Annotated in this window: 61 protein-coding genes, 1 tRNA gene and 1 pseudogene (2 of these 63 cut by a window edge); 40 read left to right on the forward strand and 23 right to left on the reverse strand. The window is 69.9% G+C overall.

Annotation, left to right across the window (positions count from 1 at the left end):
- A protein-coding gene (locus tag ACOACQ_RS21000) for an S-adenosylmethionine:tRNA ribosyltransferase-isomerase (RefSeq protein ID WP_420289234.1) crosses the window boundary here: on the reverse strand, positions 1-347 show its 5' portion. It extends 727 nt beyond the left edge of the window; only the first 347 of its 1,074 coding nucleotides appear in the window; its start codon is at positions 345-347; its stop codon lies off the left edge, out of view.
- Complete coding sequence (locus tag ACOACQ_RS21005; protein ID WP_378601093.1) at positions 334-1,032, reverse strand: SDR family NAD(P)-dependent oxidoreductase; 699 nt, start codon at positions 1,030-1,032, stop codon at positions 334-336. The genes ACOACQ_RS21000 and ACOACQ_RS21005 overlap by 14 nt, the downstream gene beginning before the upstream one ends.
- Positions 1,033-1,131: 99 nt before the next feature.
- Between ACOACQ_RS21005 and glpK the strand changes: the two genes are divergently transcribed.
- The 3 genes from glpK to ACOACQ_RS21020 are packed head-to-tail and all read left to right on the forward strand — an operon-like array spanning position 1,132 to position 5,185.
- Positions 1,132-2,649, forward strand: a complete 1,518-nt coding sequence (gene glpK, locus ACOACQ_RS21010) for a glycerol kinase GlpK (protein WP_378601091.1) — start codon at positions 1,132-1,134, stop codon at positions 2,647-2,649.
- Positions 2,649-4,424 (forward strand): glycerol-3-phosphate dehydrogenase/oxidase, encoded by a 1,776-nt coding sequence (locus tag ACOACQ_RS21015; protein ID WP_420289235.1) that lies wholly within the window; start codon positions 2,649-2,651, stop codon positions 4,422-4,424. The genes glpK and ACOACQ_RS21015 overlap by 1 nt, the downstream gene beginning before the upstream one ends.
- Entirely contained in the window at positions 4,424-5,185 is a 762-nt protein-coding gene (locus ACOACQ_RS21020) for an SDR family oxidoreductase (protein WP_420289236.1), read from the forward strand. Before ACOACQ_RS21015 ends, ACOACQ_RS21020 begins: the two co-directional genes overlap by 1 nt.
- Here ACOACQ_RS21020 and ACOACQ_RS21025 read toward each other — a convergent pair.
- Positions 5,071-5,982: an SURF1 family protein gene (locus ACOACQ_RS21025; RefSeq protein ID WP_420289237.1), complete on the reverse strand. Its 912-nt coding sequence runs from the start codon at positions 5,980-5,982 to the stop codon at positions 5,071-5,073. The genes ACOACQ_RS21020 and ACOACQ_RS21025 overlap by 115 nt on opposite strands.
- Positions 5,983-6,050: 68 nt before the next feature.
- On the opposite strand from ACOACQ_RS21025, the gene moaA reads away from it, so the two are divergent.
- Positions 6,051-7,043, forward strand: coding sequence for a GTP 3',8-cyclase MoaA (moaA, locus tag ACOACQ_RS21030; RefSeq protein ID WP_420289238.1), 993 nt, complete (start codon positions 6,051-6,053; stop codon positions 7,041-7,043).
- 82 nt (positions 7,044-7,125) lie between these two features.
- Here the strand turns inward: moaA and ACOACQ_RS21035 are convergent, their stop codons facing one another.
- The 3 genes from ACOACQ_RS21035 to ACOACQ_RS21045 all read right to left on the reverse strand — a co-directional run bounded on the left by ACOACQ_RS21035 (position 7,126) and on the right by ACOACQ_RS21045 (position 8,687).
- Positions 7,126-8,046 (reverse strand): DUF559 domain-containing protein, encoded by a 921-nt coding sequence (locus tag ACOACQ_RS21035; RefSeq protein ID WP_420289239.1) that lies wholly within the window; start codon positions 8,044-8,046, stop codon positions 7,126-7,128.
- A gap of 169 nt (positions 8,047-8,215) precedes the next feature.
- On the reverse strand, positions 8,216-8,404 hold the full coding sequence (locus tag ACOACQ_RS21040; RefSeq protein WP_378601079.1) for an acetone carboxylase: 189 nt from the start codon (positions 8,402-8,404) through the stop codon (positions 8,216-8,218).
- The gene (locus ACOACQ_RS21045) at positions 8,394-8,687 is read right to left on the reverse strand and encodes a DUF3099 domain-containing protein (protein WP_378601077.1); all 294 of its coding nucleotides are present in this window, start codon (positions 8,685-8,687) and stop codon (positions 8,394-8,396) included. The genes ACOACQ_RS21040 and ACOACQ_RS21045 overlap by 11 nt, the downstream gene beginning before the upstream one ends.
- A gap of 37 nt (positions 8,688-8,724) precedes the next feature.
- Between ACOACQ_RS21045 and ACOACQ_RS21050 the strand changes: the two genes are divergently transcribed.
- From ACOACQ_RS21050 to fabI, 3 genes are all read left to right on the forward strand, one after another.
- Entirely contained in the window at positions 8,725-8,940 is a 216-nt protein-coding gene (locus ACOACQ_RS21050) for a dodecin (RefSeq protein WP_378601075.1), read from the forward strand.
- Positions 8,941-9,115: 175 nt separating this feature from the next.
- A complete protein-coding gene (locus ACOACQ_RS21055) occupies positions 9,116-9,826 on the forward strand; it encodes a beta-ketoacyl-ACP reductase (RefSeq protein ID WP_378601073.1) in 711 nt (236 codons plus the stop codon).
- 1 nt (position 9,827) lies between these two features.
- Positions 9,828-10,631: an enoyl-ACP reductase FabI gene (gene fabI / locus ACOACQ_RS21060; protein ID WP_420289240.1), complete on the forward strand. Its 804-nt coding sequence runs from the start codon at positions 9,828-9,830 to the stop codon at positions 10,629-10,631.
- Here the strand turns inward: fabI and ACOACQ_RS21065 are convergent.
- Entirely contained in the window at positions 10,560-11,309 is a 750-nt protein-coding gene (locus ACOACQ_RS21065) for a TIGR02206 family membrane protein (RefSeq protein WP_420289241.1), read from the reverse strand. The genes fabI and ACOACQ_RS21065 overlap by 72 nt on opposite strands.
- A gap of 29 nt (positions 11,310-11,338) precedes the next feature.
- On the opposite strand from ACOACQ_RS21065, the gene ACOACQ_RS21070 reads away from it, so the two are divergent.
- Together ACOACQ_RS21070 and ACOACQ_RS21075 are read left to right on the forward strand one after the other, a co-directional pair.
- Positions 11,339-11,854 (forward strand): SixA phosphatase family protein, encoded by a 516-nt coding sequence (locus ACOACQ_RS21070; RefSeq protein ID WP_420289242.1) that lies wholly within the window; start codon positions 11,339-11,341, stop codon positions 11,852-11,854.
- A 111-nt stretch (positions 11,855-11,965) separates the two neighbouring features.
- A complete protein-coding gene (locus tag ACOACQ_RS21075; protein ID WP_420289243.1) occupies positions 11,966-13,438 on the forward strand; it encodes a hypothetical protein in 1,473 nt (490 codons plus the stop codon).
- A gap of 31 nt (positions 13,439-13,469) precedes the next feature.
- On the opposite strand, the gene serB is transcribed toward ACOACQ_RS21075, so the two are convergent.
- Both serB and ACOACQ_RS21085 read right to left on the reverse strand, forming a co-directional pair.
- Positions 13,470-14,705: a phosphoserine phosphatase SerB gene (gene serB / locus ACOACQ_RS21080; RefSeq protein ID WP_378601065.1), complete on the reverse strand. Its 1,236-nt coding sequence runs from the start codon at positions 14,703-14,705 to the stop codon at positions 13,470-13,472.
- 29 nt (positions 14,706-14,734) lie between these two features.
- The gene (locus tag ACOACQ_RS21085) at positions 14,735-15,484 is read right to left on the reverse strand and encodes a hypothetical protein (protein WP_420289244.1); all 750 of its coding nucleotides are present in this window, start codon (positions 15,482-15,484) and stop codon (positions 14,735-14,737) included.
- A gap of 32 nt (positions 15,485-15,516) precedes the next feature.
- Between ACOACQ_RS21085 and ACOACQ_RS21090 the strand changes: the two genes are divergently transcribed.
- From ACOACQ_RS21090 to ACOACQ_RS21105, 4 genes and pseudogenes are all read left to right on the forward strand, one after another.
- Entirely contained in the window at positions 15,517-16,314 is a 798-nt protein-coding gene (locus ACOACQ_RS21090) for an ABC transporter ATP-binding protein (RefSeq protein ID WP_378601061.1), read from the forward strand.
- Between the two features lie 9 nt (positions 16,315-16,323).
- Positions 16,324-16,788, forward strand: a complete 465-nt coding sequence (locus tag ACOACQ_RS21095; RefSeq protein ID WP_378601059.1) for an NfeD family protein — start codon at positions 16,324-16,326, stop codon at positions 16,786-16,788.
- A 10-nt stretch (positions 16,789-16,798) separates the two neighbouring features.
- A pseudogene (locus ACOACQ_RS21100) lies at positions 16,799-17,689 on the forward strand (SPFH domain-containing protein); the annotation flags it as partial.
- A 39-nt stretch (positions 17,690-17,728) separates the two neighbouring features.
- Positions 17,729-18,538 carry a sulfite exporter TauE/SafE family protein gene (locus tag ACOACQ_RS21105; protein WP_378601057.1) on the forward strand — a complete coding sequence of 270 codons (810 nt, stop codon included), beginning with the start codon at positions 17,729-17,731 and terminating at the stop codon, positions 18,536-18,538.
- Here ACOACQ_RS21105 and ACOACQ_RS21110 read toward each other — a convergent pair.
- Positions 18,522-18,884, reverse strand: a complete 363-nt coding sequence (locus ACOACQ_RS21110) for a hypothetical protein (protein WP_378601055.1) — start codon at positions 18,882-18,884, stop codon at positions 18,522-18,524. The genes ACOACQ_RS21105 and ACOACQ_RS21110 overlap by 17 nt on opposite strands.
- A 36-nt stretch (positions 18,885-18,920) precedes the next feature.
- Between ACOACQ_RS21110 and ACOACQ_RS21115 the strand changes: the two genes are divergently transcribed.
- Entirely contained in the window at positions 18,921-19,370 is a 450-nt protein-coding gene (locus ACOACQ_RS21115; protein ID WP_378601053.1) for a DUF4190 domain-containing protein, read from the forward strand.
- Between the two features lie 18 nt (positions 19,371-19,388).
- On the opposite strand, the gene ACOACQ_RS21120 is transcribed toward ACOACQ_RS21115, so the two are convergent.
- A complete protein-coding gene (locus ACOACQ_RS21120) occupies positions 19,389-20,345 on the reverse strand; it encodes an alpha/beta hydrolase (RefSeq protein ID WP_378601051.1) in 957 nt (318 codons plus the stop codon).
- 104 nt (positions 20,346-20,449) lie between these two features.
- Here ACOACQ_RS21120 and ACOACQ_RS21125 point away from each other — a divergent pair, with 104 nt between their 5' ends.
- From ACOACQ_RS21125 to ACOACQ_RS21140, 4 genes are all read left to right on the forward strand, one after another.
- The gene (locus ACOACQ_RS21125; RefSeq protein ID WP_378601049.1) at positions 20,450-21,199 is read left to right on the forward strand and encodes a PP2C family protein-serine/threonine phosphatase; all 750 of its coding nucleotides are present in this window, start codon (positions 20,450-20,452) and stop codon (positions 21,197-21,199) included.
- A gap of 125 nt (positions 21,200-21,324) precedes the next feature.
- On the forward strand, positions 21,325-22,413 hold the full coding sequence (locus ACOACQ_RS21130) for an LLM class flavin-dependent oxidoreductase (RefSeq protein WP_378601232.1): 1,089 nt from the start codon (positions 21,325-21,327) through the stop codon (positions 22,411-22,413).
- A complete protein-coding gene (locus ACOACQ_RS21135) occupies positions 22,413-23,027 on the forward strand; it encodes an FMN reductase (RefSeq protein WP_378601046.1) in 615 nt (204 codons plus the stop codon). The genes ACOACQ_RS21130 and ACOACQ_RS21135 overlap by 1 nt, the downstream gene beginning before the upstream one ends.
- Positions 23,028-23,057: 30 nt before the next feature.
- Entirely contained in the window at positions 23,058-24,209 is a 1,152-nt protein-coding gene (locus ACOACQ_RS21140) for an acyl-CoA dehydrogenase family protein (RefSeq protein ID WP_378601042.1), read from the forward strand.
- Positions 24,210-24,254: 45 nt separating this feature from the next.
- Here the strand turns inward: ACOACQ_RS21140 and ACOACQ_RS21145 are convergent, their stop codons facing one another.
- Positions 24,255-24,782 (reverse strand): YbhB/YbcL family Raf kinase inhibitor-like protein, encoded by a 528-nt coding sequence (locus ACOACQ_RS21145; protein WP_378601039.1) that lies wholly within the window; start codon positions 24,780-24,782, stop codon positions 24,255-24,257.
- Between the two features lie 69 nt (positions 24,783-24,851).
- On the opposite strand from ACOACQ_RS21145, the gene cobA reads away from it, so the two are divergent.
- The 4 genes from cobA (at position 24,852) to ACOACQ_RS21165 (ending at position 28,590) form a co-directional block, all read left to right on the forward strand.
- Positions 24,852-26,084, forward strand: a complete 1,233-nt coding sequence (cobA, locus tag ACOACQ_RS21150) for a uroporphyrinogen-III C-methyltransferase (protein WP_378601036.1) — start codon at positions 24,852-24,854, stop codon at positions 26,082-26,084.
- Between the two features lie 7 nt (positions 26,085-26,091).
- Positions 26,092-26,895: a TrmH family RNA methyltransferase gene (locus tag ACOACQ_RS21155; RefSeq protein WP_378601033.1), complete on the forward strand. Its 804-nt coding sequence runs from the start codon at positions 26,092-26,094 to the stop codon at positions 26,893-26,895.
- 92 nt (positions 26,896-26,987) lie between these two features.
- The gene (locus ACOACQ_RS21160) at positions 26,988-28,097 is read left to right on the forward strand and encodes a dihydrodipicolinate reductase (RefSeq protein ID WP_378601030.1); all 1,110 of its coding nucleotides are present in this window, start codon (positions 26,988-26,990) and stop codon (positions 28,095-28,097) included.
- A gap of 1 nt (position 28,098) precedes the next feature.
- Positions 28,099-28,590, forward strand: coding sequence for a carboxymuconolactone decarboxylase family protein (locus tag ACOACQ_RS21165; RefSeq protein WP_420289245.1), 492 nt, complete (start codon positions 28,099-28,101; stop codon positions 28,588-28,590).
- A 16-nt stretch (positions 28,591-28,606) separates the two neighbouring features.
- Here the strand turns inward: ACOACQ_RS21165 and ACOACQ_RS21170 are convergent, their stop codons facing one another.
- Genes ACOACQ_RS21170 through ACOACQ_RS21180 form a run of 3 tightly spaced genes read right to left on the reverse strand, consistent with a single transcriptional unit; the run spans position 28,607 to position 31,739 of the window.
- Positions 28,607-29,521 carry an alpha/beta hydrolase gene (locus ACOACQ_RS21170; RefSeq protein ID WP_378601024.1) on the reverse strand — a complete coding sequence of 305 codons (915 nt, stop codon included), beginning with the start codon at positions 29,519-29,521 and terminating at the stop codon, positions 28,607-28,609.
- Between the two features lie 37 nt (positions 29,522-29,558).
- Positions 29,559-30,179, reverse strand: coding sequence for a peptide deformylase (gene def / locus ACOACQ_RS21175; protein WP_378601021.1), 621 nt, complete (start codon positions 30,177-30,179; stop codon positions 29,559-29,561).
- Positions 30,180-30,212: 33 nt separating this feature from the next.
- On the reverse strand, positions 30,213-31,739 hold the full coding sequence (locus ACOACQ_RS21180; RefSeq protein ID WP_420289246.1) for a hypothetical protein: 1,527 nt from the start codon (positions 31,737-31,739) through the stop codon (positions 30,213-30,215).
- A 178-nt stretch (positions 31,740-31,917) separates the two neighbouring features.
- Between ACOACQ_RS21180 and ACOACQ_RS21185 the strand changes: the two genes are divergently transcribed.
- From ACOACQ_RS21185 to ACOACQ_RS21215, 7 genes are all read left to right on the forward strand, one after another.
- On the forward strand, positions 31,918-33,468 hold the full coding sequence (locus tag ACOACQ_RS21185; protein WP_378601013.1) for a hypothetical protein: 1,551 nt from the start codon (positions 31,918-31,920) through the stop codon (positions 33,466-33,468).
- A gap of 68 nt (positions 33,469-33,536) precedes the next feature.
- Positions 33,537-34,901: an acyl-CoA dehydrogenase family protein gene (locus tag ACOACQ_RS21190; protein WP_378601008.1), complete on the forward strand. Its 1,365-nt coding sequence runs from the start codon at positions 33,537-33,539 to the stop codon at positions 34,899-34,901.
- Positions 34,901-36,115, forward strand: a complete 1,215-nt coding sequence (locus tag ACOACQ_RS21195; RefSeq protein WP_378601004.1) for an acyl-CoA dehydrogenase family protein — start codon at positions 34,901-34,903, stop codon at positions 36,113-36,115. Before ACOACQ_RS21190 ends, ACOACQ_RS21195 begins: the two co-directional genes overlap by 1 nt.
- A gap of 120 nt (positions 36,116-36,235) precedes the next feature.
- Positions 36,236-36,748: an RNA polymerase sigma factor gene (locus ACOACQ_RS21200; RefSeq protein ID WP_378601002.1), complete on the forward strand. Its 513-nt coding sequence runs from the start codon at positions 36,236-36,238 to the stop codon at positions 36,746-36,748.
- Complete coding sequence (locus ACOACQ_RS21205; protein WP_378601000.1) at positions 36,741-37,355, forward strand: hypothetical protein; 615 nt, start codon at positions 36,741-36,743, stop codon at positions 37,353-37,355. The genes ACOACQ_RS21200 and ACOACQ_RS21205 overlap by 8 nt, the downstream gene beginning before the upstream one ends.
- Entirely contained in the window at positions 37,352-37,792 is a 441-nt protein-coding gene (locus tag ACOACQ_RS21210) for a hypothetical protein (protein WP_378600997.1), read from the forward strand. The genes ACOACQ_RS21205 and ACOACQ_RS21210 overlap by 4 nt, the downstream gene beginning before the upstream one ends.
- The gene (locus ACOACQ_RS21215; protein WP_378600994.1) at positions 37,780-38,328 is read left to right on the forward strand and encodes a carboxymuconolactone decarboxylase family protein; all 549 of its coding nucleotides are present in this window, start codon (positions 37,780-37,782) and stop codon (positions 38,326-38,328) included. Before ACOACQ_RS21210 ends, ACOACQ_RS21215 begins: the two co-directional genes overlap by 13 nt.
- On the opposite strand, the gene galK is transcribed toward ACOACQ_RS21215, so the two are convergent.
- Positions 38,300-39,451, reverse strand: a complete 1,152-nt coding sequence (galK, locus tag ACOACQ_RS21220; RefSeq protein ID WP_378600991.1) for a galactokinase — start codon at positions 39,449-39,451, stop codon at positions 38,300-38,302. The two genes, ACOACQ_RS21215 and galK, sit on opposite strands and share 29 nt — an antisense overlap.
- A gap of 41 nt (positions 39,452-39,492) precedes the next feature.
- Between galK and ACOACQ_RS21225 the strand changes: the two genes are divergently transcribed.
- The gene (locus tag ACOACQ_RS21225) at positions 39,493-40,041 is read left to right on the forward strand and encodes a nucleosidase (protein ID WP_378600988.1); all 549 of its coding nucleotides are present in this window, start codon (positions 39,493-39,495) and stop codon (positions 40,039-40,041) included.
- Here the strand turns inward: ACOACQ_RS21225 and ACOACQ_RS21230 are convergent, their stop codons facing one another.
- On the reverse strand, positions 40,042-40,635 hold the full coding sequence (locus ACOACQ_RS21230; RefSeq protein ID WP_378600985.1) for a LysR substrate-binding domain-containing protein: 594 nt from the start codon (positions 40,633-40,635) through the stop codon (positions 40,042-40,044).
- 37 nt (positions 40,636-40,672) lie between these two features.
- Complete coding sequence (locus tag ACOACQ_RS21235; RefSeq protein WP_378600982.1) at positions 40,673-40,948, reverse strand: Fe-S cluster assembly protein HesB; 276 nt, start codon at positions 40,946-40,948, stop codon at positions 40,673-40,675.
- Positions 40,949-41,084: 136 nt separating this feature from the next.
- Between ACOACQ_RS21235 and ACOACQ_RS21240 the strand changes: the two genes are divergently transcribed.
- The 3 genes from ACOACQ_RS21240 to ACOACQ_RS21250 all read left to right on the forward strand — a co-directional run bounded on the left by ACOACQ_RS21240 (position 41,085) and on the right by ACOACQ_RS21250 (position 43,300).
- A tRNA-Leu gene (locus ACOACQ_RS21240) sits at positions 41,085-41,173 on the forward strand.
- 277 nt (positions 41,174-41,450) lie between these two features.
- Positions 41,451-41,909 (forward strand): DUF6281 family protein, encoded by a 459-nt coding sequence (locus tag ACOACQ_RS21245; RefSeq protein ID WP_420289247.1) that lies wholly within the window; start codon positions 41,451-41,453, stop codon positions 41,907-41,909.
- Positions 41,910-41,968: 59 nt separating this feature from the next.
- Positions 41,969-43,300, forward strand: coding sequence for an amidase (locus ACOACQ_RS21250; protein ID WP_378600976.1), 1,332 nt, complete (start codon positions 41,969-41,971; stop codon positions 43,298-43,300).
- A 1-nt stretch (position 43,301) separates the two neighbouring features.
- Here ACOACQ_RS21250 and ACOACQ_RS21255 read toward each other — a convergent pair whose 3' ends face one another.
- Positions 43,302-43,979, reverse strand: coding sequence for a hypothetical protein (locus ACOACQ_RS21255; protein ID WP_378600974.1), 678 nt, complete (start codon positions 43,977-43,979; stop codon positions 43,302-43,304).
- Positions 43,980-44,020: 41 nt separating this feature from the next.
- Here ACOACQ_RS21255 and ACOACQ_RS21260 point away from each other — a divergent pair, with 41 nt between their 5' ends.
- Entirely contained in the window at positions 44,021-45,346 is a 1,326-nt protein-coding gene (locus tag ACOACQ_RS21260; protein ID WP_378600971.1) for a M20/M25/M40 family metallo-hydrolase, read from the forward strand.
- On the opposite strand, the gene ACOACQ_RS21265 is transcribed toward ACOACQ_RS21260, so the two are convergent.
- The gene (locus ACOACQ_RS21265) at positions 45,343-45,576 is read right to left on the reverse strand and encodes a DUF5703 family protein (protein WP_378600968.1); all 234 of its coding nucleotides are present in this window, start codon (positions 45,574-45,576) and stop codon (positions 45,343-45,345) included. The genes ACOACQ_RS21260 and ACOACQ_RS21265 overlap by 4 nt on opposite strands.
- Positions 45,573-46,526 carry an aldo/keto reductase gene (locus tag ACOACQ_RS21270; protein ID WP_378600965.1) on the reverse strand — a complete coding sequence of 318 codons (954 nt, stop codon included), beginning with the start codon at positions 46,524-46,526 and terminating at the stop codon, positions 45,573-45,575. Before ACOACQ_RS21270 ends, ACOACQ_RS21265 begins: the two co-directional genes overlap by 4 nt.
- A 72-nt stretch (positions 46,527-46,598) precedes the next feature.
- Here ACOACQ_RS21270 and ACOACQ_RS21275 point away from each other — a divergent pair, with 72 nt between their 5' ends.
- On the forward strand, positions 46,599-47,441 hold the full coding sequence (locus tag ACOACQ_RS21275) for an undecaprenyl-diphosphate phosphatase (protein WP_378600962.1): 843 nt from the start codon (positions 46,599-46,601) through the stop codon (positions 47,439-47,441).
- 37 nt (positions 47,442-47,478) lie between these two features.
- Here ACOACQ_RS21275 and corA read toward each other — a convergent pair whose 3' ends face one another.
- Complete coding sequence (gene corA / locus ACOACQ_RS21280) at positions 47,479-48,459, reverse strand: magnesium/cobalt transporter CorA (RefSeq protein WP_378600959.1); 981 nt, start codon at positions 48,457-48,459, stop codon at positions 47,479-47,481.
- A 30-nt stretch (positions 48,460-48,489) separates the two neighbouring features.
- Here corA and ACOACQ_RS21285 point away from each other — a divergent pair, with 30 nt between their 5' ends.
- Genes ACOACQ_RS21285 through mshC form a run of 4 tightly spaced genes read left to right on the forward strand, consistent with a single transcriptional unit; the run spans position 48,490 to position 51,812 of the window.
- Positions 48,490-49,203 (forward strand): MSMEG_4193 family putative phosphomutase, encoded by a 714-nt coding sequence (locus ACOACQ_RS21285; RefSeq protein WP_378600956.1) that lies wholly within the window; start codon positions 48,490-48,492, stop codon positions 49,201-49,203.
- A 23-nt stretch (positions 49,204-49,226) separates the two neighbouring features.
- Complete coding sequence (locus ACOACQ_RS21290; protein WP_378600953.1) at positions 49,227-49,781, forward strand: DUF3090 domain-containing protein; 555 nt, start codon at positions 49,227-49,229, stop codon at positions 49,779-49,781.
- 9 nt (positions 49,782-49,790) lie between these two features.
- A complete protein-coding gene (locus ACOACQ_RS21295; RefSeq protein ID WP_378600950.1) occupies positions 49,791-50,534 on the forward strand; it encodes an SCO1664 family protein in 744 nt (247 codons plus the stop codon).
- 42 nt (positions 50,535-50,576) lie between these two features.
- Entirely contained in the window at positions 50,577-51,812 is a 1,236-nt protein-coding gene (gene mshC / locus ACOACQ_RS21300; protein WP_378600947.1) for a cysteine--1-D-myo-inosityl 2-amino-2-deoxy-alpha-D-glucopyranoside ligase, read from the forward strand.
- Between the two features lie 75 nt (positions 51,813-51,887).
- On the opposite strand, the gene ACOACQ_RS21305 is transcribed toward mshC, so the two are convergent.
- Positions 51,888-52,730 (reverse strand): PAC2 family protein, encoded by an 843-nt coding sequence (locus ACOACQ_RS21305; protein WP_420289248.1) that lies wholly within the window; start codon positions 52,728-52,730, stop codon positions 51,888-51,890.
- Between the two features lie 227 nt (positions 52,731-52,957).
- Here ACOACQ_RS21305 and metH point away from each other — a divergent pair, with 227 nt between their 5' ends.
- A protein-coding gene (gene metH / locus ACOACQ_RS21310) for a methionine synthase (protein ID WP_378601230.1) crosses the window boundary here: on the forward strand, positions 52,958-53,957 show its 5' portion. 2,636 nt of this gene lie beyond the right edge of the window; the window shows 1,000 of its 3,636 coding nt (coding positions 1-1,000); its start codon is at positions 52,958-52,960; its stop codon lies beyond the right edge, outside the window.

Raw genomic sequence — 53,957 nt, forward strand, 5'->3', positions numbered from 1 at the left:
GCTCCGCCCACGAGGTCGATCCGGTCACCGGCCCGGGCATCGAGCACGGCCCGAGCGGCATCGGGCGGACGTCGTACCTCGACCACCCAGGTGGCGTCGTCGAGCGGCGTCGCCAGGTGCAGCACCACGGGTCCGTGCCGGTCGGAGACGGCGTCGACGGCTGCCGCGACGGTCGCGGAGTTGTTCACGACGACGATGTCCCCGAGCTCCAGGTGCTCGTCGAGCCGGTGGAAGCGGGTGTGGGTGATCCCGCGGTCGGTTGCGACGAGAAGCTGGACCTGGTCCCGGGCGAGCCCGCGCCGCTCGGCGGGCGCCGGCGCGAACTCCTGTGCCTCAAGCTGCGACATCGCTGGCCCGGTACCGACCCGACGGCGCCGTGCCGTCCAGCAGTGCCAACAGACGGGGTACGACGACCTCGGGCAGCGGACGGTCGGAGATGTCCTCGCCGGGGAACCAGTCCTGGTGCATCTGCGTGCGCATGTCACCCGGGTCCACGGCGTACGCGGTGATGGTCGGGTTCTCTGCCGCGACGGTGAGGGTGAGGTGGTCCAGCGCGGCCTTGGACGCGCTGTACATGCCCCAACCGGCGTAGTGCTCCAGGGCGGCGTCGGAGGAGATCGACAGCAACGTGCCACCGGCCTTCGCGAGGTGGGGGATCGCGAGGCTGGTCAGCACGAGGGGCGCCCCGACGTTCTGGCGCCAGACGTACCCGACGTCTTCGATGGTGAGGTCCGCGAGGAACCGGTGGGGGTTGTCGCCGGAGGCCGGGCCGAGGACTCCGGCGTTGTTGACGAGGAGGTCCAGGCGGCCCTGCGCCTCGACGGCAGCCATGAGCTCGGCCCGGTGGTCCTCGTCGGACGTGTCACCGACGATGGCGGTCACCGAGCCCGCCGGGGCGGCTGCCGCGGTGGCGGCCAGCCGTTCGGAGTTCCGGCCGTTCGTGATGACGTGCCAGTCCTGGTGGGCAAGGGCGAGCGTCAGTGCGCGGCCGAGGCCGGCGCTTCCGCCCGTGACGAGTGCGATCCTGTTCATGCCCCCATCGTTGAACCTCAAGTTCGGTTGAGGTCAAGCACTCGGTGCGATCGCGCGTGTTCCGAGCGCCAGCGACGTGCGACGTGTCAGAGTTGGTGCATGGCGAGGTACGTGGGGGCGATCGACCAGGGCACCACCAGCACACGCTTCATGGTGTTCGACCACGCCGGGCGCGAAGTGGCCCGGCACCAGCTCGAGCACCAGCAGATCCTGCCGCGCGCCGGGTGGGTCGAGCACAACCCCGTCGAGATCTGGGAGCGGACCTCGTCCGTCGTCCAGACCGCCCTCGGCAAGGCCCGCCTCGACGCCAGCGACCTCGCTGCGGTCGGCATCACCAACCAGCGCGAGACCACGATCGTGTGGAACCGCCGGACAGGCCGGCCGCTGCACAACGCGATCGTGTGGCAGGACACCCGCACCGACGCGATCGCCGCCGCGCTGGACCGCGACGGTCGTGGCGACGTGATACGCCATCGCGCCGGTCTCCCTCCGGCGACGTACTTCTCCGGCGGCAAGCTGAAGTGGATCCTCGACGAGGTCCCGGGCGCGCGGGAACTCGCGGAGAAGGGCGACGCCCTGTTCGGGACTCCTGACACGTGGGTGCTCTGGAACCTCACCGGTGGACCCGACGGCGGTGTCCACGTCACCGATGTGACCAACGCGAGCCGGACCATGCTGATGGACCTGGAGACCCTGGACTGGGACGACGAGCTGCTCGGATTCTTCGGGGTTCCCCGCGCGATGCTTCCGGAGATCCGCGAGTCATCGGCCACGACGCCGTACGGAATGACCCGGCTGCACGGTCCCTTCAACGGGGAGGTGCCGATCACCGGCATCCTCGGCGACCAGCAGGCCGCGACCGTCGGGCAGGTCTGCTTCGCGCCGGGCGAGGCCAAGAACACCTACGGCACCGGCAACTTCATGCTCCTCAACACCGGCACCGAGATCGTGCGCTCCAAGGCCGGCCTGCTCACGACACCGGCGTACAAGCTCGGCGACGAACCCTGTGTCTACGCACTGGAGGGCTCGATCGCGGTGACCGGATCGGCGGTGCAGTGGCTGCGCGACCAGCTGGGCATCATCAGCGGAGCCTCGGAGTCGGAGTCGCTGGCCGCCCAGGTCGAGGACAACGGAGGCGTCTACTTCGTGCCCGCCTTCTCGGGGCTCTTCGCGCCCTACTGGCGTTCCGACGCCCGCGGCGCCATCGTCGGCCTGTCGCGCTTCAACACCAACGCCCACGTCGCCCGGGCCACGCTCGAGGCGATCTGTTACCAGTCCCGCGACGTGATCGAGGCGATGTCGTCGGACTCAGGAGTGACGCTGGAAGTGCTCAAGGTCGACGGCGGCGTGACTGCTAACAGCCTCTGCATGCAGATCCAGGCCGACGTCCTCGGCGTACCGGTCAGTCGGCCCGTCGTCCCGGAGACGACCGCGCTCGGCGCCGCCTACGCAGCCGGGCTCTCGGTCGGCTACTGGGCCAACACCGACGAGCTCCGGGAGAACTGGCAGGAAGACACCCGCTGGGAACCGCACTGGAGCGAGGACCAACGTGCCGCGGGATACGCCCAGTGGCAGAAGGCCGTACAACGAACCCTTGACTGGGTGGAGGTCCACTGATGAATCCCGCTCCACTCTCGCCCCGTGGCCGCGCTGCGGCGCTGAAGCGGATGGCCAACCAGCACCTCGACGTCCTGGTGATCGGTGGGGGAGTCGTCGGCTCCGGCGCTGCCCTCGACGCCGCGACCCGCGGACTGGCCGTCGGACTGGTCGAGGCCCGGGACTTCGCCTCGGGCACGTCCAGCCGCAGCTCCAAGCTGATCCACGGCGGCCTGCGCTACCTCGAGATGATGGACTTCCGGCTCGTCGCCGAGGCGCTGAAGGAGCGCGGCCTGCTCATGCAGCGACTCGCTCCGCACCTCGTGCGGCCGGTGCCCTTCCTCTACCCGCTCACCGGACGCGGCTGGGAGCGTTGGTACGCCGGTTCCGGGGTCGCACTGTACGACGCCATGTCCAAGGCCAGCGGGTACGGCGACGGCGTCCCGATGCACAAACACCTCACCCGTCGTGGGGCGCGCAAGGCGTTCCCGTCGCTGCGCAAGGACGCCCTCGTGGGGGCGATCCGCTACTACGACGCGCAGGTCGATGACGCCCGCCACACCATGTTCCTCGCCCGCACCGCGGCGACCTACGGTGCCGCCGTGGCTTCCCGCACCCGTGTGCTGGGCCTGATCAAGGAGAGCGAGCGCGTCGTCGGCGCCGAGGTGATCGACCTCGAGACCGGCCGCCGCTTCGAGATCCGGGCGTCCCAGGTCATCAACGCCACGGGTGTCTGGACCGACGAGACCCAGGGCATGGCCCGCGAGCGTGGTCAGTTCAAGGTGCGCGCCAGCAAGGGCATCCACCTCGTCGTTCCCCGTGACCGGATTCGCGGCGAAGCGGGGCTGATCCTGCGGACCGAGACCTCCGTCCTGTTCGTGATCCCGTGGAAGCGGCACTGGATCATCGGCACCACCGACACGGACTGGGAGCTCTCCAAGGACCACCCGGCGGCCAGCTCCAGCGACATCGACTACCTGCTGACCAACGTCAACAAGGTGCTCGAGGTGCCGTTGACCCGCGACGACGTCGAAGGCGTGTTCGCAGGACTGCGGCCGTTGCTGGCGGGGGAGTCGGCCGCCACGTCGAAGCTCTCCCGCGAGCACGCCGTGGCGCACAGCGTCCCCGGGCTCGTGGTCGTGGCCGGCGGGAAGTACACCACCTATCGGGTGATGGCCGCCGACGCCGTCGATGAGGCCGTGCACGGCCTGGAGAGCGTGCTGGGCCGCAAGGTCGGGGAGTGCGTGACCGAGCGGATCCCGCTCGTCGGGGCGGACGGCTACCAGGCCCTGTGGAACCAGCGCCGCACCCTCGCGACGCAGTCGGGGCTCGCCGTCAACCGGATCGAACACCTGCTGGAGCGCTACGGATCGCTCGTGCTCGAGGTGCTGGACCTGATCGCAGCCGAGCCGGACCTGGCCGAACCGATGCCCGGGGCCGAGGACTACCTCCAGGTCGAGGCCGTCTACGCCGTGACGCACGAAGGCGCGCGGCACCTCGACGACGTGCTGACCCGCCGGATGCGGATCTCGTTCGAGACCTTCGACCGCGGAGTCGCCGCGGCGCCGCACGTGGCCGACCTGGTCGGCGGGTACCTCGGCTGGGACGCCAACCAGCGGGAGCGGGAGGTCCAGCACTACGTCAAGCGGGTCGAGGCCGAACGGGAGAGCCAGCGCCAGCCCGACGACCACACGGCCGACGCGGCGCGCAAGGGCGCACCGGACGTCGTACCGGTGTCCCGGATCGCCGAGTCGCTGGAGTCGCTCGAGATCGTCGATGCCCTGGAGACGCCCTGATGGACCTGTCCCTGCAGGACCGCGTGTACGTCGTCACCGGCGCGACCCGCGGACTGGGCCGTGCCACGGTCGAAGCGTTGCTGGCCGATGGGGCACGCGTGGTGCTGTCCGGTCGTGAGAGCGCCGGAGTGGATCGGGCCGTCGCCGAGCTCGGCGCACCCGGGGCGGTCGTCGGGGTGGTGGCCGACAATGCCGATCCGGCGACTCCTGGCCGCCTGATCGCGGCTGCACAGGAACGCTGGGCGCGGCTCGACGGCGCGCTGATCAGCGTGGGTGGCCCTCCGTCCGGGACGGTCTCCTCCGTCACCGACGAGCAATGGACGCAGGCCTTCGGGTCCGTGTTCCTCGGCGGTGTGCGGCTGGCACGGGAGATCGGTGCAGCCCTCGGTGAGGGCGGGAGCCTGGCCTTCGTGCTGTCGACGAGCGTGCGGCAACCGATCGCCAACCTCGCCGTCTCCAACGGCCTCCGACCGGGCCTCGCCATGGTCGCCAAGACGCTGGCCGATGAGCTGGGGCCGCGCGGGATCCGCGTCAACGGCCTGCTGCCCGGCCGGATCGGCACGGAACGGGTCGCCGAGCTCGACGCCTCCACCGGTGACGCAGCAGCGGCGCGTGCTGCCGCGCTCGCCCAGATCCCGCTCGGCCGCTACGGGGATCCCGAGGAGTTCGGACGGGTCGCGGCGTTCCTGCTGTCGCCGGCGTCGTCGTTCGTCTCCGGTGTCATGGTCCCGGTCGACGGCGGCATGGGCCGCGCGCTCTGACGCTCCCGGCCGGAGAACGGTCCTCCGGACCGCTTCTTGGCCGTCGTCCGTGACCCGCGGGGCCCGTGCTTGCGTTCGTCCCAGGCGAGGTAGCCGAAGCCACCCAGCGCCAGGACGCCGAAGAACCACCACTGCAGGCCGTAGAAGAAGTGCGGTCCCTCGCCCAGTTCGGGGAGCTCGACGGGCTCCAGGTCCTCGGTCGGCTCCGGGTCCTCCGCCTTGAGTGCGACGAACCCGGTGAAGACCTCGCGATCGATGGCCTCTCCGATGGGGCCGCTCGCGATCGCGCGGGTCGAGTGCTCGTTGACCTGCGTGCTGTCACCCGTCCCGTCTCTGCGGACCCAGCCGGTGACGGTCACCTCGCCCTCGGGCGGTGCAGGGAGGTCGGTGTGGGTGATCTCGGGGTTGTCGGTGGCGAACCAGCCGCGGTCGACCAGCGCGGTCGTCCCGTCCGGCGTCACCAGGGGTACGACGACCTCGACCCCCGGGGCGGACTTGCGCGTGCGGTACCGGACGACGACGGTGTCGTCGACGTCGTACTCACCGGTGACGGTGATGAGGCGCCATTCGTCGGACTCCTTCACCTCCCGGCCGGGTTCGAGCACCTCGGCGAGCGGGACCGGGTCGCGCTCCTCGTTGGCGCTGACGATCGTGTTGCGTTCCTTGCGGTCCTCCAGGCGGCCGAACTGCCACTCGCCGAGCCACCACGTGGCGTAGCCCACGAGCAGGATCGCCAGGAAGAAGAGCACCCAGCGACGGCTCAGCAGGAAGCGCCAGGAGGCCAGCCACGATCGCACGGGTCAACGGTAGGTCCCCGGGGTGGTCGCCGGCGCGTCGCCCCTGAGTGGCGACCTATGCTGGACGGATGCAGCCGCTGATCGATCGCCACGGCCGGGTCGCCACCGACCTGCGTGTCTCGCTGACCGACCGCTGCAACCTGCGGTGCACCTACTGCATGCCGCCGGAGGGCCTGGAGTGGCTGCCGGCCGACGACCAGCTCAGTGACGACGAGATCGTCCGGTTGATCGGGATCGCTGTCCAGCGCCTCGGCGTCAAGGAAGTCCGGTTCACCGGTGGCGAGCCGCTGGTCCGCCGGGGTCTCGTCGACATCGTGGGACGCGTCCGCGCGCTGGACCCCGACGTCGAGATGTCGATCACCACGAACGCGCTGGGCCTGGCGAAGACCGCCGGCGCCCTTGCCGAGGCGGGGCTCAACCGGGTCAACGTCAGCCTCGACACGGTGCGCAGCGACACGTTCCAGGAGATCACCCGCAGGGACCGCTTCACCGACGTCGTCGAGGGCCTGGCCGCTGCCGAAGCCGCTGGGCTCGGGCCGGTGAAGGTCAATGCGGTGCTGCTTCGCGGCGTGAACGACGACCAGGGCCCCGAGCTCCTCCAGTGGTGCCTGGACCGTGGCTACCACCTCCGCTTCATCGAGCAGATGCCGTTGGATGCCCAGCACGGCTGGAGCCGTGACTCGATGGTCACGGCCGACGACATCTTCGCGTCCCTGGCCACCACGTTCGCCCTGACGCCTGCCCGCGAACCCCGCGGAAGCGCGCCCGCGGAGCTCTTCCTGGTCGACGGCGGCCCGGCGACCGTGGGGGTGATCGCCTCGGTGACCCGACCGTTCTGCGGCGACTGCGACCGGGTACGGCTCACGGCCGACGGCCAGGTGCGCAACTGCCTGTTCGCACGCGACGAGTCCGACCTCAGGCTCGCGATGCGCGGCGGTGCCAGCGACGACGCGCTGGCCGACCGCTGGCTCACCGCGATGCTCGGCAAGGCCCCCGGTCACGGCATCGACGACCCGACCTTTCTCCAGCCCGATCGCCCGATGTCCGCCATCGGCGGCTGATCCGCCGAGTTGGGGTTTGTCACGCGCGAGTTGGGGTTTGTCACGCGCGAGTTGGGGTTTGTCACCACCGACATGGGGTTTGTCACCACCGACGGTTCGTGTACGACGGCGCCAGGGCTGCGCGAACCTCCCGGATCCAGCGGTCCCGCGCCACCCCGGTGAAGTCACCTCGCTTCACCACGATCACGGTCCATCCGTTCTCGCGTAGCCAACGCCGCCGCTCGCGGTCGTCGTCGCGTTGCTCCGGTGTCTGGTCGTGGGCCTCCTCGCCGTCGTACTCGACGGCCACCTTGGCGTTCACGTAGGCGAAGTCGAGGCGGTACGTCGGCACGCCGTCGATCACGATCCACCACTGCGGCTCGGGCGCAGGCAGTCCGTGGTCCAACATCTCGATGAGGACCCATGCCTCCCGGGGCGACTCGATGCGGGGATCGACCAGTGGAACGAGCCCACGGCACTGGATGACTCCCCGGCGGCCCCGGAAGCGGGGCACCTCCAGCGCAAGGTCGCCTGCCGTGAAGCCATGGAGTCTCGCCAGCGTGTTCATGGCGGCGAAGGCTTCACGTCGGCGCAGGTTGCAGCCCAGGTCCATCGCGGTCCGGATCGGGGCGGTGACCCTGAGGCCATGCAGCTCGATGACGTCACCGGGTGCGAGGTCCCGGGTGCGCCCGTCCGCCTCCGGCCGTCGCGTCGGATTGCGCCCGCGGACGGCACACGACTCGACCGGCGGCAACAGGTCGTGCTCGCTCATCACGTGCATGTCGACCCCGAGCAGCCACGCCGCCGTACGGTCGCGGATCACATGGTGGTCCGACGTACCGAGCGCGACGACGTGCGCCCGCAGCTCGACGGAGTCCGGAAGATCGGCGCGGGCATAGACACCGCGGGCCCAGCGGATCAGCAGCCCGTTGCGGGTGTCGAGCTGGAGCCGGCGGGGCGAGATGCCCAGGGCGGCGGCGTCTGCCGCCGTGAACGGAACTGCGGGATAACACGTCTCGGTCATGGGTACGACGATCCGCGGGCGCCGAGCGCCTGCCCACTGCCCGGGGCGGTGCTGTGGACAGACCACCTCGTCGACGTACCTGTGGAGGGTTGGTGGACACGACGGCGACGACAAACCCCAACTCGGGGGTGACAAACCCCAACTCGGGGGTGACAAACCCCAACTCGCGCTAGGAGTGGGGGACGGTGTCCTTGAGGAAGCCGCGGGCACCGAGGAAGAGCTCCAGGGATTCACGGTGCTCGGCGCAGGCGAGCCAGATCTTGCGGCGCTCGGGGGTGTGCAGCTTCGGGTTGTTCCAGAGGAGCTGCCACACCGCGGGCTCGCGGCAGCCGCGGGCCGAGCAGAAGTCAGGCTCCATGGGTGCCGGGTCCGAGCTGGCGCTGCGCGTCGCCGCCACCGGTGAGGGGGAGCGCGGTGGAGCGGCTGTCGCCGGCGTTGGCGAGCACCACCGCGACATAGGGCAGGAACACGGCCCCGACGATCAGGATCGGCCAGAGCCAGCCGATGCCGGCCGCGCCGGCGAGGACGGCCCCGATGAAGCAGAACGTCCGGATCGTCATCGCGATGGCGTACTTGCGTTGCCGACGGGCCATGTCTGCCTGGGGGTTGTCACCGGCGGTGGTGATCCGGATGGCATCCATACCCCGCAGCCTACGGCCCCGTGAGTAGTCTTCACCCATGTCCAACCGCACCTACCGCGTCAGCGAGATCGTCGGCACGTCGCCCGACGGGATCGACCAGGCCGTCCGCAATGGCGTCGACCGCGCCGGCAAGACCCTCCGGCACCTCGACTGGTTCGAGGTCACCCAGGTCCGCGGACAGATCAAGGACGGCCAGGTCGAGCACTTCCAGGTCACGATGAAGGTCGGCTTCCGCCTCGAGGACGACGAGTAGTAGTCCCCTTCCGCGCCGGCAGCACGGCGGGAGTCGTCGGCGGCAGCTTGCTGCCCGCACTTCGACGGAGACGGGCTCGGCCAATCGAATTTGTTGGGGTCCCACAAGGGATCCTGATGATCTTGGTGCCCGCTGGGCGCGAGCCGGACAGCCCGCCCCCCGTAGCGTCGTGGGCGTGAACTCACCACGCTCCGTCTTGGTCACCGGAGGCAATCGCGGCATCGGCCGCGCCATTGCCGAAGCCTTCCTCGCTGAGGGCGACAACGTCGCGGTCACCACCCGCAGCGGCGGTGCCCCCGAGGGCGCGCTCGAGCTCAAGGCGGACGTCACCGACCCCGCCGCGCTCGAGGCCGCCTTCAAGGCTGCCGAGGAGGCCCACGGCCCGATCGAGATCCTGGTCGCCAACGCCGGCATCACCGCCGACACGCTGGTCCTGCGGATGTCGGACGAGGACTGGGACTCGGTCATCGCGACCAACCTCACCGGCTCGTTCCGGCTGGCCCGTCGCGCCGCCAAGGGGATGATGCGCCAGCGCAAGGGCCGGATCATCTTCATCTCGAGTGTCGTCGGCCTGCTGGGCTCGCCCGGCCAGGTCAACTACGCGGCGTCCAAGTCCGGCCTCGTCGGCATGGCGCGCTCGCTGGCCCGCGAGCTGGGCCCGCGCAACATCACCGCGAACGTCGTTGCTCCGGGGTACGTCGACACCGACATGACCGCCGTGCTGAGCGACGAGCAGAAGGAAGGCATTCGCAGCCAGGTCCCGCTCGGTCGGTACGCCGACCCGGCGGAGGTCGCGGGTGCGGTGCTGTGGTTGGCCAGCCCGTCGGCGGCGTACGTCACCGGTGCTGTGATCCCTGTAGACGGCGGACTTGGAATGGGGCACTGACATGAGCGACACGAACATCAACCCGAACGGCATCCTCGCCGGCAAGAACATCCTGGTCGCGGGGGTCACCCTCGACACCTCGATCGGCTTCGCGGTGGCGAAGTTCGCGCAGGAGCAGGGCGCCACGGTGCTCATCTCGAACTTCGGCCAGGCACTGCGGATCACCCGCCGGATCGCCAAGCGGCTTCCCGAGCTGCCGCCGGTCCTCGAGCTGGACGTGACGGACGAGGAACACCTCGCGGGCCTGCCGGACCAGGTGCGTGAGCACCTCGGCGCCGACGCGGTGCTCCACGGCGTCGTGCACTCCATTGCCTACGGAAACCCGGAGACGCTCCTGGGTGGCAAGTTCCTCACCGGTCCGTCGAAGGACGTCGCCCAGGCCGTCGAGGTGTCGGCGTTCTCGCTCAAGTCCCTCGCCGTGGCCTGCCACCCGCTGATGAGCGAAGGCGGTTCGGTGGTCGGACTGACCTTCGACGCCTCGGTCGCCTGGCCGGTCTACGACTGGATGGGTGTGGCCAAGGCGGCCCTCGAGTCGACGTCGCGCTACCTCGCCCGCGACCTCGGTGCCGACGGCATCCGGGTCAACCTGGTCTCCGCCGGCCCGCTGCGCACGCTCGCAGCCAAGGCCATCCCGGGGTTCGAAGAGCTCGAGTCCATGTGGAGCACCCGCGCCCCGCTCGGTTGGGACAACGTCGACCAGGAGCCGACGGCCAAGGCTGTCTGCGCGCTGCTGTCAGACCTGTTCCCGGCCACCACGGGCGAGATCGTCCACGTCGACGGCGGCTTCCACGCCATGGGTGCGTGACGGACCGCTGTCGGTCCCGAACGCGCGCTGGGCGGCCAGCGTCATCAGCGCCCAGGCCAGGAACACGATCGCGATCTCCTCGGCGACGTACCACGGCCACGGGCCGAGCAGGTCGAGCACGGACGTGCGCGGCTTGCGCAACAGGTAGCCGTAGTTGGTGTCCGCGAGCACGTTGAAGACGTACGTCGACACGGCCCACACCAGCGTCGTGGCGACTGCTGCGCCGAAGTCACGCCAGCGGGGCGCCTTCCTCAACCCGATCACGAGGTAGATGGCTGCCCACACCACGAGCAGGTGCAGCGCCCAGAACGCGAAGTAGCGCGGATGGGGCAGGTCCTCGTTCAGCGACGGCGTGACGACACCCTGGATGGTCAGGGTCAGTCCCCAGAAGAACGTGAGCGCCACCGGGAAGCGGTGATGCGTCCACAGCGCCCACGTCGCAGCGATCCACGCGAGGTCGCACAGGTGCAGCGGCAGCGTGACGTCGATGTCGAAGTTGTAGGCCAGGTCGATGACCTGGAACGGCACGGTCGCGGCCGGGATGAGCAGCGCGCAGGTGCGGCTGAAGCCGGTCGGGCCGTCGACGACGGCGTGCCGCCGTCCCAGGAGTACGGCGGCCACGACCCCCACGACGAACAAGGCCAGCGGGATCAGGTGGGTCGGTCCGTACTGGGTCACGGTTCCAGCATGGGGCCTACGATGCTGGTGTGAACAGCATCCGGCGCCTGGTGGTCGTGCGCCACTCGAAGGCAGAACAGTTCGCGCCGAGTGACCTGGAGCGGGTCCTGAGTCCCCGCGGGCGTGCCGACGGCAAGGTCCTGGGGGAGTGGCTGGCCGGTCAGGGCGTGGTCCCGGGAACCGCCTACGTCTCCTACGCGGCCCGCACCCGCGAGACCTGGCAGGTCGTCGCCGAGGGCGCTGGCTGGGAGATTGAACCGCACATCGACGGCTCCCTCTACGGCACGGACGAGTTCGGTGTCCTCGAACTGGTCCACACCACACCTGAGGACGTCGAGACGGTCGTCGTGGTCGGCCACAACCCGACCATGGAGATGCTCGCGCAACAGCTCGACGACGGCGAGGGCACCGCCACCGGGTCGGTCGAGATGGGGACGTTCCCGACCAGCACGGCCGCCGTTTTCGAGGTCGACGGACAGTGGTCGGACATGGCACCGATGCGGGCGCGCCTGCAGGCCTTCCACGTGGGACGCGCCGCGGAGTAGTCCTCGGTTCCGGTGACTGGCGGCGCGCCACCTGCCACGGGAGAATCGGGGCCTCGGGGTTCTACGGGGCGCCCTCATGACGAGCGGGTGTCCGTGACCAGGGGGCCCGAATTGGCGACGACTGACATCTCCCTCGAGTACGACGCCTGCGTGATCGGTGCGGGTGTCGCGGGCCTCAACGCGGTCCATTCCGCGACGTGCTACCTTGGGCCGAGCGACCGGATCGCGCTCGTCGACGTACGCGACGGTCCCGGCGGCATGTGGCGCGACACCTACGACTTCGTCCGGCTCCACCAGCCGCACCCGATGTTCACGGTCGGCGACATCCCCTGGGGCAGGGCGTTCCCGCCGGAACACCTCGCCAGCAGGCCCGAGGTCCAGGAGCAGTTCGAGCACTGCCTGGCCCAGCTCGGGAAGCGGGTCTCCCTCGACGCCCGGTTCGGGCACCGCTACCTCGCCCACGAGGAGCACGACGACCACGTCACGGTCACCTTCGAGCGCATCGAGGACGGAGCCCGGTTCGAGCTGCGCACGAAACGACTGATCAAGGCGATCAGCTACGACGTCCAGCCGTCGGTGCCGCTCGCGCTCTCGAGCGACCGGGTGCGGTCCCTGACTCCCCACGACCTCTCCGGTGACCTCCCGCCGGGCGACGATCCCATCGTCATCGTGGGTGGAGGAAAGACGGCGATGGACTCCGCGCACCACCTGATCCGGCGCTTCCCCGGCCGCGACATCCGGATGGTCATCGGGGACGGCGTCATCTTCGCGAACCGGGACCTGCTCTACCCCGTCGGAGGCAGGCGCTGGACCCGGGGCACCCTCCCCGCAGCCTTCTTCCTGCTGATCGCGCAGGCGTACGACGGCACGAATCCGGCTGTCCCGCTCGACCGTCTGCGCGAGAGGGGCGCCCTGGCGATCAACGACCGTCCCCGCCAGTTCCAGTTCGGCATGATCTCCCCGGCCGAGGTCGACGCGATCAGGCAGGGCGTGTCCAGCGTGATCGAGGACCGCCTGGTCGACGTCGTGGACGACGGAGACGGTGCTGCCCTCCGGTTCCGTGACGGGCCGCAGGTCGCCGTACCGACGGGGACGTGGATCGTGAACTGCACCGGCTACATCTTCCGCAACGGGTCGGGGCCTGCCGAGCCCTATGTGTCCACCGGCGGGCGGGTGCTCTCCATCAACGGCAGCTCCACCGTGATCTTCCTGGGGAGCTTTGCCGGCTACTTCCTGACCCACCTGATGTTCCGCAACCTGCTCGACAAGGTCCCGCTCTACCAGATCCCGCTGAACGAGCTCTCCCGCAACGCCAAGGAGAACCTCGGCGCCGCCGGCTCGGCGCAGGCGGTGCTCAACCAGCTGCTCCTGCTGAAGGCGCTCCCCGTCAAGGTGTTCCAGGACTGCCGCCTGGACTACAACCAGTGGTACCCGCTGCCGCGCCAGCTCCCCCTCGTGGCCAGGCAGGTGATCAACAGCCGCCGGTACCAGGCCCACTGTCGCGAGGCCCTGGACGAGCTGGGTCGACGCACCGGCCTCGACATCGGGCCACTCGCCCACGTCGCGGCGCACAGCAGCGCCTGACAGCGCTGCGGGAACGCGCTACGGAGGCGGTTCAGCCCAGCGGGGGAGCAGGCGTGACGATGCCGTCGGCGGCGTCGGCCGCGACGATCTCCTCGCGGCTGATGCCGAGGAGGTACATGATCGTGTCCAGGTAGGGCACGTTCAGCGAGGTGTCCGCGGCCTCCCGGACGACCGGACGTGCGTTGTAGGCGATGCCCAGTCCGGCCGCGTCGAGCATGTCGAGGTCGTTCGCGCCGTCGCCGATGGCGATCGTGGCCTCCACCGGCACCCCGAGGTCGGCGGCGAACTCGCGCAGCGCGCGGGCCTTGCCGGCGCGGTCGACGACGTCACCCACGACCTCGCCGGTGAGCTTCCCGTCGACGATCTCCAGCGTGTTGGCCCGGGCTCGGTGGATCCCGAGATCGTCGGCCAGTCGATCGGTGATCTGGCTGAACCCGCCGGAGACGATGGCGAAGCGGTAGCCGAGGCGACGCAGCGTGCGCACCATCGTGCGGGCACCGGGGTTGACCACGATGGCGTCGTACACCTCATCGAGGGCGGTGGCGTCGAGGCCGGCGAGCAGCTTGACCCGGGCCCGCAACGACTGCTCGAAGTCGAGCTCGCCCCGCATCGCCAGCTCGGTGATCGCGGCGACCTCGGCGCCGTGCCCGGCATGGTCGGCGAGCATCTCGATGACCTCGCCCTGGATCAGGGTCGAGTCGACGTCCATGACGATCAGGCGCATGCCGTGGCGCAACAGGTTGGCGGGCTGGACGGCCACGTCGATCCCGTGGGCGGCCGCCTCGATCGCGAGCAGGGTGCGCAGCCGGTCCGGGGGCGCTCCGGACACGTGCACCTCGATCGCGGTGACGGGGTAGCGCGCCATTCGCTCGATGCGGTCGATGTTGCCGCCACAGTCGGCGATCCGGCCCGCGATGGCGGCCATCGCCGATGCCTTCAGCGGCCCGCCGATCACGGTGACGTGCGCACGGTGGTGGGCACGTGAGCGGTTGTCGCCCGATCCCTTCTCGAACTCGACGCTCATGCCGAGCCCCTCGACCGTCGCCGTGACCGCCTTCCGGAGCTTCTTGCCGTCGCGCGGCGCACTGACCAGGACGCCCAGGACGAGCCGTCCGCGCATCAGGATCTGTTCGAGGTCGACCACCGCGACAGCGGACTGCGACAGGGTCTCGAGGACCGCCGAGGTGACGCCGGGCCGGTCGGTGCCGGTGACGGTGATCAGCAGCGTGTCGTCGGCCCCAGGGTGGGCACTGTCTTGTGGGCTCATCGCGGCTGAAGGTTATCGCTCCCCGGCCCTCAGGACGGTGGAGGCCAGCCATCCGGTGCGCAGGCGGCCGTCAGGGCACGCCGTACGGCGCGATCCAGCGGCTCCAGCGCAGCCCGGCGAGCGGCTGCCTCGCTCGCGCTGACGGCGCCACCATCGTCCTCGAGGGCAAGTTCGACCACCGCACCCAGGTGCAGCGCCCGGCCGGCGAGGTCAACCGCCCGCGACGGCGTGCCGGCAGGCGCGGTCAGGGGCACGCCGGCGCGCAGGTCGTGCAGCTCATCGGCCACCTCCGGTCGCCACCGGGCCACGTCGAGCTCCGCGAGCGCGCTCGCTGCGGTCAACAGGGTGCTGCGCAGGTCGCGGTCGGCCTCGCCGAGATCGGGTGGGGGTCGCCGCTCGGCCGGGTACAGCGCCCACTCGATGGCGCGGCCCACCCGGTACGGCACCAGGCCGGTGTTGGCGCCGAGCAGCAGCACTGCCTCGGCCTGCTCGATGGCGGCGCCGGTGAAGGCGGCAGGCCCCCGCAGGCCGACCGGGTCGCCCGGCGCCGGGAACGCCGCGGCGACCTGGTGCGCGCCCCGGTTGCGCGCCGAGGCGAGCTCGAGGAGCAGCGGAGCCGGGGCGTCCCCACCCACCACCACGTGCGCGACATCGCGATCCGCGTCGTCCGGATCGGCACCGCCCAGGACACCGTCGAGGCACTCGTCCGGGCCGATCCGTCCCTGCAGCCAGGCGGTACCCCACCACGCGACGCGCGCGGACGCTGGCAGGTAGGTCACCCGCACAGCCTAGGGCTGGCTAGGGTTGCCCCATGTCCGCTGTGCTCGAGCTTGCCGAGGTGAGCGTGCGCCGTGGCCAGGCCACGCTCCTGGACCGGGTCAGCTGGGTTGTTCGTGATGGTGAACGCTGGGTCATCCTCGGTGCCAACGGCGCCGGCAAGACCACCCTGATGCAGGTCGCCGCCGCCCAGATGTACCCGACGTCCGGCGCGCTCGGGATCCTCGGTGAGCTGGTCGGCACGATCGACGTCTTCGAGCTGCGCCCGCGCATCGGTGTCTCCAGCGCGGCCATCGCCGAGCGGATCCCGCGCGGCGAGACCGTTCGCGACATCGTGATCTCGGCGTCGTACGCGGTCCTGGGCCGGTGGCGTGAGGAGTACGACGACGTCGACCACTCCCGTGCCGACGCACTGCTGCGCGAGGTCGGCGTGATGCACCTGGCCGACCGCACGTTCGGGACCCTCAGCGAGGGCGAGCGCAAGCGCGTCCAGATCGCGCGCGCCCTGATGACCGACCCCGAGCTGTTGCTCCTCGACGAGCCCGCCGCAGGTCTCGACCTCGGCGGCCGGGAGGACCTGGTGTCGACGCTGTCGGTCCTGGCGTACGACCCGTCGTCCCCGGCGACCGTCCTCGTCTCCCACCACGTCGAGGAGATCCCGCCCGGTTTCACCCACGTCCTGATGCTGCGCAACGGTGGCGTCGTCGCCGAGGGACCCCTCGCCACGACACTCACGCCCGAGGCGTTGTCGGCCACCTTCGGGATGCCGCTCGACCTCGAGGAGCACGACGGTCGCTACGCCGCCCGTCGCAAGCAACGGCACCGTGGCTAGAGTCTGTGCATGGACTGGCTTCGGGACCACTTGTGGGAGACGTGGCTGATCGTCGCGATCCTGCTGGGCGTCGCGGAGACGCTCACGCTCGACCTCTTCCTGCTCATGCTGGCCGGCGGGGCGTTGGCCGGGATGGGCACGGCGCTCGCGACCGACAACGTGATCCTCTCCGTGCTGGTCTCGGCAGGCGCAGCGCTGCTGCTCCTGGTCGGCGTCCGCCCGCCCCTCGTGAAGCGCTTGCACGGCGGTCCTGAACTGGTGCTCGGCCACGCGAACCTGATCGGCACGCGCGGAGTCATCACCGAAACCATCCAGGCGCACCACCCGGGCCGCGTGAAGCTCGGTGGCGAGAACTGGCTCGCGGTGTCCACCGGCGCCGAGACCGGCATCGAGGTCGGACGCACGGTCGAGGTCGTCCAGATCACCGGTGCCACCGCACACGTCCGCCCCGTCTCGGACCCCGAGCTCGGCTGAAGGAGATTCCATGGAAATCCTGATCGTCCTGATCGCGCTGCTCCTCTTCGTGATCATCGTGATCGCCAAGTCGATCCGCGTGGTGCCCCAGGCCTACGCCGGCGTGGTCGAGCGGTTCGGCAAGTACAAGGAGACGCTGCCCGCCGGCCTCAACTTCGTGGTGCCCTTCGTCGACAAGGTCCGCTACATGATCGACCTGCGCGAGCAGGTCGTGAGCTTCCCGCCGCAGGGCGCGATCACCGAGGACAACCTGACCGTCGACATCGACACCGTGATCTTCTTCCAGATCACCGACCCGATCGCCGCGACGTACGAGATCTCCAACCACATCCAGGCCATCGAGCAGCTCACCATGACCACCCTGCGCAATGTCGTCGGTGGCATGGACCTCGAGCAGACGCTGACCAGCCGCGAGTCGATCAACAGCGGTCTGTCGGCGGTCCTCGACGAGACGACCGGCCGGTGGGGCATCAAGGTCAAGCGCGTCGAGATCAAGGGCATCGACCCGCCGCCGTCCATCAAGGACGCGATGGAGAAGCAGATGCGCGCCGACCGCGACAAGCGGGCGTTCATCCTGACGGCCGAGGGCCAGCGCCAGTCCGCCATCCTCACGGCCGAGGGCAACAAGCAGTCCGCCATCCTCAACGCCGAGGGTGAGCGCGAGGCCGCGATCCTGCGGGCCCAGGCCGACCGCGAGTCCGCGATCCTGCGCGCCGAGGGTGAGGGCGCCGCCATCACCACCGTCTTCCAGGCGATCCACAACGGTGAGCCGGACCAGGGCCTGCTCGCCTACCAGTACCTCCAGATGCTGCCGAAGATCGCGGACGGCCAGAGCAACAAGCTGTGGATCATCCCGAGCGAGGTCGGCAAGGCCCTCGAGGGCCTCGGCTCGGTGCTGAACCCGGCAGACGCTGACGCGCTGCCGCCGACCGCTCCGTAAGTGAGTGCGCTGGAGATCGCCGCGATCCTGATTGCCGGCGTCGGCGCCGGGACGATCAACGCCGTGGTCGGCTCCGGCACCCTGATCACGTTCCCGACCCTGCTCGCGATCGGCATTCCGCCGGTCACGGCGAACATGTCCAACAGCCTGGGCCTGGTGCCGGGATCGGTTGCGGGCGCCGTCGGCTACCGCCGCGAGCTCGAGGGCCAGCGCGGGCGGGTGCTCCGGCTGCTGGTGTGGTCGACGTCCGGGGGAGTGTTGGGCGCGATCCTGCTGCTCGTGCTGCCGCCCGGCGCGTTCGAGGCCGTCGTACCCGTCCTGATCCTGCTGGGCGTGACCCTCGTCGTCCTGCAGCCGCGCCTGTCAGCCGTGGTCGCAGCGCGGGCCGAACGTCGCGGCACCACGACCGAGGCAGCGGCAGAACCCCTCAGCGGTGCCTGGTGGGTTCCGGTCGCCGTCTTCGGGACCGGCGTGTACGGCGGCTACTTCGGGGCCGCGCAGGGCGTGATCCTGATGGGCATCCTCGGCATCGGCGTCACCGATGCGCTGCAGCGCCTGAACGGCGTCAAGAACGTCCTCGTGGCCGTGGTCAACGGCATTGCAGGGCTGATCTTCGTCGCGGTCGCCGAGCTCGGCCTGTTCGGCATCGAGGCCGACGTCGACTGGCTCGTCGTCGCCGTGATCGCCGTGGGCGCCGTGATCGGTGGCTTCCTCGGCGCCGCGGTCGGGCGCAAGCTGCCCCCGGTCGCCCTGCGGGGCATCATCGTCGTGGTCGGCCTCGTGGCCGTCACGGTCATCGTCTTGCAGTGACCAGCCCGACGACGCCGGCACCCACGGCGCCGACGGCCGCACCGATCAGCATGCCGCCGCTGAGCTTCGAGACCGTCCGGGAGGACAGCTCCACGGCGCCGCTGACGGCATCCGACCCGTCGACCGCGATGCCGACCAGGGTCAGGTTGCGACGCAAGGCGCCCTTCGACGCAAGGGTCACCGCGCCCAGCGCGATCTCACGGGCACCGAACATCCGTCCGAAATAACCGAGCTGCGGGTTGTTGGCGGGGTCGAGGCCGAAGGCCTTGGCCGTCGGGGCGGGAGCAACAAGGGCACCGACGCCGATGGCGATGCGGCCGAGGGAGAGTCCAGTCACGGGATCCATGCAAGTGACCTTAGAGCAGCATGGGAGAGTTGGGGCATGACGACTCCGACGTGGGGCCAGCAGCCCGACGAGCAGCCCCCGCCGCCGCCGACGCAGCCCTACGCCCAGTACCAGTACGGCCAGCCCGCGGGCCAGCCGGTCGTGCCGCCGTACGGCCAGCCCGGCGGCACGCCGCAGCCGTACGTCTACACACCTCCGGCGCCGACCAACGGCATGGCGATCGCCTCGTTGATCGTCAGTGTCCTGTCGCTGACGGCCTGCCTGGGCGCGACCGGCTTCATCGGTGCGATCCTCGGACACATGGCGAAGGGCCAGATCCGTCGCAACAACGAGCAGGGTGGCGGCATCGCCACCGCCGGTGTGATCGTCGGCTGGGCCGGCTTCGCGCTGTTCGTCATCGGCATCGCGATCATCGTCGCGATCGCGATCTTCGCGGGCGAGTCGTACGACGACTGCTACAACGACTACGGCGGCTACACCTGCTGATGCAGCAGGCTCCTTGCGTCAGCTGACGTAGGTCCGGAGCCAGCGCTCGATCTCGGCGTACGCCGTGGCTCGCGGGGTACTGCGCGACAGGATCACGTCGTGCAGTGCTCCGGGCACGGCGACGTACGTGACGTGGTTCCCGATCGCCGTCGACCAGCGCCGGATCTGTCGGACGTCGAGCACGATGTCGGTGCTGAACACGTCGCCCGCCATCTCCGACGCCGGTCCACTGCGGTCCGAGGACAGCACGAGCACCGGGGCCGGGACCGACAGCCCGGCCTGGACCCGTCCGTGGCCCTGCCGGATCGCACGCAGCCAGCCGAACCGCAGCGGGAACGACTCGACCGGCTTCCAGGTGAGGTTGAAGTCCCACTCGCCCTCGTGGTCACGGTGCAGGCTGCGCACGTAGAAGCCGTTGACGTCGCGCGGCAGCTCGCGCAGGGGCTGGCGCTGGCCGACCCGGTCCAGGACGGCGTTGGCGACAGGGGTGCGCAGGAGTGCCTTGCCCTGCAGGTCGAGCCACGGCGAGTTGAGGAGCAGCCCGGCGAGCTCCTTCGGCTTGCGGGCATCAGCCCACAACGCGACGATCAGCCCTCCCGTGGAGTGGCCGGACAGGACGACGCGCATGTGGCCGTCGCGCACCGTGATCCGTTCCCACGCCGCGTCGAGCTCCTCGAAGTACTCGTCGAGGCTCGCGACGAAGGTGACCGACTGGTGGGGGCGGATCGACCGTCCGTACTTGCGCAGGTCCAGGCCGTACATGTCGTGACCGTGCTCGAGCCACCATTCGGCGTACTCGGTGTGGAAGAAGTAGTCCGAGAACCCGTGCACGTGCAGGGTCGCCAGCTCGGTCGGGGAGTCGAGCCGCCGACTGACGAGCGTGGCGACGACCTCACCCTCGAAGTCGTCGGCGAGCGGGATCGTCTCGGCCTGCCACGGCTCTCCGAGGACGTCGATCTCCGGCTCGGTGCCCAACGGATCCTCCTCGGTCAATGTCACGAGTGGGCGGACCCGGTCCGGCCAAGGGGGGTTGGTCGGACCGGGCCCGCGGACAGGTTACCCCTGCGTAGGCTGGGGTGATGGAGCCACCGGTGTCGGGCGTGCCGTCCGCCGCTGGCGGCGAACAGGTGCTGCTCGCGGATTTGCGGGCCCGGCTGCAGGCCCGGGGCAAGGTTCCGACCCTGCCCGCGGGGTGGAACAACCAGTCGGCCATGCTGGCCGCCGAGGGGTTCGAGTACGGCGGCGACTTCATCGTGGCCGACCTCGACGTGCAGTCCCGGGTGCTCCAGATGGTCCTCGTCGACGTGTGCGGACACGGAGTCACGGCGGTGCCGGTCGCCCTCCAGTTCGCGGGGGCACTGCAGAGCCTGATCGGGGTGGTCCGCCCGGAGGAACTGCTCGGAGCGGCCAACGCCTACCTGCTGCGGCAACCCTCGGACGAGAGCTTCGCGACCGCCGTCCACGTCGAGGTGGAACTGGATTCCGGGCGCTACCGGATCCGGAGCGCCGGCCACCCGCCGGCGTTGCGCTGGGTGTCGCAGGCGGAGCGCTGGGAGGTCGACAACGCCCGCGGGACCGCCCTGGGTGTGTCCGAGGCGCCGGAGGTCCACGACAGCGTGGGCCAGCTGGCGCCGGGGGAGGCGTTGTTGTTCTACACCGACGGTGTCGTCGAGTCCCGGTCGGCCGACATCGGCGAGGGGATCGGCTGGCTGCAGGCCACGGCCCGGGATGCGGTCCTCACCGCCTGGGAAGGTGCCGCCCGCCGGATCATCGACCTCGTGGACCGCGGCGAGGACGACCGGGCGGTGCTGATCCTCCAGCGCTCCTGACCTGGGGCGTTGCCGCACGGAGAGGGCCCGGACTGGCGCGCGGAATACACCTGTGCCACCCTCGGTTGGAGATAGGTGACACGGCAACTGACCGTGATCACGAGGAAAGGACAGGCGCCATGGGCATCCAGATCGGGATCTTCACCGTCGGGGACGTCACCGAGGACCCGACCACCGGTCGTACGCCGAGCGAGTACCAGCGGATCAAGGACACCGTCGCGATCGCGAAGAAGGCCGAGGAGGTCGGCCTGGACGTCTTCGCCACCGGCGAGCACCACAATCCGCCGTTCATCGCGTCGAACCCGACCGCGACACTCGCCTACATCGGCGCCCAGACCTCGAACCTGCTGCTCTCGACCGCCACGACGCTGATCACGACGACCGACCCGGTGCTGATCGCCGAGGACTACGCGAAGATCCAGCACCTCACCGACGGCCGGGTCGACCTGATGCTCGGCCGCGGGAACACCGGCCCGGTCTACCCGTGGTTCGGGAAGGACATCCGCGAGGGCATCAACCTCGCCGTCGAGAACTACGCACTCCTGCGGCGCCTGTGGCGCGAGGACGTCGTCGACTGGGAAGGTCGCTTCCGGACGCCGCTCCAGGGCTACACGTCGACTCCCCGGCCCCTCGACGGCATCGCACCCTTCGTGTGGCACGGCTCGATCCGCAGCCCCGAGATCGCCGAGCAGGCGGCCTACTACGGCGACGGCTACTTCCACAACCACATCTTCTGGCCCGCCTCCCACGCCGCGCAGATGGTGCAGCTCTACCGCGACCGCTTCGCGCACTACGGACACGGCACCGCGCAGCAGGCGATCGTCGGCCTCGGTGGCCAGATCTTCATGCGGAAGAACAGCCAGGACGCCATCAACGAGTTCCGGCCCTACTTCGACAACGCACCCGTCTACGGTCACGGCCCGTCGCTGGAGGACTTCTCGTCCCAGACGCCGCTGACCGTGGGCTCGCCGCAACAGGTCCTCGAGCGGACCCTGTCCTTCCGGGACTACGTCGGCGACTACCAGCGCCAGCTCTTCCTGGTCGACCACGCCGGGTTGCCGCTCAAGACGGTCCTCGAGCAGCTCGACCTGCTCGGCGAGATCCTGCCCGCCATGCGCGCCGGGTTCGCCGAAGGCCGACCGGACGACGTACCGGATGCACCGACGCACGCCTCGCAGCTGGCGGCGAACGAGACGAAGGAGGTGACGGTCTGATGCGCAAGGTCGTGATCGTCTCCGCCGGCCTGTCCGTCCCGTCCTCGACGCGGTTGCTCGCCGACAAGCTCGGCGCAGCCACGGAACGGGCCATCGCGTCGCGTGGCGAGGAGGTCGAGGTCCAGCACGTCGAGCTCCGCCCGCTCGCGCACGCGCTCGCCGACCACCTGCTGACGGGCTTCCCGACCGGCGACCTGGCTGCGGCGCTCGACGCGGTGCAGCACGCGGACGGCGTCATCGTCGTCACGCCGGTGTTCTCGGCGTCGTACTCGGGCCTGTTCAAGACGTTCTTCGACGTCCTGGAGCCCGGCGCCCTCGACGGGACCCCCGTGCTCGTCGCGGCCACCGCCGGGACGGCGCGGCACAGCCTGGTCCTGGACCACGCGCTCCGGCCGCTGTTCGCCTACCTGCACGCCGTGGTGGTCCCGACCGGCGTGTTCGCCGCGAGCGAGGACTTCGGTTCGACCGCGGACGGCGCCCTGGGCAAGCGCGTCGCACGCGCGACCGCGGAGCTCGCCGCCCTGATCGGCGGGACCTCTCCGGCGCCGAGGGCAACCGGGCCCGTGTCGTTCGAGGATCTGCTCCGCGCTGCCGGGCCCGATACGGCACGATGAGGGTCCCAGCACCGTCGTGACAGGAGCGTCATGCGCCGTACCGTCTTCAACGAGGACCACGAAGCCTTCCGCAAGACCTTGCGGTCGTTCATCGAGTCGGAGGTCACTCCGCACTACCAGGAGTGGTACGACGCCGGCATCGTCCCGCGCGAGTTCTACCTGAAGCTCGCCGAGCTGGGCCTCTTCGGCATCGAGGTGCCCGAGGAGTACGGCGGCGCGGGGATCAACTCCTTCAAGTTCGCCGCCGTGCAGTACGAGGAGACCGCGCGCGCCGCGGTCAGCTTCGGCGGCTCCGGGGTCCACGTCGCGCTGTGCCTGCCGTACCTGCTCAACCTCGGCACCCCGGAACAGCTGGCCCGGTGGATGCCGGGCTTCGTGTCCGGCGAGGAGATGTACGCCATCGCGATGACCGAGCCGGGCGCCGGCTCCGACCTCGCGGGCATGCGCACCACCGCCCGCAAGGACGGCGACGGCTACGTCCTCAACGGCGCCAAGACGTTCATCACGGGCGGCGTGAACGCCGACCGGATGATCGTGTGCGCGCGCACCGCTCCGGCAGAGGAGAACGACCGCCGGTTCGGCATCTCGCTGTTCGTGGTCGACACCAAGGCCGACGGCTACTCCGTCGGTCGCAAGCTGGACAAGATCGGCCTGCGGACGTCCGACACCGCCGAACTGGCGTTCAGCGACGTCTTCATCCCGGCCGACCAGCTGCTCGGCGAGGAGCACCAGGGATTCAAGTACCTCGGCCAGAACCTGCCCCAGGAGCGGCTCGGCATCGCCTACGGCGCGTACGCCCAGGCAGCGGCCGCCGTCCGCTTCGCCCAGCAGTACGTCGAGGAGCGGATCGTCTTCGGCACGCCGGTCGCGTCCTTCCAGAACACCAAGTTCGAGCTCGCGGCCTGCCAGGCCGAGGTCGACGCGGCGCAGGCCGTTGCCGACCGGGCGCTGGAGGCCCTCGACGCCGACGAGCTCACGCCGGCCGATGCGGCGTCCGCCAAGCTCTTCTGCACCGAGGTCGCCAGTCGTGTGATCGACCGTTGCCTCCAGCTCCACGGCGGCTACGGCTACATGAACGAGTACCCGATCGCCCGGTTGTACGCCGACAACCGGGTCAACCGGATCTACGGCGGCACCTCCGAGGTGATGAAACTGATCATCGCCAAGCAGATGGGCTTGTGAAGGCCGTCGAGTAGCCCGAGCCGAACGGCTGGGTCGCGACGCCCCTCAGTACGCGTAGGTGCCGGTGAGGATCGCGCGACCGAGCGTCTTGAAGGCCAGGTTGAAGCCCACGACCGCGGGGGTCGCCGTCGCGTCGACACCGAGCTTCGGCTCCTTCACGGCGTGCACCACGAAGAAGTAGCGGTGGACCTGGTCGCCCTCGGGCGGCGCCGCTCCGCCGTACTCGGCGGTGCCGAAGTCGTTGCGGATGTGGAAGGCGCCGTCGGGAAGGGTCTCGTCGGAGTCACCAGCACCGGCCGGCAGGCTGGTCACATCGGCCGGGATGTCGACGACGACCCAGTGCCAGAACCCGCTCGGAATGGGCGCATCGGGGTCGAAGCAGGTGACGACGTAGCTCTGGGTGCCTTCCGGGCCGGGCTCCCAGGTCAGTTCGGGTGAGGTGTTCCCGGCGGCGTAGACCTGGTCCTCGGTCAGGGGTTGTCCGTCGATCACGTCGGCGCTCGTGACGCCGAAGGATGCGGTGGCGGGCAGCAGGGGATAGGGGTCCGGGGTCACTGGACGTTCGAGACTCATGGAGGCGAACGTAGTCCGCCAACTGGCCCGTGTCACCGGACCAAATGGGCGAGGCGAGAGAATGGTGCCGTGACCGACTTTCCCCCGTACCCGTCCGGCCTTCGTCTCGCCGGACGCCGTGTCCTCGTTGTGGGTGGCGGCCACGTCGCACAGCGTCGCGTTCCACAGCTGATCGCGGTCGGTGCGGACGTCCACGTCGTGTCGCCTGACGTCACGATGGCCATCGAGGGCCTCGTGGGCTCCGACGAGATCACGTGGCACCAGCGGCCCTTCACGGACACCGACCTCGACGGCGCCTGGTACGTCATTGCCGTGACCGACGACCGCGAGGTCAACGACCACGTCTCGGCGCTCTGTGAGGCCCAGCGCATCTTCTGCGTCCGCTCCGACGACGCCACCCTCGGTACGGCGTGGACTCCCGCCGTGGGCCGCGAGGCCGGCATCACGATCGCCGTGGTCGGCAACCGCGACCCGCGTCGATCCGTGGCGGTCCGCGACGAGATCCTCGCCGGGCTCCGTGACGGCACCATCGCCGCGCCGCACCACCGTGAGGGCCTGCCGGAGCGGACGCCCGGCGTGACCCTGGTCGGCGGCGGCCCCGGCGATCCGGAGCTGATCTCGATCGCCGGCCGCAAGGCGTTGATGGCTGCCGACGTCGTCGTGGCCGACCGGCTCGCTCCGCGCGAGCTGCTGGGCGACCTGCCCTCGGACGTCGAGCTGATCGACGTCTCGAAGCTGCCGCGCGGACGGTCGGCGCAGCAGGAGGAGATCAACCGGGTGATCGTGGACCGCGCCCTCGCGGGCAAGCGGGTCGTGCGCTTCAAGGGCGGCGACAACTTCGTCTTCGGTCGCGGGTACGAGGAGATCCTCGCCTGCCGCGAAGCAGGCGTGCCGGTCACCGTGATCCCGGGGCTGACCTCGCCCGTGTCCGTGCCCGCCGTCGCTGGCATCCCGGTCACCCATCGCGGAGTCACCCACGAGTTCAGCGTCGTCTCCGGACACCTGCCGCCCGGTCACCCCGAGTCGCTGGTCAACTACGACGCACTCGGTGCGATGCAGGGCACCGTCGTCGTGATGATGGGCGTCGAGAACGCCCCGAAGATCGCCGAGGCCCTGATCGCCGGCGGCCGGGCAGCGACCCTTCCGGTGGCGGTGATCTGCGACGGCACGATGCCGACGCAGCGGACCGTCCTGGCCACGCTGGGCACACTGGCCACTCGTCTCCAGGAGGAGTCGGTCAAGCCGCCCGCGATCATCGTGATCGGCGAGGTCGTCGCGATCGCCCATCCCGACGCCTACTGAGGCCCGCGTGGCTGACCTGGTCGAGATCACCGACGCCGCCGACCCGCGGCTCGCTGACTATCGCGACCTGCGCGACGTCGAGCTGCGCAAGAACCTCGAGGCCGAGCACGGACTGTTCCTCGCCGAGGGCGAGAAGGTCGTCCGGCGGGCGATCGAGGCCGGCTTCACCGCGCGCTCGTTCCTGATGGCCCCGCGCTGGCTCGACGGACTGGCGGACGTCCTCGACCGCTCGACCGCACCGTGCTTCGTGGTCGCCGAGGACATGGCCGAGGAGGTGACCGGGTTCCACGTGCACCGCGGCGCCCTGGCCTCGCTCGAGCGCCGACCGCTTCCACCCGTCGAGGAGGTGCTCGAGGGCGCCCGATCGGTCCTCGTGCTCGAGGACATCGTCGACCACACCAACGTCGGTGCGATCCTCCGTTCCGGCGCAGCCTTCGAGTTCGACGCCGTGCTGCTCGCACCCCGCTGCGCCGATCCGCTGTACCGCCGGTCCATCAAGGTCGCCATGGGTGCGGTGTTCACGATGCCGTGGACCCGCATTCCGGACTGGTACGACGCCCTGCCGGCCTTGAGCCGCGCGGGCTTCACCACCGTGGCGATGACGCTCGCGCCGGACGCCGTACCGATCGAGGAAGCGGTGCAGGGACTCGACAAGGTCGCCCTGGTCCTCGGGTCGGAAGGCCACGGCCTGTCGTCACGCTGGGAGGAGTCGGCCGACCGGCGCGCGATCATCCCGATGGCTCCGGGCATCGATTCCCTCAACGTTGCCGCAGCCACCGCGGTCGCTTGTTACGTGACCGCTCGACGCTGACGCGAGGCTGACCCGAGGCTGACCCGAGGCTGACCCGAGGCTGACACCGTGTACCACTTTCTTCCGTCGCTCCGGGGGCCTAACCTCCACCCATGGCAAATGAGAACACGTTCTACTCGCCGGTCCCGGTCGTCGTCTGGGGTACCGGCAACATGGGACGCGCATCGATCCGCGCCGTTGCGGCCCATCCCGACCTGACGCTCGCGGCGGTCATCGTGGCCGACGAGGCCAAGGTCGGCCGCGACGCCGGCGACCTCGCCGAGCTCGGCCGCACCCTCGACGTCGCGGCGACCAGCGACGTCGACGCGGCGCTCGCCACCCTCGGTGGCGGGGGAGCGGTCGCCTATGCGGCCTCCGGCGAGCTGCGCCCGGACGAGGCAGCCGTCGACATCGCTCGTGCTCTCAGCGGTGGCGCCGTCGTGGTGACGCCGTCCATCTATGCCCTCTACGACCACCGCAGCGCCCCCGACGAGCTCCGCGAGCCGCTCGAGAAAGCGTGTGCCGAGGGCGGTTCCGCGCTCTTCGTGAGCGGCATCGACCCGGGCTGGGGCAACGACCTCCTGCCCGCTCTCGTCAGCGGACTGTCCTCGGAGATCGAGCAGGTCCGGTGCCAGGAGATCTTCGACTACTCGACCTACGACGCCGAGGACTCGGTCCGCTACATCGTCGGCATGGGCCAGCCGATGGACTACGAGCCGATGATGGTCGCGGCCGGGATCCCGTCCATGGTCTGGGGTGGCCAGATCCGGATGATTGCCCGCGCCCTCGGTGTCGAGGTCGACGAGCTGCGCGAGACCGTGGAGCGGCGAGCGCTCGACGCGACCGTCACCACCGCACTCGGTGACTTCGACGCGGGAACCCAGGGCGGGTTGCGCTTCGAGGTCCAGGGCATCGTCGACGGCGAGCCCCTGATCGTGATCGAGCACGTCACCCGGATCACCCCTGCGTGCGCCTACGACTGGCCTATGCCGCCGGACGGTGGGGACGGCGCGCACCGGGTGATCATCGAAGGACGCCCGCGCATCGAGATCAACGTGGAAGCGACCGACGAGGGCGGCAACCGCGCCGCGGGCGGCAACGCCACCGCCGCCAACCGCCTGGTGAACTCGATCCCGTGGCTGCGCTCCGCCGCGCCCGGCCTGTACGACGGCCTCGACGTGCCGCTGCAGCCGAGCGTCTACCTCCGTGGAAAGGGCAAGTGACGTGTTCATCGACATCCCCGAGGGCAAGGACCCGATCCTCTACGTCTGGGGCGAGCTGGTGCCCGGCATCGGTCCCGCCGCATCGGCCTTCGCCATGAGCATCTACGAACACAGCACGCTCGGCCTGCGGGAGTTCGAGGCCGCACGCCTGCGGATCGCCCAGATCAACGGCTGCCTGTTCTGCCAGGACTGGCGCACCGAGCGCGACGGCGCCAAGGTCGAGGAGTCCTTCGACGAAGCCGTCGCGGAGTGGCGCACCACCCGCGACTTCGACGACCGGACCCGGATCGCCGCCGAGTACGCCGAGCGGTTCGCCCTGGACCACCACGGGCTCGACGAGGGCTTCTGGCAGCGGATGCGGGCGCAGTACAGCGACCGCGAGATCGCGGAGCTCTCGATGTGCCTCGGTTCGTGGATCGGCTTCGGCCGGCTCAACCGGGTGCTCGGCCTCGACGCCGCCTGCGTCCTGCCGAGCCACGCCGGCAAGGCCTGAGCGTGGCCCGCTGCGACTAGGAACGCAGCAACGTCGCGAACAACGCGATCGACTCGTCGATCGCCTGCTGGCAGTGGGTCGACCACGTGCCCATGTCGAAGAAGCCGTGGATCAGGTCGGGGTAGGCCTGGTGGTGGACCTGGCCGCCGGCCGCCGCCAGGGCCTCGGCGTAGGCGATGCCCTCGTCGCGGAGCGGGTCGAACCCGGCGGTGACCACGACGGCCGGCGGCTGGTCAGCGAGGTCGCCGCGCAGCGGGGCAGCCAAGGGGTCCTCGAAGTCCATCCCCTCCGCGGAGAAGTGGGTCAGGAACCACAGCAGCGTGCCGGACTCCAGGAAGTAGCCCGTCGCGTTCTCCTCCCGCGACGGGAAGTCGCCGACGATCGCGGTCGTCGGGTAGACGAGGAACTGGGCGGCGATGCCGGGCACGTGCTGGGCGGCGACGGCTGACAGGTTGCCGCCCGCGGAGTCGCCGGCGACCGCAAGGACCTCGCTGCCGCCGTACTCGCCGAGGCGGGACTGGATGTCGAGCACCGAAGCGATCGCGTCCCTCGGCGCACTCGGGAACCGCGCCTCGGGGGCCAGGCGGTAGTCGACCGCCACCACGACGGACTGCGTGCCGTGGCAGATGGAGCGAGCCATTGCCTCGTGGGTGTCGAGGTCGCCGAAGACGAACCCACCACCGTGGAACAGGACGACCGTCGGGACGGGTCCCTCCGTCTCGGGGCGGTAGACCCGCGCGGCCAGCGGACCGTCACCACCGGCGACCTTGTCATCGGTGACAGAGGCGACCTCCGCCATCGTGCCCGGCGGCCGGAAGTCGACGGTCAGCTTGCGGTACGCCGCGCGTGCGTCCACGGCGGACTGGGCGTGGACCGGGGTCCCCGCTGCAATGAGGGACAGGAGCGGGACGAGCTGGCGGTCGACAGGCATGTCGGGAAAGGTAACCCAGTCGCCGCCGGAAACGACCTCAGGTCGGCCAATTGGCCGGGAAGTCGTCGGCCGCCGCCTCCTGTTGCTTGCGCAACTTCTTCATCGCCTTCGCAGAGACCCGGTCACCGAAGACGGTCCCCAGCGTGTGGTCCGTCTCGTGCTGCAGGCACTTGGCCAGCAGTCCGTCGCCCTCGAAGCGCACCGGCTGCCCGTCCAGCCCCTGGCCCTCCACCGCCGCGAAGTCGGGACGCGCGCAGGGGACGAACGCGCCTGGGAAGGACAGGCATCCCTCGGGGCTGTCGTCGAGGTACCGGTCGTTGCCCTCGGGCAGGACCAGCGTCGGGTTGCAGACCACGCCGATGACGCGCTCGTCCTCGTCGTTGGGGCAGTCGAAGACGAACATCGCGACGTCCTCGCCGATCTGGCAGGCCGCCAGGCCCACCCCGTCGGCGGCGTACATCGTCGCGACCATGTCGGCGGCGAGCGCCCGGAGCTGGTCGTCGAACACGGTGACCAGCTGCTGGGGGCGGTGCATGACCGGCGTGCCCCACCGGGTCATCGGCCGGACCGAACCGCCTCGGGGCAGCGGTCCGTACGGCGCCACCACCGTCTCGACCACGTGCTCGTCGCTGCTCTCGTCGCCCTTGCCCCACGCCATGGGTGAATCCTAGGAGCGCGTGCATCGGGTGCGTCAGTCGCCGTGCGCCTCGAGCAGGTTCTGTGGCCAGCTGCGGACGGGGAGGGGACCTCCGGGATCACCCTGGGCCGACGAGAAGGCGAGGCGATGGCCGTCGTGGGGCGGCGTGCCGTCGTCGATCGTGATCACCGGCGGGTGTGTCGGCGGAATGGCGTTGATGACGAAGACCGATCGAGTGGCCGGGGGCCGGTACCGGAGAACGGTCACCACCAGGCTCGGTGACACGTTGCCCAGGTTGCCCTTCGCGGTGACGACGCTGACCCGGAGCACCTTCTTGCCGGCCGTCCTGGCCAGCGTGCTCAGCTGGTAGTACCCACCAGTGGTGGTTCGGGAAGAGGAGAGGTTGTACCACCTGCCGTCGACCCGCCTCTGCAAGGTCACCGTCACGTCCCGATCGCCGGGAGCGATCCGACCCGAGACCACGATCTGCCGACCACGCCGCACCCTGTCCCTCGCGAGGGTGGCACTGATCCTGCGCTTGACGGTGACGACGAGGGTCTTCGAGACGCTGCCGGCGAACACCGCTCCGGGTGGAGTGCGGAGCTGGTAGAGCGTCAGCCTCTGCGGCGTGATGTGGAACTGGCCGTAGGTCGTTTCGGTGTACGGCCTTGCCCCCGCATACGTGAAGCTCGGCGAACCGTACAACCGCCGGTGGAGCTGAGCGGTCCCCGCGGTCCAGCCGGAAGGGACGACGCCGTCCGAGAAGCCGTATCCGTCACCGAGCAGGTAGTGGTCCTGCCCGTGGATCAGGTTGATGCGCGTGACATCGCGAATCACCGGTGCATCGGTCCGGTGCTCCAGCGTGGCGGAGATGTACGCCCCGGACCGGGCGCCCTCGAAATCGTAGATCCGGTCGCTGCCCGCGCTCGTGACCCGCAGGTTGTCCATGTAGTAGGTGCGCCCGGTGCAGCCGTAGGCGAACCCGACGTAGGCGGCCTTGCCGTTGGAAAGGTAGTCGTTTGCCAGCTCCGCGACGGTCCCTTGGAAACCCCGGGTGGGATCGACCTCGTCCGTTTCGATGTCGAGGAATGCCCACTGGAAGACGATGTCGGCGAGGTCTCCGCTTCCTTGCCATCCCGAACCACCGGCGAACAGAGGGCTGATGGCGAACCAGTAGCCGTCGTCATCGCCGAAGTTGTTGGGGTAGTACTGGGCGAGGGCGTAGCCGTCCGGGTTCGCGTTGACGGGCAGATCGGGATGCAGCGTCGACCACGTCACCGAGGAGAGTGTTGTCGGATCCTTGACCTCAGCAGTGAGCCCGGCCATCACGCCCGTGTCGTCGAACTGGAACCCGGTGGCCTGATGGCCGCGGGCGCCCCCGAGGCGGTAGTCGTAGTAATAGGGCGACTCAGCCTGACCGGGGCAGACGAAGGCCTCGTAGAAGATGTCGTCGTGGTCCTCGAAGCCGTGAATCGTCACGACTTCGGGCCCGACCACGGCTCGAGTCGCCGCCACGGGAGCAAGGGCGAGAAGTGAGCTGGCAGTGACGGCTGCCAGTGTCCGGCGAACGGTCCGCTGCATGATCCCCCCACGGGACTCGGCATTGACGGCGCCACCCGAGGGGCCTCTTGCACAGTAGCCACGCCGTTGCGGCCCCGTGACCGGCTTCGTCCAGGACCATCGGAATCGAGGACCGCCATGCGCCGCCCGGTCCCTCGGATTCGCGGACGAGCCCACCCGGATCTGAGACGGTGAAGACGTGTCGATCCACCGCGAACTCCTGGCGTTGGTCCGCCAGGCGGGCGTTGCCGTGCTCTCGGACGCGAGCGAGTTCCGGGCCGCATTCGACGACTTCGTGCTGGAGGGGTCGGCCACCGAAGGCGACGCGAACCTGCTGACCGACGCGATCCGGTTGGGTGCCCTCGGCCGCGTCATCGAACAGATCAGCCAGGGTGCCGATCCCGGGCTGGCCATCGAAGCGCAAGGTGCCCGGTTGGCCCAGCAACGCGGAACGCAGGAAGCAGCCGGCGCCGAGTGGGCGCTCGCCGTGCTCGCCCATGCCCGTGGCGACCTGGACGAGCAGGCGCTCCTGGCGCGGTACCGCGCACCGTCGGACTCGATCGCACGCCCGGCCTTCCTGGAGACACCACCGACGGTGCCGCCCCCACCGGTGAGCCTGCCCCCCACCGTCAATCCGCCGCCGGTACTCGTCGCACCCACGGTGCCGCCACCCACGGCACCGCGCACCCAGCGGTCCACAGCCCGCGCCGACGCACCTCTCCCCCCGAGCACGCACCGCACGAAGCGGTCACGGAGCCGATTCGTCGCGGCCGCCGTGGTCGTCGTCCTGGCTGTCGGTGGCGCTGGGGCCGTCGCGCTCCTGAACCTCGGCGACGAACCACGGAGCGAGGCGGGTCCGCCGACCGACGGACCGAAGGAACCCGACGTCCGCATGGTGAGTCCCGGAACCCTGGTCGCGAGCAGCGACGTGGTTCCGGCGAAGGCACCCGGCCGGGTCGTCCTTGCCGGTCGCCTCGGTGGCGTCCAGGTGACCGCGCTCGGCCCGGTGGACCGGGTCGGCCTCGGTGACGAGGCACAGGTGGCCGCGCCGGGGGAGCGGCTCCTTGCCTTCACGCTGGCCAAGGGACCGTGCCAGAACGCTGGAAAGTGCGTGGCGTGGCAGGACCTCGGCCTGAAGGTCGTGGTGGCCGGGACGGAGAGGGAGGTGCCCGCTGGCGGCCCGACCTTCCTCGCATCGGCACCCGAGGACGCCACCGTCGAACTGCAGTACGACGCCGGCGACGGCTTCGACCAGCGGGTGTCCCTGATCGACGGCCGTGCCACGGGCAACAACATCGAGGTCCTGGCCCGAGGGAAGCGGACAGCAAGGGTGAACAGGACCAAGCCCGTGCAGGTCACCGTGCAGGCGGGCGGCTCCCGCACGAGCATCGCGTGGGACGTGACGGTCGGCAGGGCGGAGCTGTTCTTCTTCGAGGAGGAAGAAGCCGTGGGCGCACCTGATCTCGCCTACCTGAGGATCGGGGTGACCTATCGGGACCCGCGGGGCAAGGATCATGGCTTCTTCGCGCCGGAGCTGCATCTGCTGGGACCGGACCGCAAGGAGCTGGAGCGGCGCAACCTCGGCACCAAGGACGAGCCGAACGTCCTGTTCGTGGTTCCTGCGGAATTCACCACCGGAACGCTGGAGGTGCGGGGGACGAGGTCCACCGGCTGCGCGGTGGACGGAGTCAGGACGACCTGCACGGTCGGCATCCCGAGAACTCCGTTCAAGGTGACGCTCCCTGATTGATGCGCGGATCACACGCCGAATCGCCGGAAGATGTAGCGCAATGTGTAACTCACAGTTACATTTACGTCATGTCCCTGATCAGCAACCTCAAGCCGGGCGGCAAGCACGGGGTTCCGAGCAACGAGAACCGAGACCCCATCGGTTACCTCGTCGCCGGCCTCAACCGGCTCGCCCAGAGCGATCTCCTCGACAAGGTCGGCCTGCGCAAGCAGACCGAGCAGGTCGTCTTCAACGTCACCCGCACCGGGTTCAAGGCCGCGACGAGCGCCAGCCGGACCTTCTCGAAGGCCGGCAAGAAGGGTCAGCCGGGCACCCGGCCGGCCTCGGCCCCGTCGACCGGTGTCTTCGACCTGACGCCCACCGAGGACGAGCAGATGCTCGTCGACCTGGTGACCGAGTTCGCCGAGGAGGTCGTGCGCCCTGCCGCATCGGCCGCCGACGCTGCGTGCGCGGCCCCCGACGACCTGCTCAAGTCGAGCCTCGAGATCGGCCTGCCGATCCTCGGCCTGCCCGAAGAGCTTGGCGGCGTCTCTGAGGAGCGTTCGGCCATGGCCGGCACTCTCGTCGCGGAGGCCCTCGCCAAGGGCGACATGGGCCTCGCGGTCGCGACCCTCGCGCCCGGCTCGGTCGCCACGGCCCTCGGCCTGTGGGGCACCGACGCCCAGCAGCAGACGTACCTCCCGGCCTTCACGGGCGACGAGGTCCCGGCTGCTGCGCTCGCGCTCAACGAGCCCACCGTCCTGTTCGACGTCCTGAGCCCGTCGACCACCGCCACCAAGAGCGGCGACGGCTACGTCCTCAACGGCACCAAGAGCCTGGTCGTCCGCGGTGAGAGCGCCGAGCTCTTCATCGTCGGCGCCGCGCTCGACGGCAAGCCGGTCCTGTTCCTGGTCGAGTCCTCGACCGAGGGCCTCAGCGTCGGTGGCGACCCCGCCATGGGCGTCCGGGCCGCATCGATGACGACGCTGAACCTCGAGAACGTCAAGGTCCCCGCCGACGCCGTGCTCGGTGAGACCGACGGTACGACGTACACCGAGTGTGTGCGCCTCTCGCGCCTCGCCTGGTGTGCCCTGGCCGTCGGTACCGGCCAGGCCGTGCTCGACTACGTCGGTCCCTACGTCAAGGGACGCGAAGCGTTCGGCGAGCCGATCGCCCACCGCCAGTCGGTGGCGTTCATGGTCGCCAACATCGCGATCGAGCTGCAGGCCATGCGCCTGCTGACCTACCGCGCCGCTTCCCGCGCCGCTGCCGGCAAGGACTTCTCCAAGCAGGTCGCGCTGGCCCGTCGCCTGTGCGCCGAGAAGGGCATGCAGATCGGCAACGACGGCGTGCAGCTGCTCGGTGGTCACGGATTCGTCAAGGAGCACCCGGTCGAGCGTTGGTACCGCGACCTGCGTGCCATCGGCATCATGGAAGGAACGGTGCTGGTCTGATGGCCATCAACCTCGAAGTTCCCCGGAAGCACCGGGCGCTCATCGACCAGGCCCACCAGGTCGCGATGAACATGCTGCGGCCGATCTCCCGCAAGTACGACCTCGCCGAGCACGAGTACCCCAAGGAACTCGACGTCCTCGCCGCGATGATCGACGGCCTCTCCGAGTCGGGTGCCAGCGAAGGCGCCGGCGCGACCGGTGTCCGCCGCGACGACATCGCCGACGACAAGACGGTCAAGAACGGCGCCAACATGGCATCCGTGACCTCGGTCGCCGAGATGTGCTGGGGCGACGTCGGCCTGATGCTGTCGTTCCCGCGCCAGGGCCTCGGCAACTCCGCCATCGCCTCGGTCGCCAACGACGAGCAGATGAAGCGGTTCCACGGCAAGTGGGCGTCGATGGCGATCACCGAGCCGGCCTTCGGGTCCGACTCGGCGCAGGTGTCGACCACCGCGGTCCTCGACGGCGACGAGTACGTCATCAACGGCGAGAAGATCTTCGTCACCTCCGGCGAGCGTTCCGACTGCATCGTCGTGTGGGCAACGCTGGACAAGTCCCTCGGCCGGGCGGCGATCAAGTCGTTCGTCGTGGAGAAGGGCACCCCCGGCGTCAAGGTCGAGCGGCTCGAGGAGAAGCTCGGCATCCGCGCCTCCGACACCGCGGTGATCACCTTCACCGACGCCCGCGTGCCGAAGGAGAACCTGATGGGTTCCCCGGAGGTCAACGTGGAGCAGGGCTTCGCCGGCGCCATGGCGACCTTCGACAACACCCGTCCGCTGGTGGCCGCGATGGCCGTCGGTACGGCGCGCGCGTCGCTCGACCTGACCCGCGACCTGCTCAAGCAGGCCGGCGTCGAGATCGACTACGACCGCCCGGCGTACCTCCAGCACGCTGCGGCCGCGAAGTTCCTCCAGCTCGAGGCCGACTGGGAAGGTGCGCGCCTGCTCACCCTCCAGGCCGCGTGGATGGCGGACAACCGCAAGCCCAACTCGCTCGAGGCCTCGATGTCGAAGGCGAAGGCCGGCCGTGTCGGCTCCGACGTCACCTTGTCCTGCGTCGAGCTGTGTGCGTCCATCGGCTACAGCGAGACCGAGCTGCTCGAGAAGTGGGCCCGCGACTCGAAGATCCTCGACATCTTCGAGGGCACCCAGCAGATCCAGCAGCTGATCGTGGCTCGCCGGGTGCTCAACCTCTCGAGCGCCGAGCTCAAGTGAGCTGAGCATCAGCAGCTGAGCATTGCTGGTCGGCCCGTCCCGCGCTCTGCGGGGCGGGCCCTCCACATTTTTCGGGATGGGACGTGACACCGTGGTGCCGTCGCGCGAAGTAGGAGCGGAATGCAGCAGACCTCAGACGGCGGGTTCGCCGAGGTGTACGCAGAACACGTGACGCCCGTCTGGCGCTACGTGCGCCTGCGGCTGCCCAGCGACACCGATGCGGAGGACGTGACGAGCCAGGTCTTCGAACGAGCGATGCGGTCCTGGTCGGGGTACGACGCCAGCCGCGGCCGCGTCGGCGGCTGGCTGATCGGCATTGCCCGCCACACGATCGCCGACTGGTGGCGCCGAACCGGCCGGGAGTTCCCGACCGACCTCGCGGCATCCGGCCTCGGCGAGGGGGTGGCTGACGACGATCCCGAGGGCGAGGTGCTGAGGCGCCTCGGTGCCGACGAGGTACGACGCCGGCTGGGTGTGTTGACGCCGCGGGAGCGGGAAGCCGTGGCCCTCCGGTTCGGCAGCGAGCTCAACTCGACCGAGATCGCGGAGATCCTCGGCGTCACTCCGAGTGCGGCTCGGATGTTGTTGCACCGCGGAATCGGCCGGTTGCGGGAGGTGATGGGCGATGTCTGACGACTTCGATGCCGAGATCCTGGACACGTCGATCGATGACGTCCTGTCCGGCCGTGCCGGCTCGGACGCTGACCCGGGAGTGCTCTGGCTTGCTGCCGCGGCACGACCGACGCCCCCTGCCTCCCTCGTTGCGCGCATCGATGCATCGATGCGGCCAGCCGCTGCTCCAGCGCCAGCGAAGGTCCCGGCGCGTGAACGGCCCTTCCTGGAGGACCGGCCCAGCCTGGTCCTGAGCGCCGTCGCCGCCGCCCTTGCCTTCGCGTTCGTGTTCCAGGCGCTGGGCAACATCATCGCGGGGGACTGGATCGCGGAGAACCTCGGCGAGCCCCACGGCCCCCACGCCTACTTCGAGGGTGCCCTGGCCATGACGGCGGCAGGGGTCTGCGCGCTGGCCGCGGCCGTGCGCCGGTCGTGGGCGGGCGTGTCGGTCCTGACCTGTTCCCCGCTCGCGTTGAGCCTCGGCGTGCACGGTCTCGGCGAGATCGGGGAGTTCGCCGCCGGCGCCATCCTGCATGTCACCGAAGGCACGCTCGGACTGCTGCTGATCGCGGCCTGGTGGTGGGACCGACGTGACACCTCGCGCCGTTCCCGCGAAGAACGGGCATGACGACACCCTCCCCAGGGACGCCCGTGCGGGCGTTCGGCATCGTGCTCGCCGTTCCCCAGACCGTGATCGGCGTCTGGGCGTCACTGAGCCCGCGCGGCTGGTTCGACAACTTCCCGGGCCTGGGTCCGGCGCTCGTGGCAGCCGAACCGCCGTACAACCAGCACCTGGTGACCGACGCGGGCGCCGGGTTCCTGGCGATCGGCCTTCTCCTGCTGGGCGCCTGCGTGTTCGGAGGAGCCCCCGAGATCCGGATGGCGGCGATCGCCCACCTGATCTTCAGCGTCCCGCACCTGATGTATCACGCCGCGCATCCCTCGCCGCTGCTCCCGGCCGTCAACGACGTCCTCAACGTGGTCCTGCTCGGCGCCGAAGTGGCGGCCGGACTGGTCCTGATCGTCCTCACCACTCACCGAAAGGCCATGGCATGGGCATCCTGAAGCGAATCTGGGTCTACCTGAAGGTGATGCGCAAGGCGAAGCGCAACCGCGGCGACCTCTACGGCTGGTTGGTACGACGCCCGCAGCTTCTCGTCGCACAGGGAACCTACGAGTCGTCCCTGATGTTGATGGGACGGCTCCCTGCTGCGCTCAAGACGCTCGCGATCGCCAAGGCGGCGATGATCGTGAACTGCGAGTACTGCCTGGACATCGGCGCCGAGATCGCGCGCACGGAAGGCATCTCCGACGAGAAGCTCGCTGCGCTGCTGGAGCCCGACGGCAACCCGGCGCTCAGCGCCGACGAACAGCTCGTGGTCGCGTTCTCCGCGGCGATCTCGGCGTCGCCGGCGGAGGTTCCCGACGAACTGCGGGCGCGTCTCAACGAACGCTTCACCCGGGCGCAGCTGACCGAGCTCGCGGCCGAGATCGCCTGGGAGAACCAGCGGGCACGGCTAAATCAGGCGCTCGGCGTGCGTCCCTCGGGGTTCTCGGACGGGTCGTTCTGCCTCATCCCGGAGCCGAGCCGCCAGGGCTGAGCCCGGCGCCGGCCGAAGGGGCCAGCTCGTGGTGCAGGGGCGGCTGCCACCCGCGCAACCCGTAGACGTGGTCGATGCTCAGCTTCACCTGCTCGGCCTCGGCGACGGGGACCAGTGCGATCGAGCAACCGCCGAACCCACCGCCCGTCATCCGTGCCCCCAGAGCACCGGAACGAAGTGCGGCGTCGACTGCGGCATCCAGTTCAGGGCAGGACACGGCGAAGTCGTCCCGCAACGAGGCATGGGACTCCTCCAGGAGGCGCCCGAGCGCGACCCAGTCCTGTGTGTCGACGGCAGCCACGACGCCGCGGACTCGAGCGTTCTCCGTGACCACGTGCCGGGTGCGGGCGCGCTCGACCGGGTCAGTCAGGACGTCGAGATCGGCTGTTGTCGCTTCTCGCAGTGATGCGACCCCCAGTGTCGTGGCCGCCGCTTCGCACTCGGCACGTCGCTGGGCGTACCCGCCGTCGCCGTCGGCCAGGGAGTGGCGCACTCCGGTGTCGGTCACGATGACCGTGAGGCCGGCTTCACTGAACGGCAACGTGACCGGCACGGCCGACGGGTTGGTCGGGTCGGCGAAGTCGATCAGCACGGCCTGGTCGACGGCACCCAGCAGGCTCGCGAGCTGGTCCATGCCACCGGTGGGCGCACCGACGTACTCCGTCTCGGCACGGCGACAGGCCTCGGCGAGGTGCAGGCGTGCGGCGGTGTCCAGCTCGTGCCCGAGGAGGCCGGCGAGTCCGACCGCGACCGCGCACTCCAGCGCGGCGGAGCTGGACAGCCCACCCCCGAGCGGGATGGTCGAGGAGATCGTGATGTCGAGGCCGGGCACCTGCCACCCGTCCTGGCCCAGCGCCCAGATCACCCCGGCGACGTACGACGTCCAGCCGGTCACGGCACGCGCCGACACGTCGTCCAGCGACCCTGACCACGGCTCGCCCTTGTCGCTGGCGATCGTGAGCCCGCGGTCCTCACGGACCGTCAGCGTCGCGGTGCACGCGAGCGGGATCGCATAGGGGAGGCAGAGTCCGTGGTTGTAGTCCGTGTGCTCGCCGATCAGGTTCACCCGTCCGGGAGCGACCGAGGTCACGGTTGTCGGGGGCAGGGAGGACGAGGTGGTCACGGGTCCATCCTGCCCGTTGCGGTGTCGCTAGATTGTCTGCCGTGCCGCGCCCCCTGATCGTTGCCGCGACCGCGGCCGAAGCCGTCCATGTCCCTGCCGGGTTCGAGATCCTGGTGACCGGCCTCGGCAAGACCGCTGCCGCCACGTCACTCGCCCGCCATCTCGCGGCTCGCGGCGACCTGGCCGACCTGGTGGTCGTCAACATCGGCACCGCCGGCGCCCTGCGCGACGGCACCGACGGGCTGTTCGAGGTCGGGACGGTCCTCAACCACGACATCAACGCCGACGCCATCCGCGCGCTCGGCTACGACCCGCGCGAGCGTCTGGTCGTCGGCGCGAGTCCGACCGTGCTCGCGACCGGCGATGTCTTCGTGACCGATCCGGTCGTGCGGGCACGGCTCGCGGATCAGGCGCACCTGGTCGACATGGAGGGCTACGCGTTCGCCTACGTGGCGCAGGAGTTCGGCGTCCCGGTCCGGCTGGTCAAGCACGTGTCCGACAACGCGGACGAGACCGCGCTCGAATGGGTCGCGATGGTGGACCGGAGCGCGCGGGTGCTGGGGGAGTGGGTCGCGGCCGAATTCGGCTGATCAGCGGCTGCTGCTGGGCCGTCGCCCGCGCGACACCCCCACGAAGTCCTGGTGCACGTCGCTGTCGGCGGAGCGCAGCCACAGCAGGGCCACGCTCGTCGGCTCCAGGTCGACGGGACGCTGGACCACGTCCTTGCGGTGGTGGAGGCGCGCCACGGACATCGGCACGATGACGATCCCGGTACCGGAGGCAGCCACCTCGATGGCGTCCTTCACGGACATCGGCGGGAACGCGAGCTGGTCGACGCTCGGCGTCCAGCCGGACGGGTGCGGCAGGACCAGTTGCTCCTCGCCCAGGTCCTCCAGCGGGATCGGCGAGTCGGCGTCGGCAGCCGCCACGAAGTGCTCCAGGCCCGCGACCACGACCGGCACCTCGTCGTACAACTTCACACAGTGGAGGGGGGTGGGCGACTCGAGGTCGACGGGCAGTCGGGCGATCACCATGTCGGCGGTGCCGTCATCGAGTACGGCGCGCTGCTGGTCCTGCTCGATGGGCTGCAGCTCGAGCCGGATCCGGGGGTTGCGCTCGCGCCAGGCACGGGCCCACTTGTCGGGGGTCACGCCGGAGACGAAGGCGACACGCAGCTGCTGCATGTGCCCACGATCCCAGACGTGACCCCCTGGGGGAGGATCAGGCCTGGGCCATCAGCCCGAACTGCACGGCGCCCGTGTCGTCCACGCCGGCGTCGAGCACCATCGCATCGAGCTGCTCGGCTGCCTTCGGGTCGAGAAAGACCGTCGCTCCGTCCTGTTCCACGACGCGGTCCCCGGCCGCTGGTTCCTCACTCGCCACCACGGTGAATCCCGCTTCGGCGGCGGTGATGCGGAGTCCAGCGGTGTCCGGCACGGTGGACACATCGGTCATCTGCTTGACGATCGTGCAGGCGTTCTCAGTCAGGGTGAGCATGGTTGCCTTCCCGGTTCGAGGTCAGAGACCCCTCCCAAGGTTGCACGCGCGTGGTCACCGTTCAAGGACGACGACCGACAAGGGGGTCCCCGATGCGGTGTCCGCGGCCACCCTTTGCTAACGTTTCCACGCACTCGTCCGGGTGGCGGAATTGGCAGACGCGCTAGCTTGAGGTGCTAGTGCCCGTATTAGGGCGTGGGGGTTCAAGTCCCCCCTCGGACACCAACGTGATGTGGCCTCTGACCTGCGGAAACGCAGCAGGGGCCACAGTGCGTTCTGGTGCACGGAGCACCAGCGGAGCCCAGGTCGCCGCACAGTGCCGATTCGCCAGTTTCGCGAGTCCAGGTGGTCCGCTGGTGCCCGGACCAGATTCCCACAGGTGGCTTGCACCGACGGTTGACGAGATCAGGCGGCGAACCTAGGTTCGGGGTCACTTGCTGAGCTCGTTGACGTGCTCGGGCCGCACGCGGATTGCGAACTGGCTCGAACGCCCCGCGTTCCGATGGCCGAACAAGACGTTGCCATCGAAGGCACGATTCGTGCCTGTCAGCGCGCACTTCGAAAGGGACCCGGAATCGAAGGGATGAGCGCCCCGCCGACGGTCGCGATGGCGGCGCTGTTCGTCTGCACCCTGTTGGCCGCCACGGGCTGTGGTGAATCTGCTGGGGAAGGCGACTGCACGCAGGCTCTGAGGTTCCGAGACGAGACGTATCTCAGCTACGCCTCGTCGGACCTGGGTGTCGCCGATCGTGATCTCGGACCAGGCGACCTGGTTGCGTGTGCCGACGACGGCGGCGCCAGCCAGGAGGGCGACAGGGTCGAGTCGGTGCGCGTTCACAGCATCGACGACCAGGACTCCGCCCAGGTCGTCGGGGTGGAGATCGAGGGGCGCCTCGATCTCTACTTCCGCGACGGGATGGACTCCAAGGAGATCGACCGATTGATCGAGGATCTGACGTGACCAGCAGCGCTCGCCACCGCACATGTGGCGGGCACCGCTCTGGCAGCTAGCCTGCCGCAATGACGATGACCGCCAGCCAGATCGCGGCGTCCGTCCGCGCCGGCGAGACCTCAGCACGCGACCACACCCGGTCGGCACTCGATCGCATCGTGGACCTCGACGGTCCGGTGGGTGCCTTCCAGGTCGTCCGCGCCGATCGCGCCCTCGACGAGGCCGATGCCGTGGACCGAAGGTCGGATCGATCGGTCCTTCCCCTCGCCGGGGTCCCGATCGCGATCAAGGACAACGTCCAGGTCGCCGGAGAGCCGATGCGCGACGGCGCGGCGGGCAGCGATCCAGCGCCACAGGAGACAGACCACGAAGTCGTACGACGCCTGCGGGCGGCGGGTGCCGTGGTCGTCGGCCTGACCCGGGTGCCCGAGCTCTGCGTCTTCGGCGCGACCGACTCGACCTTCGGCGTGACCCGCAACCCGCTGGACCTGGGCCGCACGCCCGGCGGGTCCTCCGGCGGGTCGGCGGCAGCGGTCGCGGCGGGGATGGTCCCTGTCGCGCACGGCAACGACGGCATGGGATCGATCCGGATCCCCGCCGCCTGCTGCGGTCTCGTGGGCATCAAGCCCGGCCGCGGCGTCGTACCGGCCGAGCTCGGCAACGGCTCCTGGTTCGACATGTCCGAGAACGGACCGCTGGCCACGACGGTGGGCGATGCGGCCCTCGTGCTCTCGGTGATGGCCGACCGACCGGATCTCGCAGAGCTGCAGGAGCCACGCGCCCTGCGCATCGCCCTCTCAACCAAGGTGCCGATGCCCCTGAACCCGCTGCACAAGGACTGGCGGGGAGCCGCCGTGTCGACCGCCGACCTGCTGCGGTCCGCCGGCCACACGGTCAGCGAGGCCGACCCGAGGTACGGACAGACCCTCGCCGCGAGCGAGATCGCGCGCTGGACCGCCGGTACGGAGCTGGATGCGCAGTGGCTCGTGGATCGTGGCCAGATGGCGAAGCGCACGCGGCGCCATGCCGCAGTGGGGCGGATGGTCCTCAAGGCCGGTCTCCCCAAGGAGAAGGGACGAGCGGCCTGGATCGCTCGCGCCGAGCGGCTCTTCGCCGACCACGACGTCCTGTTGACCCCGGCGCTCGCGCGCTATCCGAAGTCGTCGGCCGCGTGGTCGGAGCGAGGATGGCTCGCCAACGTGATCTCGGACGCACGCCACGCGCCGTTCGCTGCGCCGTGGAACCTTGCCGGGTGGCCCGCGATCGTCGTACCGGCGGGCACGGGGACGGGGAGTACGCCGCTCGCGGTCCAGGTCGTGGCCAGGCCCGGTGGCGAGGGTCTCCTGCTCGGCCTTGCTGCCCAGCTGGAAGCGATCCGACCGTGGCGCAAGGAACCGTAGGTCAGTCCTCGCTCCGGTCGACCTCGTTGCCCTCCAGGTCGTAGTTGATGGACGCGTTCTGGCTGAATTCGTTGGAGACGTAGGCCGAGATCCAGACGTTGGCACGGTCGGGGAACGTGTCGTCGGGCTTGCGGATGATCAGGTAGCAGTCACCCGGGTCGTCGATCAGCGTCGCCACCTCGTCGCACATGTCTGCGAAGTGCGTGGCGTCGATGTCGGCCAGGTCGAAGACCTCGTCGTCGCTGGTGCCCTTCGTCGACTCGCTCAGGCTGCCGCCCCAGCGGTAGCTGATCTCCCGCTCGTCGTTGGGTGCGACGGGCACGTCGACGACGGCGTACTCGGGATAGACCACGGCCTCGAAGACCTCCGTGGAGCCGGTCTCCTCCTCGAGGTCCTCGAGCATGCTGGCGAAGCCCTCGACCGTCTGCGGTTCGCCGCCGTCGAAGGCGGACCTGGCGATCGAGACGACGCCCCACCCGACCGCCCCGAGCACAGCGGCGCCGACCAGGAGCAGGGGCAGAGCCGGACTCCGCCGCAGGACGGTGCGCTGCTTGATCGTGCGCGGCTTCGTCGGGGGAGTCGGCGGAGCAGGCGGCCGGTACGGCTCGATCTTCCCGGCGGGCTCTCCCTCCGGGGACGGGTCCGGGTTGTAGGTCTTCCACTCGTCGGGAGGAGTCACGCTCCCACGGTATCGCTCCGGCGCCGTGCAACGATGAGGCCATGGACGGTCTTCACCGCGCCGATGGCGCCCTGGATGTCGCTGGTGAAGTCGTCGATCTCTGTCGTGAGCTGATCCGGATCGACACCTCGAACTACGGCTCTGCCGAAGGTCCGGGGGAGCGCAAGGCGGCGGAGTACGTCGCCGGGTTGCTCGACGAGGTCGGGATCGCGGCGGAGATCATCGAGACCGCGCCGGGCCGCGCCAACGTCGTGGCGCGGTGGGGCGGGACCAGCGACCGCAGCGACGCCCTCCTGCTGCACGGCCACCTCGACGTCGTACCCGCGGCCGCCGAGGACTGGCAGGTCCACCCGTTCAGCGGCGAGGTGCACGATGGGTACGTCTGGGGACGCGGGGCCGTCGACATGAAGGACTTCGACGCGATGCTGCTCTCGGTGGTCCGCGCCCGCCAGCGGTCAGGGCGAGTCCCGGACCGCCCCGTGGTGCTCTGCTTCACCGCTGACGAGGAAGCGGGCGGCCACCAGGGCGCGGAACTCCTGATCCGTGACCACCGCGAGTGGTTCGAGGGGTGCACCGAGGCCGTCGGCGAGGTCGGCGGCTTCAGCACCACCGTCCGCGGGCAGCGGCTCTACCTGATCGAGGCCGCCGAGAAGGGCATGGCCTGGATGCGGTTGACCGCCCGCGGCCGGGCAGGCCACGGATCGATGATCAACCACGACAACGCCGTCACCCGCCTGGCTGCCGCGGTCGCGCGGATCGGCGCCCATGACTGGCCGGTGCGCCTGACGCCGACGATGAAGACCTTGCTCGCCACCGTCGCCGACATCGCCGGCACGGAGGCCACGCCCGAGAACGCGCAGGCCCTGGTCGAGGAGTTCGGCGGTGCGGCCCGGATGCTGGGTGCCGTCCTGCGGAACTCGACGAACCCGACCATGCTGGATGCGGGCTACAAGGTCAACGTCATCCCGACCGAGGCCAGCGCCCATGTCGACGGGCGTTTCCTGCCCGGGTTCGAGGACGAGTTCTTCGCGACCCTCGCCGAGCTGACCGGTGAGGGCATCGAGATCGACTACCTCTCGAAGCAGCCCCCCTGGGAGATGCCGTACGACGGCCCGCTGGTCGACGCGATGACCAGGAGCCTGCTCGCGGAGGACCCGGGCGCGATCGTGGCGCCGTACCTGATGAGCGGCGGCACCGACGCCAAGCACTTCACGAAGCTCGGCATGCGTTCCTACGGGTTCGCGCCGCTGCGGTTGCCCGAGGACCTCGACTTCACCGCGCTGTTCCACGGCGTGGACGAGCGGGTCCCCGTCGACGCGCTCGAGTTCGGGGCGCGCGTGATGGACCGGTTCCTCTCGGAAGCCTAGGCGGTTCGCACGGCCCGGATGATCTTGCGGCGCAGCACGATCCGGCGCTTGCCGTCCGGCCCGATCTGGACACGGTCCAGCTCCCAGCCACCGTGCTCGGCGCGCTCGACGAGCAGCTTGGCGACCACGTTGCGGGAGAAGTCCCGGTCGAAGACGACCCGGTCGAACTCCCACTCCACCCCACGTCCCAGCCCGCGCATCAAGCCGGGCCGGAGCAGGGCGTGGCTCATGCGGCCGATCCGGAGACGTCGTCGAGGGCCGCGCGGATCTCCGGCGGCAACGTCTTCGCCTCGGCGTCCAGCGCGACCTTGAGCTGCGCCGCGGTGCGGGCACCGACGATCGGCGCGGTCACGCCGGGGGAGTCGCGAACCCAGACGAGGGCCACCTCGAGAGGGGACCACCCGAGACCGTCGGCCGCGCGGACCACGGCTTCCACGATGCCGCGGCTCCGGTCGTCCAGGTAGGCCTCGACGAAACCGGCGAACACGGGGGAGGCAGCGCGCGAGTCCGACGGGGTGCCGGTGCGGTACTTGCCGGTCAACACACCGCGACCGAGGGGGGACCACGGGAAGACCCCGAGTCCGAGGGCTTCGACGGCGGGGAGGACCTCGCGCTCGATGCGGCGGTTCACCAGGGAGTACTCGACCTGGGTCGACGCGATCCGGGCACGACCCGGGACAGCTTCCTGCAGCGTCACCGCCCGGGCGGTCTGCCAGCCGTTGTAGTTCGAGATCCCGACGTACGACGCCCGCCCGCTGCTGACCGCGTGGTCGAGCGCACCCAAGGTCTCCTCGAGCGGGACGACGTCGGTCCAGATGTGGACCTGCCACAGGTCGACGTGGTCGGTGCGCAGGCGCTTCAGCGACGTGTCGAGGGCCCGCAGCAGCGCGCCGCGCGACGTGTCGGTGATCCGTTCGTTGCCGCGCCTCGAGATGCCGGCCTTGGTCGCCAGCACGACCTCGTCGCGCCGGACGACGTCACCGAGCAGGGAGCCGATCAGCTCCTCGGAGCGACCGTCGGTGTATCCGGCCGCTGTGTCGATCGTGGTGCCACCGGCCTCGACGTACGCGGCCAGCTGGTCCCGCGCTTCGTGCTCGTCCGTGTCCTTGCCCCACGTCATCGAGCCCAGGGCGAGCCGCGACACCTGGAGTCCGCTGGCGCCGACGTACCGCTGCTGCATGACGGACAAGGTATCCGGCCAGCCGAGGGTCGCGTGCTCGGGCACGCCGAGAGATACCTAGGATGCTGCGTTGTGGCGGACTTCCTGCAAGCGGTGTTCCTCGGTGTTCTCCAGGGCCTGACCGAATTCCTGCCCATCTCGAGCAGCGCGCACCTGCGCTTCTTCCCAGAGCTCTTCGGTTGGGGCGACCCCGGCGCAGCCTTCACCGCCGTGATCCAGATCGGTACCGAGCTGGCCGTCCTGCTCTACTTCCGCAAGGACATCTGGCGGATCGCCAAGGCGTGGACGCTGTCGCTGTTCAAGCCGGAGTACCGCGGCGCGCTCGACGCCCGGATGGGCTGGTACATCATCGTCGGTTCGATGCCGATCGTGGTTCTCGGCATCGTGCTCAAGGACATCATCGAGAAGGACTTCCGCAACCTCTGGATCATCGGCTGCGCGCTGATCGTGATGGGCCTGGTGCTCGGGTTCGCGGACCGGATCGGCAAGACCGATCGCCAGATCAAGCAGATGACGCTGCGCGACGCCGGCCTGATGGGCGGCGCGCAGGCGCTGGCCCTGATCCCGGGCGTCTCCCGCTCCGGCGCCACGCTCTCGATGGGTCGCCTGCTCGGCTACGACCGCGAGGCGGCCACGCGGTTCGCCTTCCTGCTCGCCATCCCGGCCGTGGTCGGTGCCGGGCTGTTCGAGCTCAAGGAGATCTCGGACGTGGGCAAGGCCCACCCGGGCGAGGCCGACTACGGCTGGGGCCCGACGATCACCGCACTGGTCGTGTCCTTCGTCGTGGGGTACGCCGCCATCGCCTGGCTGTTGCGCTACGTCAGCAAGAACTCCTACACGCCGTTCGTGGTCTACCGCGTGCTGCTGGGCACCGCGGTGCTCGTGCTGCTCGGCGCGGGCGTGGTCAACGCCTGAGAGCGGGCCTGGGGGCAGGCGTGATGGCCGGGTCTACCTAGAGCCAGCCGGAGCGCTTGAAGAACAGGAACAGCGCGAACGACACGCCGAACATGAGCGCCAGCGCGAACGGGTAGCCCATCAACCAGTGCAGCTCCGGCATGTGGTCGAAGTTCATGCCGTAGACGCCGGCGATCAGCGTCGGCACGGCTGCCAGCCCGATCCCCGCGGAGATCTTGCGCATGTCGTCGTTCTGCTGGACCGCGACCCGGGCCAGGTGCGCGTCGAAGGCGGTCGACAGCAGCCCGTCGAGGGTGTCGATCTCGTCCGCGGCCTGCTGCAGGTGGTCGCTGACGTCGCGGAAGAAGGGCGCTGACTCGGGCTCGATCAACGCCACCGCGCCGGCGGTGAAGCGCCGCATCGGCTCACGCAGCGGGAGCACCGCCCGTCGTACCTCGGAGAGCTCGCGCTTGAGGATGTAGATGCGGTTGGCGTCGCTGGTGCGGTTGTTGGAGAAGACGGAGGTCTCCACCTCGTCGACGTCGGTCTGCAGCTCGGCGACAACACCGGTGTAGCCGTCCACCACGGCGTCGCAGACGGCGTACACGACGGCGGACGGGCCGTGGTCGAGCACGGCCTGCTTCTGTTCGAGGGCTCGCCGCGCATCACTGAGCGAGGAACCACGACCGTGCCGGACCGTGATCACGAAGTCGGGGCCGATGAACATGTTGATCTCGCCGGTCTCGACGGCGTCGTCCTCGTCGACGTACCAGAGCGTCTTGAGGACCAGGAAGAGGCTGGACTCGTACTGCTCCAGCTTGGGCCGCTGGTGGGCCACGACCGCGTCCTCGACGGCGAGCGGGTGCAGTCCGAACGCGTCGGCGATCTCCGCCAGCTCGATGTGGCTGGGTTCGTACAGGCCCACCCAGACGAAGTCGTGCTCGTTCTGCGCGGCCTCGCGGAGCGCCTGGTAGTCGTGCGGGGTGCACTCGACCGGCACCCGCTGACCGTGGCGGTAGACGGCGCTGTCGACGATCACGAGGCAACGGTAGTGGCTAGGCTCCCCGACATGGCCACCCTGCTGCTCGTCCGCCACGGGCGCACCACCGCCAACGCGTCCGGCGTCCTGGCCGGGCGCACGCCCGGGGTCGTCCTGGACGACCGGGGCATCGAGCAGGTCGGTGCGGCAGGAGAACGCATCGCGTCGGTGCCCGTCGTCCGGCTGGTCACCAGCCCCCAGGAACGCTGCCGCCAGACCGCCGCGGCGGTGGGAGCAGCCCAGAAGGCGGCCGGACACCCGACGACCCGCGCCCGGACCGAGCGCGCGCTGGCCGAGTGCGACTACGGCGACTGGCAGGGCCAGGCGATCAAGGTCCTCCTCAAGGAACCGCTGTGGCGCACCGTCCAGCACCAACCGTCCGCCGTGACCTTCCCCGGCGGCGAGTCGATGGTCGCGATGCAGCACCGGGCCGTTTCCGCCGTACGACGGCTGGACGCCGAAGTGACCGAACAGCACGGTGCACACGCGGTCTGGGTGGCGGTCAGCCATGGCGACATCATCAAGTCGCTGCTCGCCGACGCCCTCGGCATGCACCTGGACCTGTTCCAGCGGATCAACGTCGACCCGGCGTCGATCTCCGTCATCCGCTACGGCCCCGACCGGCCGCACGTACTGGCGACCAACACCCACGAAGGTGACCTCTCGTGGCTGGCAGCACCCCCCGCGAAGGATGCAGGCGGCGCGTCCGGAGCGGTCGTCGGAGGCGGCGCGGGACCGTCGTGACCAGGCCTCGCTAGGGTTCTTCCATGCCGATCGTTCACTCCTTCGACCCGCCCGAGCGCTTCGTCGCCGGCACGGTGGGCGAGCCCGGCAGTCGCACCTTCTTCATCCAGGCGGTCGACGGGAAGCGGATCGTCTCGGTCGCACTGGAGAAGCAGCAGGTCGAAGCGCTGGCACAGCGCGTCGACGAGCTGCTCGACGAGGTGATCGCGGAGGGCACCGCCCGCGTCGTCGTACCGGCGGTGGCGCCACTGGCTCTGATCGACGATGCGCCGATGGCCCTGCCGATCGAGGAGGAGTTCCGCGCCGGGACCATGACCCTCTCCTGGGACCCCGAGGACGAGCGCGTGGTGATCGAGGTGTTCCCGATCGGGGAGGAGCCGGCGGAGCTGTCCGACGGCGATGACCCCGCGGAGATGCTCCTGGTCCGCCTCGAGCCCGGCCAGGCTCGGGCCTTCGTGCAGCGAGCCGAGTCGATCATCGGCGCCGGCCGTCCGTCGTGCCCGTTCTGCGGCCACCCCATCGACCCCGACGGCCACCTGTGTGTGCGGGCCAACGGGTTCAAGCGACGCGACCCCTGATCCGGCACCGTGGGTGACCTGACGATCAAGGGCCGGATCATGCCGGCCTCGAACGCGACGTTCCTCGGGGACCTCGACGGCCGCGAGGTCGTCTACAAGCCGGTCGCGGGGGAGCGCCCGCTCTGGGACTTCCCCGACGGCTCGCTCGCCCACCGCGAGATCGCCGCCCACCTCGTCTCCGCCGCCAGCGGCTGGGACATCGTTCCCCGCACCTGGTGGGACGAGGGACCGCACGGTCCCGGCATGTTCCAGGAGTGGCAGGAGGTCGACCCCGAACAGGACGCGGTGACCCTCGTCGCCGCGGGGGAGACCCCGGACGGCTGGATCGCCGTCATGGACGGGCTCGACGACCGCGACCGGCCGATCTCCCTCGTGCACGAGAACACCGCTGCGTTGCGCCGGATGGCGGTCTACGACGTCATCGTCAACAACGCCGACCGCAAGGGCGGCCACGTGCTGGCGATGAGCGACGGCCGCCGCCTCGGTGTCGACCACGGAGTCGCCTTCCACCATGATCCGAAACTCCGCACGGTCCTGTGGGGGTGGGCGGGCTCGGCGCTGGCCGATGACGAGGCGGCCGTCGTACGCGCCTTGCTGGCCGACATCCGCGGTGACCTCGGCGAACAGCTGGGGTTCCACCTCGCGGAGCACGAGATCGAGGCGCTCGAACGACGAACCCAGCGGCTCCTCGCGGCCGGTGAGCTGCCCGGACCGTCCCGTCACGGGCCGGCCATTCCCTGGCCGCCGTTCTGACCAGTGCGGTTGGCGCTGGATCCAGCAACTAGCATCAGCCCCATGCGCGCATGGAACGCACCGGGCATCCCGGTCCTACCGGTCACCGGCCCTCCGGTCGTCCTCCACGACACCTCCACCGGCACCAAGGTGGAGACGAGCCCCGACGGTCCCGCGCGCCTCTACGTCTGCGGCATCACGCCGTACGACGCCACGCACATCGGTCACGCCAACACCTACATCGCGTTCGACCTGCTCAACCGCGCCTGGCGCACCGCCGGGCATGACGTCCGATACGTCCAGAACGTCACCGACGTCGACGACCCGCTGCTCGAGCGGGCCACCAAGGTCGGCGTCGACTGGGTCGAGCTCGCCGAGCGCGAGACGGAGCTCTTCCGCCACGACATGGAGGCCCTGCGGGTGCTTCCTCCGGTCGAGTACGTCGGCGCGGTGGAGTCCATCCCGCTCGTGATCGAGCTGCTCCAGCGCCTGGACGCGGGCGGCTCGCTGTACCGCGTCGAGTCCGACCTCTACTTCTCGGTGGCAGCCGACCCCGCCTTCGGCGAGGAGTCCCGCTACGACCGCGAGACGATGCTCCGCTTCTTCGCCGAGCGTGGCGGCGACCCGGACCGCCCGGGCAAGAAGGACCCGCTCGACTGCGTGGTCTGGCGCGGCGAACGCGAGGACGAGCCGTCGTGGGACAGCCCGTTCGGCAAGGGCCGGCCCGGCTGGCACATCGAGTGCGCCGCCATCGCGCTCCAGCACCTCGGGTCCGGGTTCGACGTCCAGGGCGGCGGCAGCGACCTGGTCTTCCCGCACCACGAGATGTGTGCCGGCCACGTCCAGGTGGCCACGGGCGAGCGCTTCGCCAAGGCCTACAGCCACGCCGGCATGGTCGCGTACGACGGCCAGAAGATGTCGAAGTCGCTGGGCAACCTCGTCTTCGTGTCAGCGTTGCGCAACAGCGACATCGACCCGATGGCGATCCGCCTCGCGTTGCTGCGCCACCACTACCGCACCGACTGGGAGTGGACCGACGACCAGCTCTGGACGGCCGTCGACGACATCGCCGACCTGCGCCGCGCGCTCGCGCTGGGCGACGGCGCTCCGGCGGCGCCCGTCGTCCAGGAGATCCTGGCCGCGCTGGCCGACGACCTGGACGCCCCGCGGGCCACCGCCGCGGTCGACGCATGGGTCAAGGCGACCCTCGGCACCGACGGACTCGCGGACAACAGCGACACCGAGGCGTCGATGACCCTGCTGCCCGTCCTCGACGCAGCGCTCGGCCTCAGCCTCTAGCCGGCAGCGCGGCGGGAGGCGTCGGCGGCAGCTTGCTGCCCGTCCCTGCGTCGGAGACGCGCTCGGCCAGTTGACTCAGTCGTCGTCCCGGCGCTTCAAGTAGCGCTCGAACTCCCGCGCGATCGCCTCGCCCGAGGCTTCGGGGAGGTCGACGGTGTCGCGCGACTCCTCGAGCTCGCGGACGTAGTCGGCGATGTCCTCGTCCTCCTCGGCGAGCTCGTCGACGCCGCGTTCCCACGCCCGGGCCTCCTCGGGCAGGTCGCCGAGCGGGATCGGTGTCTCGAACAGGTCCTCCAGGCGCACCAGCAGCGCCAGGGTCGCCTTCGGGCAGGGAGGCTGCGCGACGTAGTGGGGGACGGCTGCCCAGAACGACACGGCGGGGAGATCGATCCGGGCGCAGGCGTCCTGCAGCACGCCGACGATGCCGGTCGGCCCCTCGTAGGTGGACTGCTCCAGGGAGAGCTGGTCCATCAGGTCGGGCTCGGTCGAGGACCCCGACACGGGGATGGGCCGGGTGTGCGGGCTGTCGGAGAGCAGCGCACCCAGGGTGATCAGCAGCTCGCCGCCGAGGTCGTCGATCGTCGAGAGCAGCTCGGCCGTGAACTGCCGCCAGCGCATGTTCGGCTCGATGCCACGGATCAGGATGACGTCGCGGTCCAGGTCCGGCGGTGAGGCGACGGCGACGTGCGTACTGGGCCAGTTGAGCTTGCGGAAGCCGTTCTCGTCGATCCCGACGACCGGCCGATTGACCTGGAAGTCGTAGTACTCGTCCGGGTCGATCACGGCCACCACCCGCGCGTGCCACACCTTCATGAGGTGGTCGACCACGGCTGTTGCGGACTCTGCGGCGTCATTCCAACCCTCGAACGCAGCGATGACCACCGGACGCACGAGCTCGGGGACCGTCTCGATCTCCATCACAATGCCGAGCCTAGTCCCCGGTTCCCGGTACCATCTGCAGAAGTCGAGAGGCGTTGCAACGGATGCAGATCACGAGGTCTGGTCCGCCACGCTCGGCCAGAGCAAGGACGCCTTCCGTTACGGAAGGAATGTACGTGAACGCCTGGGAGCCGAACATCCGCCCCGATTGCACCGACGAGCTCACGCGCGCGCTCGGCGAGCGGATCCTGGTCATCGACGGCGCCATGGGCACGGCCATCCAGCGCGACCGGCCCGACGAGGCCGGCTACCGCGGCGAACGGTTCAAGGACTGGCCCAGCGACGTCCAGGGCAACAACGACCTCCTGACGATCACGCAGCCGCAGATCATCGCGGGCATCCACCGCGAATACCTCGAGGCCGGCGCGGACATCCTCGAGACCAACACGTTCAACGCCAACGCGGTCTCGCTCGCCGACTACGACATGGCCGACCTCTCCTACGAGCTCAACTACGCCGGTGCCGCGCTGGCCCGGGCGGAGTGCGACAAGGTGAGCACGCCCGAGAAGCCGCGCTACGTCGCCGGTGCCCTCGGCCCGACCACGCGTACGGCGTCGATCTCCCCGGACGTCAACGACCCCGGTGCCCGCAACGTCTCCTACGACCAGCTGGTCGCGGCCTACCTGGAGGCCGCCAACGGACTGGTCGACGGTGGATCGGACCTGATCTTCATCGAGACGATCTTCGACTCGCTCAACGCCAAGGCCGCGATCTTCGCCGTCGAGACGCTGTTCGAGGAGCGCGGCCGCCGCTGGCCGGTCGTCATCTCGGGCACCATCACCGATGCCTCGGGCCGCACCCTCTCGGGGCAGGTCACCGAGGCCTTCTGGAACGCCATGCGGCACGCGAAGCCCCTGGCCATCGGCCTGAACTGTGCCCTGGGTGCCCCGGAGATGAGGCCCTACATGGCCGAGATCTCCCGCATCGCGGACACGTTCGTCTCGAGCTACCCGAACGCTGGTCTGCCGAACGCCTTCGGCGAGTACGACGAGTCGCCGGAGCGCCAGGCCGGGTACATCGAGGAGTTCGCCTCCGCGGGCCTGGTGAACCTGGTGGGCGGCTGCTGCGGCACGACGCCCGCGCACATCGCCGAGATCGCCAAGGCCGTCGAGGGCAAGAGCCCGCGCGTCCTGCCGACGATCGACGTGGCGACCCGGCTGTCCGGTCTCGAACCGCTGAACATCACCGAGGACTCGCTCTTCGTGA

The organism is Nocardioides sp. CPCC 206347 (genome assembly GCF_048654605.1).
In the GTDB taxonomy this organism is placed as follows: Bacteria; Actinomycetota; Actinomycetes; order Propionibacteriales; family Nocardioidaceae; genus Nocardioides.

Bases quoted from the DNA above. Each gene is read 5' to 3' on its own strand.
- ACOACQ_RS21005 (WP_378601093.1), bottom strand. From the start codon at position 1,032: ATGAACAGGATCGCACTCGTCACGGGCGGAAGCGCCGGCCTCGGCCGC.
- glpK (WP_378601091.1), top strand. From the start codon at position 1,132: ATGGCGAGGTACGTGGGGGCGATCGACCAGGGCACCACCAGCACACGC.
- ACOACQ_RS21015 (WP_420289235.1), top strand. From the start codon at position 2,649: ATGAATCCCGCTCCACTCTCGCCCCGTGGCCGCGCTGCGGCGCTGAAG.
- ACOACQ_RS21020 (WP_420289236.1), top strand. From the start codon at position 4,424: ATGGACCTGTCCCTGCAGGACCGCGTGTACGTCGTCACCGGCGCGACC.
- moaA (WP_420289238.1), top strand. From the start codon at position 6,051: ATGCAGCCGCTGATCGATCGCCACGGCCGGGTCGCCACCGACCTGCGT.
- ACOACQ_RS21035 (WP_420289239.1), bottom strand. From the start codon at position 8,046: ATGACCGAGACGTGTTATCCCGCAGTTCCGTTCACGGCGGCAGACGCC.
- ACOACQ_RS21040 (WP_378601079.1), bottom strand. From the start codon at position 8,404: ATGGAGCCTGACTTCTGCTCGGCCCGCGGCTGCCGCGAGCCCGCGGTG.
- ACOACQ_RS21045 (WP_378601077.1), bottom strand. From the start codon at position 8,687: ATGGATGCCATCCGGATCACCACCGCCGGTGACAACCCCCAGGCAGAC.
- ACOACQ_RS21050 (WP_378601075.1), top strand. From the start codon at position 8,725: ATGTCCAACCGCACCTACCGCGTCAGCGAGATCGTCGGCACGTCGCCC.
- fabI (WP_420289240.1), top strand. From the start codon at position 9,828: ATGAGCGACACGAACATCAACCCGAACGGCATCCTCGCCGGCAAGAAC.
- serB (WP_378601065.1), bottom strand. From the start codon at position 14,705: ATGAGCCCACAAGACAGTGCCCACCCTGGGGCCGACGACACGCTGCTG.
- ACOACQ_RS21090 (WP_378601061.1), top strand. From the start codon at position 15,517: ATGTCCGCTGTGCTCGAGCTTGCCGAGGTGAGCGTGCGCCGTGGCCAG.
- ACOACQ_RS21095 (WP_378601059.1), top strand. From the start codon at position 16,324: ATGGACTGGCTTCGGGACCACTTGTGGGAGACGTGGCTGATCGTCGCG.
- ACOACQ_RS21110 (WP_378601055.1), bottom strand. From the start codon at position 18,884: ATGGATCCCGTGACTGGACTCTCCCTCGGCCGCATCGCCATCGGCGTC.
- ACOACQ_RS21115 (WP_378601053.1), top strand. From the start codon at position 18,921: ATGACGACTCCGACGTGGGGCCAGCAGCCCGACGAGCAGCCCCCGCCG.
- ACOACQ_RS21125 (WP_378601049.1), top strand. From the start codon at position 20,450: ATGGAGCCACCGGTGTCGGGCGTGCCGTCCGCCGCTGGCGGCGAACAG.
- ACOACQ_RS21135 (WP_378601046.1), top strand. From the start codon at position 22,413: ATGCGCAAGGTCGTGATCGTCTCCGCCGGCCTGTCCGTCCCGTCCTCG.
- ACOACQ_RS21140 (WP_378601042.1), top strand. From the start codon at position 23,058: ATGCGCCGTACCGTCTTCAACGAGGACCACGAAGCCTTCCGCAAGACC.
- ACOACQ_RS21145 (WP_378601039.1), bottom strand. From the start codon at position 24,782: ATGAGTCTCGAACGTCCAGTGACCCCGGACCCCTATCCCCTGCTGCCC.
- ACOACQ_RS21160 (WP_378601030.1), top strand. From the start codon at position 26,988: ATGGCAAATGAGAACACGTTCTACTCGCCGGTCCCGGTCGTCGTCTGG.
- ACOACQ_RS21170 (WP_378601024.1), bottom strand. From the start codon at position 29,521: ATGCCTGTCGACCGCCAGCTCGTCCCGCTCCTGTCCCTCATTGCAGCG.
- def (WP_378601021.1), bottom strand. From the start codon at position 30,179: ATGGCGTGGGGCAAGGGCGACGAGAGCAGCGACGAGCACGTGGTCGAG.
- ACOACQ_RS21180 (WP_420289246.1), bottom strand. From the start codon at position 31,739: ATGCAGCGGACCGTTCGCCGGACACTGGCAGCCGTCACTGCCAGCTCA.
- ACOACQ_RS21190 (WP_378601008.1), top strand. From the start codon at position 33,537: ATGTCCCTGATCAGCAACCTCAAGCCGGGCGGCAAGCACGGGGTTCCG.
- ACOACQ_RS21195 (WP_378601004.1), top strand. From the start codon at position 34,901: ATGGCCATCAACCTCGAAGTTCCCCGGAAGCACCGGGCGCTCATCGAC.
- ACOACQ_RS21200 (WP_378601002.1), top strand. From the start codon at position 36,236: ATGCAGCAGACCTCAGACGGCGGGTTCGCCGAGGTGTACGCAGAACAC.
- ACOACQ_RS21205 (WP_378601000.1), top strand. From the start codon at position 36,741: ATGTCTGACGACTTCGATGCCGAGATCCTGGACACGTCGATCGATGAC.
- ACOACQ_RS21210 (WP_378600997.1), top strand. From the start codon at position 37,352: ATGACGACACCCTCCCCAGGGACGCCCGTGCGGGCGTTCGGCATCGTG.
- ACOACQ_RS21215 (WP_378600994.1), top strand. From the start codon at position 37,780: ATGGGCATCCTGAAGCGAATCTGGGTCTACCTGAAGGTGATGCGCAAG.
- ACOACQ_RS21230 (WP_378600985.1), bottom strand. From the start codon at position 40,635: ATGCAGCAGCTGCGTGTCGCCTTCGTCTCCGGCGTGACCCCCGACAAG.
- ACOACQ_RS21235 (WP_378600982.1), bottom strand. From the start codon at position 40,948: ATGCTCACCCTGACTGAGAACGCCTGCACGATCGTCAAGCAGATGACC.
- ACOACQ_RS21245 (WP_420289247.1), top strand. From the start codon at position 41,451: ATGGCCGAACAAGACGTTGCCATCGAAGGCACGATTCGTGCCTGTCAG.
- ACOACQ_RS21250 (WP_378600976.1), top strand. From the start codon at position 41,969: ATGACGATGACCGCCAGCCAGATCGCGGCGTCCGTCCGCGCCGGCGAG.
- ACOACQ_RS21260 (WP_378600971.1), top strand. From the start codon at position 44,021: ATGGACGGTCTTCACCGCGCCGATGGCGCCCTGGATGTCGCTGGTGAA.
- ACOACQ_RS21265 (WP_378600968.1), bottom strand. From the start codon at position 45,576: ATGAGCCACGCCCTGCTCCGGCCCGGCTTGATGCGCGGGCTGGGACGT.
- ACOACQ_RS21270 (WP_378600965.1), bottom strand. From the start codon at position 46,526: ATGCAGCAGCGGTACGTCGGCGCCAGCGGACTCCAGGTGTCGCGGCTC.
- ACOACQ_RS21285 (WP_378600956.1), top strand. From the start codon at position 48,490: ATGGCCACCCTGCTGCTCGTCCGCCACGGGCGCACCACCGCCAACGCG.
- ACOACQ_RS21290 (WP_378600953.1), top strand. From the start codon at position 49,227: ATGCCGATCGTTCACTCCTTCGACCCGCCCGAGCGCTTCGTCGCCGGC.
- mshC (WP_378600947.1), top strand. From the start codon at position 50,577: ATGCGCGCATGGAACGCACCGGGCATCCCGGTCCTACCGGTCACCGGC.
- ACOACQ_RS21305 (WP_420289248.1), bottom strand. From the start codon at position 52,730: ATGGAGATCGAGACGGTCCCCGAGCTCGTGCGTCCGGTGGTCATCGCT.